The 57,379-nt window shown below is 53.7% G+C and carries 56 protein-coding genes, 1 other RNA gene and 1 pseudogene (2 of these 58 cut by a window edge); 25 read left to right on the top strand and 33 right to left on the bottom strand.

From position 1 onward, the window contains the following. A protein-coding gene (locus tag Q9J32_RS05470; protein ID WP_301882950.1) for an LPS-assembly protein LptD crosses the window boundary here: on the bottom strand, positions 1–2,291 show its 5' portion. The gene continues 118 nt to the left of window position 1, outside the view; the window shows 2,291 of its 2,409 coding nt (coding positions 1–2,291); its start codon is at positions 2,289–2,291; its stop codon lies off the left edge, out of view. Between the two features lie 69 nt (positions 2,292–2,360). Here Q9J32_RS05470 and amgK point away from each other — a divergent pair, with 69 nt between their 5' ends. After that, entirely contained in the window at positions 2,361–3,365 is a 1,005-nt protein-coding gene (amgK, locus tag Q9J32_RS05465) for an N-acetylmuramate/N-acetylglucosamine kinase AmgK (RefSeq protein WP_301882948.1), read from the top strand. Between the two features lie 56 nt (positions 3,366–3,421). Here the strand turns inward: amgK and Q9J32_RS05460 are convergent, their stop codons facing one another. Beyond that, positions 3,422–4,120, bottom strand: coding sequence for a thiol:disulfide interchange protein DsbA/DsbL (locus tag Q9J32_RS05460; protein ID WP_118809551.1), 699 nt, complete (start codon positions 4,118–4,120; stop codon positions 3,422–3,424). 203 nt (positions 4,121–4,323) lie between these two features. On the opposite strand from Q9J32_RS05460, the gene murJ reads away from it, so the two are divergent. The 4 genes from murJ (at position 4,324) to recQ (ending at position 10,148) form a co-directional block, all read left to right on the top strand. Next, entirely contained in the window at positions 4,324–5,862 is a 1,539-nt protein-coding gene (gene murJ / locus Q9J32_RS05455; protein WP_301882940.1) for a murein biosynthesis integral membrane protein MurJ, read from the top strand. Between the two features lie 131 nt (positions 5,863–5,993). Beyond that, positions 5,994–6,950, top strand: a complete 957-nt coding sequence (locus Q9J32_RS05450) for a YheT family hydrolase (RefSeq protein WP_301882938.1) — start codon at positions 5,994–5,996, stop codon at positions 6,948–6,950. Between the two features lie 50 nt (positions 6,951–7,000). Beyond that, the gene (trpC, locus tag Q9J32_RS05445; protein WP_301882936.1) at positions 7,001–7,783 is read left to right on the top strand and encodes an indole-3-glycerol phosphate synthase TrpC; all 783 of its coding nucleotides are present in this window, start codon (positions 7,001–7,003) and stop codon (positions 7,781–7,783) included. A 64-nt stretch (positions 7,784–7,847) separates the two neighbouring features. Beyond that, positions 7,848–10,148, top strand: a complete 2,301-nt coding sequence (gene recQ / locus Q9J32_RS05440) for a DNA helicase RecQ (RefSeq protein ID WP_301882934.1) — start codon at positions 7,848–7,850, stop codon at positions 10,146–10,148. A 36-nt stretch (positions 10,149–10,184) separates the two neighbouring features. On the opposite strand, the gene Q9J32_RS05435 is transcribed toward recQ, so the two are convergent. From Q9J32_RS05435 to bioH, 4 genes are all read right to left on the bottom strand, one after another. Beyond that, positions 10,185–11,681, bottom strand: a complete 1,497-nt coding sequence (locus tag Q9J32_RS05435) for a gliding motility protein (protein ID WP_301882932.1) — start codon at positions 11,679–11,681, stop codon at positions 10,185–10,187. Between the two features lie 120 nt (positions 11,682–11,801). Continuing rightward, the gene (locus Q9J32_RS05430) at positions 11,802–12,227 is read right to left on the bottom strand and encodes a hypothetical protein (RefSeq protein ID WP_002231633.1); all 426 of its coding nucleotides are present in this window, start codon (positions 12,225–12,227) and stop codon (positions 11,802–11,804) included. Continuing rightward, positions 12,224–13,057 carry a class I SAM-dependent methyltransferase gene (locus tag Q9J32_RS05425; RefSeq protein ID WP_301882929.1) on the bottom strand — a complete coding sequence of 278 codons (834 nt, stop codon included), beginning with the start codon at positions 13,055–13,057 and terminating at the stop codon, positions 12,224–12,226. Before Q9J32_RS05425 ends, Q9J32_RS05430 begins: the two co-directional genes overlap by 4 nt. Position 13,058: 1 nt before the next feature. Continuing rightward, entirely contained in the window at positions 13,059–13,802 is a 744-nt protein-coding gene (gene bioH / locus Q9J32_RS05420) for a pimeloyl-ACP methyl ester esterase BioH (protein ID WP_301882926.1), read from the bottom strand. On the opposite strand from bioH, the gene Q9J32_RS05415 reads away from it, so the two are divergent. From Q9J32_RS05415 to Q9J32_RS05360, 12 genes are all read left to right on the top strand, one after another. After that, positions 13,801–14,526 carry a ComF family protein gene (locus tag Q9J32_RS05415; RefSeq protein WP_301882924.1) on the top strand — a complete coding sequence of 242 codons (726 nt, stop codon included), beginning with the start codon at positions 13,801–13,803 and terminating at the stop codon, positions 14,524–14,526. The genes bioH and Q9J32_RS05415 overlap by 2 nt on opposite strands. 64 nt (positions 14,527–14,590) lie before the next feature. Next, positions 14,591–15,055 carry a tRNA (uridine(34)/cytosine(34)/5-carboxymethylaminomethyluridine(34)-2'-O)-methyltransferase TrmL gene (gene trmL / locus Q9J32_RS05410; RefSeq protein ID WP_301667218.1) on the top strand — a complete coding sequence of 155 codons (465 nt, stop codon included), beginning with the start codon at positions 14,591–14,593 and terminating at the stop codon, positions 15,053–15,055. A gap of 73 nt (positions 15,056–15,128) precedes the next feature. Next, positions 15,129–15,848, top strand: a complete 720-nt coding sequence (locus Q9J32_RS05405; RefSeq protein ID WP_301882922.1) for a septal ring lytic transglycosylase RlpA family protein — start codon at positions 15,129–15,131, stop codon at positions 15,846–15,848. Positions 15,849–15,901: 53 nt separating this feature from the next. Next, positions 15,902–16,228, top strand: coding sequence for a PepSY domain-containing protein (locus Q9J32_RS05400; protein WP_301882921.1), 327 nt, complete (start codon positions 15,902–15,904; stop codon positions 16,226–16,228). An 80-nt stretch (positions 16,229–16,308) separates the two neighbouring features. Beyond that, positions 16,309–16,893 carry a Holliday junction branch migration protein RuvA gene (gene ruvA / locus Q9J32_RS05395; RefSeq protein ID WP_301882995.1) on the top strand — a complete coding sequence of 195 codons (585 nt, stop codon included), beginning with the start codon at positions 16,309–16,311 and terminating at the stop codon, positions 16,891–16,893. Next, complete coding sequence (locus Q9J32_RS05390; protein WP_301882920.1) at positions 16,893–17,030, top strand: hypothetical protein; 138 nt, start codon at positions 16,893–16,895, stop codon at positions 17,028–17,030. Before ruvA ends, Q9J32_RS05390 begins: the two co-directional genes overlap by 1 nt. Before the next feature lie 25 nt (positions 17,031–17,055). After that, entirely contained in the window at positions 17,056–18,912 is a 1,857-nt protein-coding gene (locus Q9J32_RS05385) for an ABC transporter ATP-binding protein (protein WP_301882993.1), read from the top strand. 126 nt (positions 18,913–19,038) lie between these two features. Beyond that, positions 19,039–19,686: a hypothetical protein gene (locus Q9J32_RS05380; protein ID WP_107863312.1), complete on the top strand. Its 648-nt coding sequence runs from the start codon at positions 19,039–19,041 to the stop codon at positions 19,684–19,686. A gap of 1 nt (position 19,687) precedes the next feature. Further along, a complete protein-coding gene (locus Q9J32_RS05375; protein ID WP_301669436.1) occupies positions 19,688–20,179 on the top strand; it encodes a surface-adhesin E family protein in 492 nt (163 codons plus the stop codon). A gap of 61 nt (positions 20,180–20,240) precedes the next feature. Beyond that, complete coding sequence (rsgA, locus tag Q9J32_RS05370) at positions 20,241–21,107, top strand: ribosome small subunit-dependent GTPase A (RefSeq protein ID WP_301882918.1); 867 nt, start codon at positions 20,241–20,243, stop codon at positions 21,105–21,107. A gap of 27 nt (positions 21,108–21,134) precedes the next feature. Beyond that, positions 21,135–21,443 (top strand): exodeoxyribonuclease VII small subunit, encoded by a 309-nt coding sequence (locus Q9J32_RS05365; protein ID WP_308020956.1) that lies wholly within the window; start codon positions 21,135–21,137, stop codon positions 21,441–21,443. Further along, on the top strand, positions 21,427–22,323 hold the full coding sequence (locus Q9J32_RS05360; RefSeq protein WP_301882916.1) for a polyprenyl synthetase family protein: 897 nt from the start codon (positions 21,427–21,429) through the stop codon (positions 22,321–22,323). Before Q9J32_RS05365 ends, Q9J32_RS05360 begins: the two co-directional genes overlap by 17 nt. A 52-nt stretch (positions 22,324–22,375) precedes the next feature. On the opposite strand, the gene Q9J32_RS05355 is transcribed toward Q9J32_RS05360, so the two are convergent. The 22 genes from Q9J32_RS05355 to Q9J32_RS05250 form a co-directional block, all read right to left on the bottom strand. Next, complete coding sequence (locus Q9J32_RS05355; protein ID WP_003676976.1) at positions 22,376–22,675, bottom strand: DUF2818 family protein; 300 nt, start codon at positions 22,673–22,675, stop codon at positions 22,376–22,378. A 115-nt stretch (positions 22,676–22,790) separates the two neighbouring features. Next, complete coding sequence (nuoN, locus tag Q9J32_RS05350) at positions 22,791–24,233, bottom strand: NADH-quinone oxidoreductase subunit NuoN (RefSeq protein WP_301669439.1); 1,443 nt, start codon at positions 24,231–24,233, stop codon at positions 22,791–22,793. A gap of 9 nt (positions 24,234–24,242) precedes the next feature. Continuing rightward, positions 24,243–25,739 (bottom strand): NADH-quinone oxidoreductase subunit M, encoded by a 1,497-nt coding sequence (locus Q9J32_RS05345; RefSeq protein ID WP_301882915.1) that lies wholly within the window; start codon positions 25,737–25,739, stop codon positions 24,243–24,245. A gap of 94 nt (positions 25,740–25,833) precedes the next feature. Then, positions 25,834–27,858: an NADH-quinone oxidoreductase subunit L gene (nuoL, locus tag Q9J32_RS05340; RefSeq protein ID WP_301882914.1), complete on the bottom strand. Its 2,025-nt coding sequence runs from the start codon at positions 27,856–27,858 to the stop codon at positions 25,834–25,836. A 45-nt stretch (positions 27,859–27,903) separates the two neighbouring features. Next, positions 27,904–28,188, bottom strand: coding sequence for a hypothetical protein (locus tag Q9J32_RS05335; protein ID WP_025458230.1), 285 nt, complete (start codon positions 28,186–28,188; stop codon positions 27,904–27,906). A 56-nt stretch (positions 28,189–28,244) separates the two neighbouring features. Beyond that, positions 28,245–28,820, bottom strand: coding sequence for a protein adenylyltransferase Fic (gene fic / locus Q9J32_RS05330; protein WP_118997799.1), 576 nt, complete (start codon positions 28,818–28,820; stop codon positions 28,245–28,247). Between the two features lie 31 nt (positions 28,821–28,851). Beyond that, positions 28,852–29,157: an NADH-quinone oxidoreductase subunit NuoK gene (gene nuoK / locus Q9J32_RS05325; protein ID WP_003759427.1), complete on the bottom strand. Its 306-nt coding sequence runs from the start codon at positions 29,155–29,157 to the stop codon at positions 28,852–28,854. Then, positions 29,154–29,825, bottom strand: coding sequence for an NADH-quinone oxidoreductase subunit J (locus Q9J32_RS05320; RefSeq protein ID WP_003750564.1), 672 nt, complete (start codon positions 29,823–29,825; stop codon positions 29,154–29,156). Before Q9J32_RS05320 ends, nuoK begins: the two co-directional genes overlap by 4 nt. An 11-nt stretch (positions 29,826–29,836) precedes the next feature. Continuing rightward, on the bottom strand, positions 29,837–30,316 hold the full coding sequence (gene nuoI / locus Q9J32_RS05315; RefSeq protein WP_002218650.1) for an NADH-quinone oxidoreductase subunit NuoI: 480 nt from the start codon (positions 30,314–30,316) through the stop codon (positions 29,837–29,839). A gap of 80 nt (positions 30,317–30,396) precedes the next feature. After that, entirely contained in the window at positions 30,397–31,473 is a 1,077-nt protein-coding gene (gene nuoH / locus Q9J32_RS05310; RefSeq protein ID WP_002216340.1) for an NADH-quinone oxidoreductase subunit NuoH, read from the bottom strand. Between the two features lie 2 nt (positions 31,474–31,475). Beyond that, positions 31,476–33,737 (bottom strand): NADH-quinone oxidoreductase subunit NuoG, encoded by a 2,262-nt coding sequence (nuoG, locus tag Q9J32_RS05305; protein WP_304666413.1) that lies wholly within the window; start codon positions 33,735–33,737, stop codon positions 31,476–31,478. 289 nt (positions 33,738–34,026) lie between these two features. Further along, positions 34,027–34,464, bottom strand: coding sequence for a hypothetical protein (locus Q9J32_RS05300; RefSeq protein ID WP_002215619.1), 438 nt, complete (start codon positions 34,462–34,464; stop codon positions 34,027–34,029). Next, on the bottom strand, positions 34,464–35,765 hold the full coding sequence (nuoF, locus tag Q9J32_RS05295; RefSeq protein WP_301882909.1) for an NADH-quinone oxidoreductase subunit NuoF: 1,302 nt from the start codon (positions 35,763–35,765) through the stop codon (positions 34,464–34,466). The genes Q9J32_RS05300 and nuoF overlap by 1 nt, the downstream gene beginning before the upstream one ends. After that, complete coding sequence (locus tag Q9J32_RS05290) at positions 35,741–35,863, bottom strand: hypothetical protein (RefSeq protein ID WP_019272035.1); 123 nt, start codon at positions 35,861–35,863, stop codon at positions 35,741–35,743. Before Q9J32_RS05290 ends, nuoF begins: the two co-directional genes overlap by 25 nt. Positions 35,864–35,924: 61 nt before the next feature. Next, positions 35,925–36,500 carry an excalibur calcium-binding domain-containing protein gene (locus tag Q9J32_RS05285; protein WP_301882906.1) on the bottom strand — a complete coding sequence of 192 codons (576 nt, stop codon included), beginning with the start codon at positions 36,498–36,500 and terminating at the stop codon, positions 35,925–35,927. Between the two features lie 100 nt (positions 36,501–36,600). Next, positions 36,601–37,074, bottom strand: a complete 474-nt coding sequence (gene nuoE / locus Q9J32_RS05280) for an NADH-quinone oxidoreductase subunit NuoE (protein WP_301882904.1) — start codon at positions 37,072–37,074, stop codon at positions 36,601–36,603. Beyond that, positions 37,074–38,330, bottom strand: a complete 1,257-nt coding sequence (gene nuoD, locus Q9J32_RS05275; protein WP_003747872.1) for an NADH dehydrogenase (quinone) subunit D — start codon at positions 38,328–38,330, stop codon at positions 37,074–37,076. Before nuoD ends, nuoE begins: the two co-directional genes overlap by 1 nt. Then, entirely contained in the window at positions 38,320–38,913 is a 594-nt protein-coding gene (locus Q9J32_RS05270; protein ID WP_301882901.1) for an NADH-quinone oxidoreductase subunit C, read from the bottom strand. The genes nuoD and Q9J32_RS05270 overlap by 11 nt, the downstream gene beginning before the upstream one ends. 12 nt (positions 38,914–38,925) lie before the next feature. After that, positions 38,926–39,408: a NuoB/complex I 20 kDa subunit family protein gene (locus Q9J32_RS05265; protein ID WP_002215610.1), complete on the bottom strand. Its 483-nt coding sequence runs from the start codon at positions 39,406–39,408 to the stop codon at positions 38,926–38,928. Further along, positions 39,399–39,755 carry an NADH-quinone oxidoreductase subunit A gene (locus tag Q9J32_RS05260; protein ID WP_096111425.1) on the bottom strand — a complete coding sequence of 119 codons (357 nt, stop codon included), beginning with the start codon at positions 39,753–39,755 and terminating at the stop codon, positions 39,399–39,401. The genes Q9J32_RS05265 and Q9J32_RS05260 overlap by 10 nt, the downstream gene beginning before the upstream one ends. Before the next feature lie 378 nt (positions 39,756–40,133). After that, positions 40,134–41,120: a S49 family peptidase gene (locus tag Q9J32_RS05255; RefSeq protein WP_301882898.1), complete on the bottom strand. Its 987-nt coding sequence runs from the start codon at positions 41,118–41,120 to the stop codon at positions 40,134–40,136. Between the two features lie 39 nt (positions 41,121–41,159). Beyond that, the gene (locus Q9J32_RS05250) at positions 41,160–41,960 is read right to left on the bottom strand and encodes a competence/damage-inducible protein A (RefSeq protein ID WP_301882897.1); all 801 of its coding nucleotides are present in this window, start codon (positions 41,958–41,960) and stop codon (positions 41,160–41,162) included. Positions 41,961–42,084: 124 nt separating this feature from the next. Between Q9J32_RS05250 and argG the strand changes: the two genes are divergently transcribed. From argG to Q9J32_RS05230, 4 genes are all read left to right on the top strand, one after another. Continuing rightward, positions 42,085–43,428, top strand: coding sequence for an argininosuccinate synthase (argG, locus tag Q9J32_RS05245; protein ID WP_301882893.1), 1,344 nt, complete (start codon positions 42,085–42,087; stop codon positions 43,426–43,428). A 206-nt stretch (positions 43,429–43,634) separates the two neighbouring features. After that, positions 43,635–43,850 carry a DUF4177 domain-containing protein gene (locus tag Q9J32_RS05240; RefSeq protein WP_002218233.1) on the top strand — a complete coding sequence of 72 codons (216 nt, stop codon included), beginning with the start codon at positions 43,635–43,637 and terminating at the stop codon, positions 43,848–43,850. Continuing rightward, positions 43,843–44,058 (top strand): hypothetical protein, encoded by a 216-nt coding sequence (locus Q9J32_RS05235; RefSeq protein ID WP_301882892.1) that lies wholly within the window; start codon positions 43,843–43,845, stop codon positions 44,056–44,058. The genes Q9J32_RS05240 and Q9J32_RS05235 overlap by 8 nt, the downstream gene beginning before the upstream one ends. Before the next feature lie 74 nt (positions 44,059–44,132). Further along, the gene (locus Q9J32_RS05230; protein WP_301882890.1) at positions 44,133–44,258 is read left to right on the top strand and encodes a hypothetical protein; all 126 of its coding nucleotides are present in this window, start codon (positions 44,133–44,135) and stop codon (positions 44,256–44,258) included. Positions 44,259–44,351: 93 nt separating this feature from the next. On the opposite strand, the gene Q9J32_RS05225 is transcribed toward Q9J32_RS05230, so the two are convergent. Genes Q9J32_RS05225 through sstT form a run of 4 tightly spaced genes read right to left on the bottom strand, consistent with a single transcriptional unit; the run spans position 44,352 to position 47,353 of the window. Next, a complete protein-coding gene (locus Q9J32_RS05225; protein WP_301882887.1) occupies positions 44,352–44,546 on the bottom strand; it encodes a hypothetical protein in 195 nt (64 codons plus the stop codon). 5 nt (positions 44,547–44,551) lie between these two features. Further along, on the bottom strand, positions 44,552–45,970 hold the full coding sequence (locus Q9J32_RS05220; RefSeq protein ID WP_301882885.1) for a transferrin-binding protein-like solute binding protein: 1,419 nt from the start codon (positions 45,968–45,970) through the stop codon (positions 44,552–44,554). Next, complete coding sequence (locus tag Q9J32_RS05215; protein WP_301882884.1) at positions 45,963–46,115, bottom strand: hypothetical protein; 153 nt, start codon at positions 46,113–46,115, stop codon at positions 45,963–45,965. Before Q9J32_RS05215 ends, Q9J32_RS05220 begins: the two co-directional genes overlap by 8 nt. An 8-nt stretch (positions 46,116–46,123) precedes the next feature. Further along, complete coding sequence (gene sstT / locus Q9J32_RS05210) at positions 46,124–47,353, bottom strand: serine/threonine transporter SstT (RefSeq protein WP_301882881.1); 1,230 nt, start codon at positions 47,351–47,353, stop codon at positions 46,124–46,126. 408 nt (positions 47,354–47,761) lie between these two features. On the opposite strand from sstT, the gene Q9J32_RS05205 reads away from it, so the two are divergent. The 4 genes and pseudogenes from Q9J32_RS05205 to Q9J32_RS05190 all read left to right on the top strand — a co-directional run bounded on the left by Q9J32_RS05205 (position 47,762) and on the right by Q9J32_RS05190 (position 56,341). After that, entirely contained in the window at positions 47,762–49,609 is a 1,848-nt protein-coding gene (locus Q9J32_RS05205; RefSeq protein ID WP_301882986.1) for an autotransporter assembly complex protein TamA, read from the top strand. Between the two features lie 54 nt (positions 49,610–49,663). Further along, a complete protein-coding gene (locus Q9J32_RS05200) occupies positions 49,664–53,833 on the top strand; it encodes a translocation/assembly module TamB domain-containing protein (RefSeq protein ID WP_301882878.1) in 4,170 nt (1,389 codons plus the stop codon). 690 nt (positions 53,834–54,523) lie between these two features. Beyond that, positions 54,524–54,634 (top strand): annotated as a pseudogene (locus Q9J32_RS05195) (IS5/IS1182 family transposase); the annotation flags it as partial. Between the two features lie 249 nt (positions 54,635–54,883). Beyond that, positions 54,884–56,341: an oligopeptide:H+ symporter gene (locus tag Q9J32_RS05190; RefSeq protein WP_301882877.1), complete on the top strand. Its 1,458-nt coding sequence runs from the start codon at positions 54,884–54,886 to the stop codon at positions 56,339–56,341. Between the two features lie 740 nt (positions 56,342–57,081). Here Q9J32_RS05190 and rnpB read toward each other — a convergent pair. Further along, positions 57,082–57,379: RNase P RNA component class A (gene rnpB / locus Q9J32_RS05185), an RNA gene on the bottom strand; it runs 62 nt beyond the window's last position.

Below are 57,379 nucleotides of genomic sequence, written 5' to 3'. Positions count from 1 at the left end.
GTGAGGAAGACGGCGTTTTTGTAGGTGTTTTCGCCGGTAACGTAACGTTGGGCGTACACGCCCGCGCCCCAGCAGCCACAACTGCTTTTGTATTCTGCACCGGCAAGCATTTCTATCGGTTTTTTGGCTTCAAAACCGTAGTTGTAGCGGACGACGGCAGACAGGTTGCGCGTCAGCGGCCATTGTGCGGACAGGTCGAGCTGGCTGAGTTTGTCGTAAAAATAGGAACCGTCGGACTTCAGGTAGATTTTTTCGTTGCGCCCGTATTTGTAACGGGCGTTCAGCACTTTGCCCTGTGCGGGACGGTAGCTTGCGCCGACGGCGTAGTTCTCGGCGCGTTTGTCGTTTTGGTTGTAGTGGATGCTGCTGTCGAGGATGAAGCGGCTGCCGATGCCGCCGGAGGCAAATGCCACCCAGTCGGAACGGCTGCGCGGGTTTTTGCCGACGCTGCCGTCAAGCATCACCGCATCATCCTTGAAATAGAATTTCTGACCGATGCCGGCGCGGAAACGCTCCTCCCCCGTCGCGCCGTCCAAAATACGGCTCTGCACGGCGGCGGAAAGGCTGTTGGCGGCGTTGATGCGGTCGTTGCCGTAATAGAGGTTTTCGCGGAAGAGCTGCCCGTAGCCGAAACTGCTTTCCGACGAATCGAAATTAGGCAGGTCGTTTTGGGATTTGGCAGGAATGTAGTTGTAGAACAGGCGCGGCTCGAGGGTTTGCAGGACTCCGCCGCCGAACATCCGCGTATTGCGTTCGAAGGTCATGCCGCTGTCGATATTGACGATGGGCAGAGTGCGGCTGACGCGTCGGGCTTCTTGGCTGCCGAAGCGGTTGAGGCTGTAATAGGTGGCGTGCAGTCCGAGTTTGGGACGGACGTAGCCCCAGCTGTTGCTGAAATCCCATTTGATGTCGGGATAGACGACGAGGCGGCTGCCGTCTTGGCGGCTGTCGTGGCTGAAGCGGGTAAATTGTGCGGATACGCCGATTTGCGCCCTACCCGCGTTTTTATGCCAATCGGCGGAAAGGCGCGGCATCAGGGCATACGGTTTGTCTTTGTAGCCGTTTTGGTTTGCCAGCGTCTGATATTTTTGTGCCGACAATCCGACGTTCAAACTGCCGCCCGCCGCCCTGCCGCTGAAAGACAGCCATGCCTGGCGGTTGAGGTTGACGTTGCCGGCGATTTCTTCGCTGCCGTAAAAGTCGCGGTAGTAGCCGCTGTCGGAGACTTGGTTGAAATCGACACCCGCCTGAAGTGTGTCGGAAATATCGTGCCGGTGCTGCCATTTCGCCTGATAACGGTTGTTCCTGCCGTTTTTCTTATCGTGCGGCAGCCAGGTCAGGTCGGTCTGTCCGCTGTAATCGGGACGCAGGTAGCGGACCTGTCCGTCAAAAACCGCGCCGCGTTCGCCGATAATGCCGGGGGCGAAGGTGGCATCGAAGTTGGGGGCAAGGTTGAAATAATAGGGAACGGAAAGGGAAATGCCGTCTGAACCGGTGGACAGGGAGGGAACGAGCAGACCGCTTTTGCGGTTGCCGTCAAGCGGGAAGTCCGCCCAAGGGGTGTAGAAAATAGGAACGCCGCCGAACACGAAGGCGGCGTGTTTGGCAACGCCTATGCCTTTTTCCCGATCGGCTTCGACAGAGGCTGCCTTGACATACCAGCCAGCATCGCCGGCGGAACAGGTGTTGAATTGGGTTTCCGTCAGTTTGTAATGCCCTTCGCCCAACATTTCGGCGGTGCGGCTGACGCTTTGCAGCCGCCGTCCGCCTTGTTCGGTTTCCATGCGGACGTTGTGCGCTTCGCCGGTCTGCTGCTCGAGATTGTAGGTCAGGGTTTCGCCCCGAATCAGCGTACCGTCCTGTTGGAGGGCGAAACGGTCGCCTACGGTAACGGTGTCGCCCGACTGGTCGTAATCCGCCCAATCGGCATTGAGGGTTGTCCGGTTGCGTTCGACGACAACGTTGCCTTCGGCACGCACCTGCACCTGCGACTGTCCTTCCATCCTGTCGGCGACAATGCGCGTATAGTCTTCGGGGATGGATGCTTCGCCGCTGCCTTGGACGGCGGCTTCGGTTCTCTCGGGGCTGCCGCTTTCGTTACTGCAAAACAGGCAGGTCGAACCGAGGCTCAGGCCGACAGGCTGCATGGGTTCGGACACGCTCCGAACGCTTCCTCCGGCGGTCGGATTGTCCGTTTCCTCCGCCGCAACGGCATCGGCGGCGGCGCAATGCGTGCCGAAGCAGAAGCCCAATGCCAGCACCAGTGGTTTGAGTGAAAATAAACGAGCCAAAATTGCCCCTCAGGTCGGTTTGCCAGTTAGAATAGCGTTTATTGTAACCTGAAATGCTTTAGTACTGTTATGCAACGACAAATCGAACTGAAAAATTGGCTTCAGACCGTCTATCCCGACCGCAGTTTCGAACTGGCCTTCGCGGCGGCGGATGCTGATTTCCGCCGCTATTTCCGTGCAACGTTTTCAGACGGCAGCAGTGTCGTCTGCATGGATGCGCCGCCCGACAAGATGAGTGTCGCACCTTATTTGAAAGTGCAGAAACTGTTTGACATGGTCAATGTGCCGCAGATATTGCACGCGGACGCGGATTTGGGGTTTGTAGTATTGAACGACTTGGGCAATACGACGTTTTTGACCGCGATGCTTCAGGAACAGGGCGAAACGGCACACAAAGCCCTGCTTTTGGAGTCCATCGGCGAGCTGGTCGAATTACAGAAGGCAAGCCGTGAAGGGGTTTTGCCCGAATATGACCGTGAAACGATGCTGCGCGAAATCAACCTGTTCCCGGAATGGTTTGTCGCAAAAGAATTGGGGCGCGAATTAACATTCAAACAACGCCAACTTTGGCAGCAAACCGTCGATACGCTGCTGCCGCCCCTGTTGGCGCAGCCCAAAGTCTATGTGCACCGCGACTTTATCGTCCGCAACCTGATGCTGACGCGCGGCAGGCCGGGTGTTTTAGACTTCCAAGACGCGCTTTACGGCCCGATTTCCTACGATTTGGTGTCGCTGTTGCGCGATGCCTTTATCGAATGGGAAGAAGAATTTGTCTTGGACTTGGTTATCCGCTACTGGGAAAAGGCGCGGGCTGCCGGCTTGCCCGTCCCCGAAGCGTTTGACGAGTTTTACCGCTGGTTCGAATGGATGGGCGTGCAGCGGCACTTGAAGGTTGCAGGCATCTTCGCACGCTTGTACTACCGCGACGGCAAAGACAAATACCGTCCGGAAATCCCGCGTTTCTTAAACTATCTGCGCCGCGTATCGCGCCGTTATGCCGAACTCGCCCCGCTCTACGCGCTCTTAGTCGAACTGGTCGGCGATGAAGAACTGGAAACGGGCTTTACGTTTTAAACCCAATCAAAATGCCGTCTGAAAACCAAGTTTCAGACGGCATTTTCCAAACGGGCTTACTGCGCGGCTTTTTGTTCTTCGCGCACTTTGTCCGCCAAAAGGTCGATGGTGTGCATACCGGACTCCCAGTCGGCAAATTCGACTTTATATTTGCCGCCGACGATAACCGTGGGCGTACCGTCGATTTGGAAGGTTTCGGTCAGCTCCTGCATTTTGTCGGCGCGCGCCTGGCTTTCGGGAGATTCGTAAGCGGCAAGGACTTTTTTGCCGTCAAAGGCGGTTTGTTCGCCCAGCCATTTTTTGAGGACTTCCGGCTCTTGCAGCTTAATTCTCTGATTAACCATCGCATCGAAAATATGGCTGTTCGCCACATCTTTGCTGTCGGCGGCAGCCATATCGACGGCGGCGGCAAGGCGGGCGAGCGGCAGCATCTCTTTTTGCCAGACGACATGCTCGGTACGCAGGTACATATCGTCTTTAAAAGACTTGGCGTGTTTGCTCAAAACAGGTTCGAGGTGGGCGCAGTGCGGGCAGAAATAGCCGAAAAACTCAAGGACTTCAACCTTGCCTGCCTGCTGTTGGGGAATCGGGTTGGAAAGGACGGTATAGTTTTGCCCTTCGACCAGCCCTGCCGGGGCGGCGGCTGCGGAAGCAGCAGGCGCGCTGTCGGCGGGGACGCTGGTTTGAACTTTGCTGTCACACGCGGCAAGGGCGAACAGGGCGGCAACGCCGAGGGCAAGGTGTCTGGATTTCATACGGCTCTCCGTGATGTTGGAAATAAATCGGATATTGGTATTTTATTGCATTTCCGCGTGTTGATACAGTTTGCCGCCGGAAAAGGAAGCTTTCGTTTCGGGAAACCGCTTCAGACGGCATCAAACCCGATGCCGTCTGAAGCGGTTTCTGTCGTACAATACGCGCCGTTGCCCCAAACGGGTACGACTGTTGAGGAACAATGATGAATATGCTGGGAGCTTTGGCAAAAGTCGGCAGCCTGACGATGGTGTCGCGCGTTTTGGGATTTGTGCGCGATACGGTCATTGCGCGCGCATTCGGCGCAGGCATGGCGACGGATGCGTTTTTTGTCGCGTTCAAACTGCCCAACCTGCTGCGCCGCGTGTTTGCGGAGGGGGCGTTTGCCCAAGCGTTTGTGCCGATTTTGGCGGAATATAAGGAAACGCGTTCTAAAGAGGCGACGGAGGCTTTTATCCGCCATGTGGCGGGGATGCTGTCGTTTGTACTGGTCATCGTTACCGCGCTAGGCATACTTGCCGCGCCTTGGGTGATTTATGTTTCCGCACCCGGTTTTGCCAAAGATGCCGACAAATTTCAGCTCTCCATCGATTTGCTGCGGATTACGTTTCCTTATATCTTATTGATTTCACTTTCCTCTTTTGTCGGCTCGGTACTCAATTCCTATCATAAGTTCGGCATTCCCGCGTTTACGCCCACGTTCCTGAACGTGTCGTTTATCGTATTCGCACTGTTTTTCGTGCCGTATTTCGATCCTCCCGTTACCGCACTGGCATGGGCGGTTTTTGTCGGCGGCATTTTGCAGCTTGGTTTCCAACTGCCCTGGCTGGCGAAACTGGGTTTTTTGAAACTGCCCAAACTGAATTTCAAAGATGCGGCGGTCAACCGCGTGATGAAACAGATGGCACCTGCGATTTTGGGCGTGAGCGTGGCGCAGATTTCTTTGGTGATTAACACGATTTTCGCGTCTTATCTGCAATCGGGCAGCGTTTCATGGATGTATTACGCCGACCGCATGATGGAGCTGCCCAGCGGCGTGCTGGGGGCGGCACTCGGTACGATTTTGCTGCCGACTTTGTCCAAACACTCGGCAAACCAAGATACGGAACAGTTTTCCGCCCTGCTCGACTGGGGTTTGCGCCTGTGCATGCTGCTGACGCTGCCGGCGGCGGTCGGACTGGCGGTGTTGTCGTTCCCGCTGGTGGCAACCTTGTTCATGTACCGAGAATTCACGCTGTTTGACGCGCAGATGACGCAACACGCGCTGATTGCCTATTCTTTCGGTTTAATCGGTTTGATCATGATTAAAGTGTTGGCACCCGGCTTCTATGCGCGGCAAAACATTAAAACGCCCGTCAAAATCGCCATCTTCACGCTCATCTGCACGCAGTTGATGAACCTTGCCTTTATCGGCCCACTGAAACACGTCGGACTTTCGCTTGCCATCGGTCTGGGTGCGTGTATCAATGCCGGATTGTTGTTCTTCCTGTTGCGTAAACACGGTATTTACCGACCCGGCAAGGGTTGGGCGGCGTTCTTGGCAAAAATGCTGCTCTCGCTCGCCGTGATGGGAGGCGGCCTGTATGCCGCCCAAATCTGGCTGCCGTTCGACTGGGCACACGCCGGCGGAATGCAAAAGGCCGCCCGGCTCTTCATCCTGATTGTCATCGGAGGCTGTCTGTATTTCGCATCTCTGGCGGCTTTGGGCTTCCGTCCGCGCCATTTCAAACGGGTGGAAAGCTGACCGATGCACCGCCTTTTGCCGGAAAACGCTTTTTCCGCGCCTATATTCGGGCGCGCATCCCCCGCGTCCGCACCGGCCGGACGGGCTGCCGCATCATCAATGCCGTCTGAAAACAGAAAAACCGATACCTTATGATTTTGACACCGCCGGACACACCGTTTTTCCTCCGCAACGGCAATGCCGATACGATTGCCGCCAAATTCCTGCAACGCCCCGCGCCCGCATACCGCCGAGAGCTGCTTCCCGACAGCACGGGTAAAACCAAAGTCGCCTACGACTTTTCAGACGGCATGTCGCCCGATGCGCCGCTGGTCGTGCTGTTTCACGGTTTGGAAGGAAGCAGCCGCAGCCATTACGCGGTCGAACTGATGCTTGCGGTACGCGATCGCGGTTGGCACGGCGTAGTCGTCCATTTCCGCAGCTGCGGCGGCATTGCGAACACCGCCCCGGTGTTCTACCACTTGGGCGATACCGCCGAAATCGCCTTTACTTTGGACACGCTCGCCGCGCGTTACCGTGAAATATACGCCGTCGGCGTATCGCTGGGCGGCAACGCGCTGGCAAAATATTTGGGCGAACAGGGCGAAAACGCGCTGCCGCAAGCCGCCGCCGTCATCTCCGCCCCCGTCGATGCAGAGGCGGCAGGCAGCCGCTTCGACAGCGGCATCACGCGGCTGCTCTACACGCGCTACTTCCTCCGCACCCTGATACCCAAAGCACGGTCGCTCCAAGGTTTTCAGACGGCATTTGCCGCAGGGTGCAAAACACTGGGCGAGTTTGACGACCGTTTCACCGCACCGCTGCACGGCTTTGCCGACCGGCACGACTACTACCGCCAAACTTCCTGCAAACCGCTGCTCAAACACGTTGCCAAACCGCTGCTGCTGCTCAATGCCGTCAACGACCCCTTCCTGCCGCCCGAAGCGCTGCCGACACCGGACGAAGTGTCCGAAGCCGTTACCCTGTTCCAACCTGCACACGGTGGTCATGTCGGCTTTGTCAGCAGCACCGGCGGCAGGCTGCACCTGCAATGGCTGCCGCAGACCGTCCTGTCCTATTTCGACAGCTTCCGCACAAACAGGCGTTAACGGTTTGATGCTAATATTCCCCCTTTCCCCAGACGAATACGGAACCCGACATGACCGACATCCTCAATAAAATCCTTGCCACCAAAGCACAGGAAGTTGCCGCCCAAAAAGCCGCCGTCAACGCCGAACACATCCGCACGCTTGCCGAAAACGCGCCGCCCGTCCGCAGCTTCATCGATTCGATACGCGGCAAACACCGCCTAAACCTGCCCGCCGTCATTGCCGAAATCAAAAAGGCAAGCCCGAGCAAAGGGTTAATCCGTCCGGACTTCCGACCGGCCGAGATTGCACGCGCCTATGAAAACGCCGGAGCGGCGTGTTTGTCCGTACTGACCGACGAACCCTATTTCCAAGGTTCGCCCGAATACCTCAAACAGGCGCGCGAAGCCGTATCGTTGCCCGTGCTGCGCAAAGACTTCATCATCGACGAATATCAGGTTTATCAGGCGCGCGCATGGGGGGCGGATGCCGTCCTGCTGATTGCCGCAGCACTGGAACAGGAACAATTGGAACGCTTTGAAGCGGTGGCGCACGAATTGGGCATGACCATCCTGCTCGAGCTGCACGATGAAGCCGAATTGGAAAAATGCCGCAACCTGACCACGCCGTTGTGGGGCGTAAACAACCGCAACCTGAGGACTTTTGAAGTCTCCCTCGACCAAACCCTGTCGCTGCTGCCCGCGCTGGAAGGCAAAACCGTCGTTACCGAAAGCGGCATTACGGGTAAGGCGGATGTGGAATTTATGCGGGCACGCGGCGTGCACACCTTCCTGATCGGCGAAACGTTCATGCGTGCCGACGATATTGAAGCAGAAGTGGGTAAACTCTTCTAAATCCCGATTTCAGACGGCATATTGCCGCCGACCGACCAACACCCTTACCAAGCACGGAACCATCATGCACCGACCCACCGCCAAACAGATTCTGCACGAAGTATTCGGTTATCCCGAATTTCGCGGCAAGCAGGAGGCTATCGTCAATGCTTTGGCAGGCGGCAGGAGTTTGATGGTGCTGATGCCGACGGGCGGGGGCAAGTCTTTGTGTTACCAGATTCCGGCTCTGATGCGCGAAGGCGTGGCGGTTGTCGTATCGCCGCTGATTGCGCTGATGAACGACCAAGTGGCCAGCCTGCATGTGGCCGGGATTGAAGCAGCGGCAGTCAACAGCGGCACATCGGCAGATGAGGCGCGCGAGATTGCCGACAAGCTTGCCCAAGGCCGTCTGAAACTGCTTTATGTCGCGCCGGAACGCTTGGTTACCGACCGCTTTTTGCGTTTTCTCGACCAACAAACCGTCAGCCTGTTTGCCATTGATGAGGCGCATTGCGTCAGTCAATGGGGACACGATTTCCGCCCCGAATACCAACAGCTCGGCATGCTTGCCGAACGCTATCCGAACGTCCCGCGCATCGCCCTGACCGCCACCGCCGATGCCGCCACGCGCGCCGACATCAAGCATTATCTGCACTTGGACAATGCGCCCGAATTTATTTCCAGCTTTGACCGCCCGAATATTTATTATCAGGTTATCGAAAAAAACAACGGCAAAAAACAATTGCTGGATTTCATCCGCAAAGAAATGACGGGGCAAAGCGGCATTGTGTATTGCTTAAGCCGCAAAAAGGTGGAAGATGTGGCGCAGTTTTTGCGTGAAAACGGATTAAACGCGATTCCGTATCATGCCGGTTTGAGCATGGACGTACGCGAGGAAAACCAACGCCGCTTTACGCATGAAGACAATATTATCGTGGTGGCGACCGTGGCGTTCGGCATGGGTATAGACAAACCCGACGTGCGCTTTGTCGCCCATCTCGATATGCCCCAGAGTGTCGAACATTTCTATCAGGAGTCGGGGCGCGCCGGCCGAGACGGGCTGCCTGCCGCGAGCTGGCTGTGTTACGGCCTGAACGATTGGGTGTTGCTGCGCGAACGCATCGCCGAAGGCAACAGCGACGAGGTGCAAAAGCAAATCGAAATGCAAAAACTCGATGCCATGCTTTCCGTCTGCGAAACCGCCGCCTGCCGCCGCGTACTGCTGCTCAAACATTTCGGCGAAGAATCCGAACCCTGCGGCCATTGCGACAACTGCCTGCATCCGCCCGTACGGTTTGACGGCACGGTGTTGGTGCAAAAATTACTCAGCTGCGTGTACCGCGCCGGACAACGTTTTGCCGCCGGTTACATCACCAACCTTTTGCGAGGTAAAAGCGACGATTGGATACGCGGCAACCGGCACGAACAACTGTCCACATTCGGCATCGGTACGGAGTTGTCCGACAAAGAATGGCGCAGCGTCATCCGCCAGTGTATCAGCCTCGGCTACCTCACCGTCAACATTACCCGATATCAGGCATTGCAACTGACCGAAGCCGCCAAAAAAGTCCTCAAAGGCGAAACCGGAGTGATGCTGCGTCCGCTCAAGCGCAATAAATCCGCCGTCCGCACCCTCAAAGACAACTGGCTGCGTACCGAACGCGAAGAACGCCTGTGGCAGGCATTGCGCGTTTGGCGTATGAAACAGGCAGAAGCCGAAGGCATCCCCGCCTATATGATTTTCGGTGACAAAACCCTGCGCGACCTTGTCGAAAAAATGCCGCAAAACCTCAACGGGCTGCACGACATCTACGGCTTGGGCGAGGCCAAAATCGACCGTTTCGGACACGGCATACTCAAAGTCTGCCAAAACGCTGCCGACTTTAACCACGATGCCGTCATCCGTCCGCAAACCGAACGCGAACAACAACTGCGTCAAAAACTCGAAGCCTGGCGGTATGAACAGGCAAGGGCGGAAAACTGCGCCCTGCATTCCGTCCTCTCCGACGAAAGCCTTGCCGATATGCTTGCCGATACGCCCGAAACCGAAACCGACCTCGAAGGCGTACACGGCTTGGGCAGCGTACGCGCCGCCAAATACGGACGGGACATCCTCGCCGTCTGCCGTCCGTTTTCAGACGGCATCGATGAAGCCGCCAAACGCAAACGCCGATTGATGCGCGCCCTGATCCAATGGTGCAACGAAACGGCAAAACACGAACAGTCCGAACCCTACCGCATTCTCAGCAAAGCCGCCCTGCGCGCCATTGCCGCCAAACAGCCGGAAGGTTTGGCGGAGCTTGCCGCCGTATATGGCGTAGGCGAAGAAAAAGCCACACGTTACGGTGCGGCGGTGTTGGCGGTGTTGGGACAAAATGCCGTCTGAAGCCCGTTACCAAGTTTCAGACGGCATTACCTCTGTTTAAAAATTCCTATTTTTATCAAATATTTCAAACAGTTTTTCCTTGTCAGCACAAGACCCCTCCGGTATCAGGTTCAATATCGTTTCCAACGCCTCGGCAATATCTTCCCGCTCTACCGTGTCGATAAAGAGTTTTTTGTCCATTTTGTTGAAACCTCCGGTATAGGCTTTGACCGCCTCTGCCAGCTCCTCTCCTATGTTTTCAGGTGGATTGCCGAGCAGTTTGACCACGCCGGCACGGGTTTTCCGGTACAGCTCCGCCGCTTTTTTGGCATGGCTTTTCGGGATATGCTCCGCGCCGTCCCAATCGCGGAAAGGGTTGTCGAAATTTTGCGCCAGCCATTCGGGTTTTCGGGCTTTTTCTATCCACAGGTCCAGCCCATCTTCCTTCCGTTTCTTATAAAGTTTCTTCACTGCCTTCGCCGCCTCTTCGGGCAGGCTGCTCATCCACAGCCTGTGCAGCTTCGGCAGCCGGTCGGGATGCGGGATGTCGTCCGCGCCGAAACCGAACAAATCTACGGTAGTGAACACTTCCAAATCCTCAAATCCCGATACGGCGGAAAAATTGGCGATATTGCCCGGTTTGCCCCACAGCCGTATGGTTTTGAGCTTGGGATACGTTTCCGACAGGTTTTGCATATCGAAATCGGCAATGCCCATGACGTTAACGGCGGTCAGGTTTTCCAAACCCCGCACTTTGGGAACGCTTTTGCCCACTTCCAAAATCAGACCCGCGCCCTTTTCGGCGGTACAGACCTTGCAGTTTTCCTTGATTTCGCCTTTTAGGTTCAGGCTGTCCAAGCCTTCGTTCAGATAAAGCGACTCCACGCCGGTCATATCGACAGAAAGGTTGGTTATGCGCGTATTGCTGAAATCCAGCACGGTCTGACCGTGGTTTTCCAGACACAATTGGGTGATAAACGGATATTTCTCCAGATATTCATATAGATTTTTATGCCATTTGGTCAGAAACAGCGAAGACAGGCAGGGAAACGCCTTCAGTTCCATCGCGTCTTCAAAATCGTCCCAAACATCGCTCAAATTCTGTTTGGATATGCCGTATTCCCGTCCGGAAAACATCACGGTCTTTTTGCTTTTGGCGGCTTTTTTGAATGCCTTTCTCTGTTTTTCGGGTATCTGCTGCCATCTCAACTGACGGTACACGTCGTAGCCGTCGCCCCAAAAAGAGGCATACTGCTGCGTGTCTTCGCCAACCAGCGGCGCGGTATTCCCAACCCGTACATATCCCGTCGGCACGACGGCACTTGCCTTATACATGTGCAGACCGCGTTCCCAATACATAAAGTCTTTGTAAAGCGGTTTCAAATCCGCCAGTTCCGCCGCCCCAAGCGGTTTGTTGCCCTGCCAGTCCAAAGCCAGCAGGGTCGCATGTGTTTTTTTGCCACCGTGTTCTTCAACTCGGGTAACCTGGCAGGCAGTGTACTGCTTCAGTCTGAAGTTATAGACGCAATATACGTCTCCGGCATCGGCATACATCGGCATTTCCTTTATTTCTGTCGGTTTTCACAGACAGATGCCGTCTGAAACCTGGAAACGGCTTCAGACGGCTTCAGACGGCATCTGCACATCATCTTATCTAGTACAGCCCCTAAATTTTTATTCATGGAGATTTTCATTTATTAAAAATTCGGGTAAGTTTTTAAACAAAAAAAATTCATCTCCCCAATTAATCATATTCAACACTGATTGGGAAAAAATTAGCCGAAACCCGATTTCATCATCATCAAGATATAGTTTTCTCATTTCCAATAGGTCTTCATCTTTAAGGAAACCAAAAAAATCAAAATCGGTTAAATCGAATATTTTAAGCTCTCCATAACTACCTAAAGATACGTTTTCAGCTTCCTTGTTGATTTCATAAGACAGATTCGGTTCGCTGCCATTACATTTAAATAAAACAGGGATCCCTTCCAAATCAAACTGTATTTCATCGGGACGTTGGACATCAATATCAAGATCCGTTTCGTCATATATGAAGAAAAGCCCCTTTACTGATAAAATCCTTCCATTTAACTCATTCATTTATTTACCCTTATCCCTTCTTTTACTGATGGATTAGTTAAGCCATTCTTCGGAAAAAACTGCACCACGTTCTCCCCTTGCGGCAGCATCAGTTTTTTAACGGCGTGTCCGTACACTGTTTCCAGCGTAATACTCAAACCGCCTTCCCGTTCAAATATCGCCCCGACACACGAACGTGCGGCGTTTTCATCATTCCACGACATCGCCCGCCAAACGCCCAGCGTGTCCATATCCGCCCAAAACGTTTCCGCCTTTTTGTAATCCAACACCAGCTTCGCCGTATCGGTAACGGGGTCGTAAAAGCCGTTTTCGGCGAGCATATCGCCCAAGTCGTGCATATCGGGAAACATCACGCTGCGGTTCTCAATACCGTTTTCTTTCAGACGGCATTTCAGTTCCGCCAAGGTATCGCGCCCGAAGCAGGTAAAAAAAAGCAGCCCGTCCGTCTTCAGCGCGCGCGCCCAATTTTGCAGCACGGGAAGGATTTGTTCCGCCGCCAACAGTCCGAGATTCGACCACAACATATCGGCACACGCTTCGGGCAGCGGCGCGGTCGGGGATTGGCAGTGTTGCACCACGCCCTTACCCGTAAACCTTTGCCAAAAACCGCCCTTGCGCGCGGCGGCCGCCGCCGCCAAAAAATCTGCACGGGAATCGTATTCTTCAAACACCGCCTGCGGATAGCGTTTCGCCAGCAGGCTGCGGCTGATGTCCGCATCCGCCCCGGCAAGCAGGATATGCTTGGGCGCATTGCGGACGAGTGTCAGCCGTTGGTCGGTATGTTCGGCAAGATGGCGGTGAACCTGCCAGCGTGCGTCCTGATGGTTCATCTCAAACCCCTTCGGCAAAATCGCGGTACAGCGCGGCAAACGCTTCCGCATGGCTCAAAAACGGCGCATGCGCCGCCTTTTCCATCACAACCAACCTGCTGCCCTTCAAACGTCGGTGCAGATATTCACCCATGCGCGTCGGCGTAATCGCGTCTTTGCCGCCGAACACCAGCAGTACCGGAACATCTATCTTGTCCAACAAATGCCGCGCATCCGCCCTTTCCGCCGCGTCCAAAGCTTCCTGCAGGGCGGAGGGCGTGCCGCACCGTGCCAAATCGGGCAGAATCCTGCCTATGATTCCGTCCGCATCATGCGTATGCAAAAGCTGCAATTGTAGAAACTGTTTGATATGTTTGGCATAATCCGAACGGAACGCACCGACCATTTTGCCCAATGCAGGCGCTGCAAGCCCTTCGGGATAGTCTTCGTCAGCCGTCAGCCGCGCGAAACTCGCCGTCAGGCAGAGCGAACGGACTTTGTCGGGATGGCGGGCCGCCAGATACAGCGCAACCAATCCGCCGAGCGACCAGCCGAGAATGTCGGCCGGCGTATCGATTTGTGCGGCAACAGCGTCGGCGGCTGCCTCAATATCGAAGGGTTGCACAAAGGGCGCGTCCCCGTGTCCGGGCAAATCGGGCGCGCACACCGCCCATTCCGCAGGCAGACGGGGCATCAGGTCGTCGAACACATGGCGGTTCGCCCCCCACCCGTGTATCAGGTAAACTTTTTTGGCAGCATCAGGCATGAATTTTCTCTCTTGTTGGCGGCGCATCGCAGACGCGGCCGCAGTCAGACACTGCGTATTATGCCACGATTCATCAGACGTTTCAGACGGCATCTGCGCCGGCTGCAATACCGATTTGGCAAGTTTCCGCACCGACGCGGCAAACAGTTGCCCCCTGTGTTTCAGACACATCCAAGGCGGCGCGGTATGCGGCGGCTGTCAGAAAAAACTGCCCTCATTCGACCGGATGTGGGCCTCGCTGCATTACGAACCGCCCGTCAGCAACATGATACGCGCGCTGAAGCACTTGGCTGATTTGGGCATGGTGCAGCCGCTGGCAGACCTGATGATGCAGAATCCGCCCGACCGGCTTTCAGACGAATGTTTCGATTTCGTCCTGCCCGTTCCGCTAAGCAGGGAGCGGCTGCTGCAACGCGGCTTCAACCAAAGTGAAAGCATCGTCGGGCTGCTGGCGCAACGCTACGGTTGGCGCACACTGCCCCGACACACCGTATTCCGACACCACCGTCCGCCGCAAAGCACGCTCAAAGGCAGCGACCGACTGAAAAACATCAAAAACGCCTTTGAAATCCGCGAACCGCTGCCGAAAGGCTGTAATATTTTGTTAATCGACGATGTCTTTACCACCGGCGCGACACTGAACGAACTGGCAAAAATGCTGAAAAAATCGGGTGCAAACCGAATCTGCTGCTGGACGCTGGCACGCACGCCAATGAAAAAATAACTAAATTTTTTGACACCTATGCCGCCTTGTGGCAAGGTTACGCGCCTATAAGTGATTGATATTTATGTTTACCATCGTTTTATACCAACCGGAAATCCCCCCGAACACGGGCAACATCATCCGCCTGTGCGCCAATACCGGCGCGGATTTGCACCTGATCAAGCCGCTCGGTTTCCCATTGGATTCCGCCAAAATGAAACGCGCCGGACTCGACTACCACGAGTTCGCCAGCCTGACGGTGCACGAAAACTTCGACGACTGCCTCAAGGCACTCGCAGGCAGGCGCATTTTCGCCCTGACCACCAAAGGCACGGCGCGCCCCGATGAAACCGCGTTTCAAAAAGGCGATGTTTTACTGTTCGGGCCGGAAACGCGCGGGCTGCCTGCCGACATTCTCGACAGCCTGCCCGCCGCGCAAAAAATCCGCCTGCCGATGCAGCCCGGCAGCCGGAGTATGAACCTTTCCAACACCGTCGCCGTGATTCTCTTTGAAGCGTGGCGGCAACACGGTTACGCAGGCGGCGTTTGACGGCGGCCTTGCCGTCTGAAAAACCGTCCGGATACGATGCCCATTCGTCTTCAACTCAAGAACGGAACACGTTTTGACTTTAACCCGAAAAACCCTTTTCCTCCTCACCGCCGCATTCGGCATACATTCCTTTCAGACGGCATCCGCCGACGCAGTGGTCAGGGCAGAAAAACTGCACGCCTCCGCCAACCGCAGCTACAAAGTCGCCGGAAAACGCTACACGCCGATAAACCAAGTTGCCGAGTTCACGCAAACCGGCAACGCCTCATGGTATGGCGGCAGGTTTCACGGGCGCAAAACTTCCGGCGGGGACCGCTACGATATGAACGCCTTTACCGCCGCCCACAAAACCCTGCCCATCCCCAGCTATGTGCGCGTAACCAATACCAAAAACGGCAAAAGCGTTGTCGTCCGCATCAACGACCGCGGTCCCTTCCACAGCAACCGCATCATCGACGTATCCAAAGCGGCGGCCCAACAATTGGGCTTTGTCAGCCAAGGTACGGCACATGTCAAAATCGAACAAATCGTCCCGGGCAAATCCGCACCGGTTGCCGAAAACAAAGACATCTTTATCGACTTGAAATCTTTCGGTACGGAACACGAAGCACAAGCCTATCTGAACCAAGCCGCCCAAAACCTGGCTTCATCGGCATCAAACCCGAACCTATCGGTTGAAAAACGCCGTTACGAATATGTCGTCAAAATGGGGCCGTTTGCCTCGCAGGAACGTGCCGCCGAAGCCGAAGCTCAGGCGCGCGGTATGATTCAGACGGCATTGACTGCCGGTTGATGTCCCGCCTTTACGTCCTTCAAACACCACCAGATACTTCGCAGGAGCAAAACATGAACTTCAAACGCCTTCTCTTGACCGCCGCCGCAACCGCACTGCTGGGCATTTCCGCCCCCGCACTCGCCCACCACGACGGACACGGCGATGACGACCATGGACACGCCGCACACCAACACAACAAACAAGACAAAATCATCAGCCGCGCCCAAGCCGAAAAAGCAGCGTTGGCACGCGTCGGCGGACGTGTTACCGACATCGATCTCGAACATGACGACGGCCGTCCGCACTATGATGTCGAAATCGTCAAAAACGGACAGGAATACAAAGTCGTTGTCGATGCCCGCACCGGCCGCGTGATTTCCTCCCGCCGCGACGACTGAATTTGATACAATCCGTGCCGTCTGAAGCCCGAACCGGTTTCAGACGGCATTTTGCACCCGACATTCAGGATTCGGCACACATGATCAGCAGACTGACCGGCAAACTGGTTGAAAAAAAACCTCCGCAAATCGTCATCGATGTCAACGGCGTAGGCTACGAAGCCGACGTATCCATGCAGACCTTCTACAACCTGCCACCATTGGGCGAAACCGTACAGGTTTTCACCCAACTCGTCGTCCGTGAGGACGCACACCTGCTCTTCGGTTTTGCCACTGCGGAAGAGCGCAAAACATTCCGCCAACTAATCAAGGTCAGCGGCATCGGGGCAAAAACCGCTTTGGGCATTTTGTCGGCGATGACGGCAGACGAGCTGGCGCGGGCGGTTGCAGAAGAAGATGTCAAACGCCTCTCCTCCGCTCCAGGAATCGGCAAAAAAACCGCCGAACGCATGGTCTTGGAACTGCGCGGCAAGCTGGTCGCGCATACGGTAACGGACGGGCTGTTTGCCGCCGCACCTGCCACCGACGAAACGGAAGACATCGTCAGCACGCTGCTTGCGCTGGGTTACAGCGAACGCGAAGCAAAAGCGGCGGTCAAAGGCGTTCCGAAGGGGACGGACGTGGGCGAAGGCGTGCGCCTTGCTTTGAAAAACCTGCTGAAATAATGCCGTCTGAAAGCGGCGCGGCGTTTGCCCTGCCGAAACCCTGCGTTTCCGCCCCGCGCTGTCTTCCCGACGGCTTTTCCCGTAAAATGGCGTTATTGTCCTTCCTTTCAGACGGCATTGTGTTTGATGCCGTCTGAAACTGTTTTACCGAAATCGAAAACAATGTTGAACAAAATATTTTCTTGGTTCGAATCCCGAATCGATCCCTATCCCGAAGCCGCCCCGAAAACGCCTGAAAAAGGACTGTGGCGGTTTATCTGGAGCAACATCAGGGGTTTGCGCAAATGGATTGCTGTTTTGGCGGCATTTACCGCAGGCATCGGCATCATGGAAGCCCTACTGTTTCAATTTATGGGCAAAGTCGTGGACTGGCTCGGCAAATACACGCCCGCGACCCTGTTTGCCGAAAAAGGCTGGGCGTTGACGGCGATGGCGGCGATGATGGTGTTTTTCGCCCTCTGGACCTTCCTCGCGTCCAACGTGCGCCTGCAAACCCTGCAAGGCGTGTTCCCCATGCGCCTGCGCTGGAATTTCCACCGCCTGATGCTGGGACAGAGCCTCGGCTTCTATCAGGACGAATTTGCAGGACGCGTGTCCGCCAAAGTCATGCAGACCGCGCTGGCGTTGCGCGACGTGGTGATGACGGTTGCCGACATGGTCGTGTATGTGCTGGTGTATTTCATTACTTCCGGCGTGATTCTGATTTCGTTCGACGGCTGGCTGCTGCTGCCCTTTATCGGCTGGATGATTGGATTCGCCCTGATTATGCGTTTCCTGATTCCCAAGCTCGGCAAAACCGCAGCGCGTCAGGCGGATGCGCGTTCGCTGATGACCGGCCGCATTACCGACGCCTACTCCAATATCGCCACCGTCAAACTTTTCTCCCACGGCGCACGCGAGGCCGCTTATGCCAAGCAGTCGATGGAAGAGTTTATGGTGACCGTCCATGCCCAAATGCGGTTGGCTACGCTGCTGCACACCTGCAGCTTTATCGTCAACAGCTCGCTGACCGTCGGTACGACCGCCTTGGGCATTTGGCTTTGGTATCACGGCCAAGTCGGCGTAGGCGCGGTAGCTACGGCCACGGCCATGGCATTGCGTGTGAACGGTTTGTCGCAATACATCATGTGGGAGTCTGCCCGATTGTTTGAAAACATCGGTACCGTCAACGACGGCATGGCGACCCTGTCCAAACCCCACACCATCCTCGACAAACCGCACGCCCTGCCGCTGAAAGTTACCCGAGGCGAAATCAAGTTTGATCACGTCGATTTTTCCTACGAAGCAGGCAAACCGCTCCTCAACGGCTTTAATCTGAACATCAAGCCCGGCGAAAAAGTCGGCTTGATCGGCCGCAGCGGCGCGGGCAAATCCACCATTGTCAACCTGCTCCTGCGCTTTTACGAACCGCAAAGCGGCACGATTTCGATCGACGGACAAACCGTGGACAGCGTTACCCAAGAAAGCCTGCGTGCCCAAATCGGTTTGGTAACGCAAGATACTTCCCTGCTGCACCGCTCCGTCCGTGACAACATTATCTACGGCCGTCCTGATGCGACCGAAGCCGAGATGATTTCCGCTGCGGAACGTGCCGAGGCCGCCGGTTTTATTCCTAACTTGAGCGATGCCAAAGGCCGACGCGGCTATGATGCGCACGTCGGCGAACGCGGCGTGAAACTTTCCGGCGGCCAACGCCAACGCATCGCCATCGCCCGCGTTATGCTTAAAGACGCGCCGATTCTGTTGCTTGACGAAGCCACCAGTGCGCTCGACTCCGAAGTCGAAGCCGCCATCCAAGAAAGCCTCGACAAAATGATGGAAGGCAAAACCGTGATTGCCATCGCACACCGCCTCTCCACCATTGCCGCGATGGACCGCCTCATCGTCTTGGACAAAGGCCGCATCATCGAAGAAGGCAGCCACACCGAGTTGCTCGAGAAACAAGGCCTGTACGCCAAACTTTGGGCGCACCAAAGTGGCGGCTTCTTGAGTGAACATGTCGAGTGGGAAAACAATTAAACGCTTGGAAAGAAGATAAAAGGCCGTCTGAAAAAAACAATAATTTAGATCGTGCTTAATTTGATGTCATGAATTAAAATGGTTATGTAATTCAACGATAATTTACGCTAACTTTAGAAAGACAATATGAAACGATCTATCAAATATTTGAGTATGGCTGTATTTGCACTTGCAGCAAATGCATGGGCAGGAAGTGCGGAAGAAGAGTTGCTGAATGCATTTGTAAAATGTGATGCATCTATGTTTGATATCTTGAAAAACAAGCAGGAGCAATTGAGTAAATATGCTCCGATTGAGAAAGTAGGAAAGACTGCACGTTTTCAGTTAGGTAGTGCCGATGAAGATGGGAAAAGACAGGTTATCTTCAATAAACCGATAATAGTAAACGGCATACATTTTAGTAGTTTTTCGGCAGCATATTCGGAACTGCCGGTTAATGAGACGGGTAAAAATCCTGTCTTTTATTTCTGGGGGTTCGAGCTTAAAAAAGCTCAGGCTGCTGATGTGGTAGCAAAGTTCCCTCAATGGGGATTGAAACCGATGGGAGAGGATTTTGTGACTTCTCCGCAAATTATTATTAATAGTCATAAGTCTTTGCGTTGGCAGCCAAATATGCAAGCAACGTCTGGTTCGATACCTGCAAAAAATACAGTAGAAAAATCGCTGATATTGGAAGAGAGTGACGGTAAAACTTCTCTCATCTGTACTATTCAGGGTTATCCGAATGATAAACTGATTCGTCGTGAACGACTTGATCTGATCGGAGGAAAGTAAAATGAAAAAGTTAGCTGTTTTTTTGATGACGATTTGTTTGCCAATCTCAGTATTTGCTGATAAGCCAAGATTTTTGCCAATGCTGGATGGTGCTCAGAGTCGTGTTTATGCAGATATGGAAAGTATCAAGAATCATCCTCACAACCCAAATTTGTTAGTATATGATGTGATAACTAATTTTGATGATACGAATAAAAATTTGGCAGGTACTTCCATGATAGAGAAGCACTATCTGGATTGTCTGAACAGGATTGATATTATGAATCCGGAGCCGGCAAAACTATACAGTCGTCATTTCGGGAAAGGGAAATTATTGCATGAGATCCCAATGGAATCTGAACGGTTTGAAATGAAAGAGATTTCGACGATGAGTATTCTATCTGCTACTGTGTGTAGTGTCGGCGGCCATGATTTTGGCGGTAATCCGAATGCTTTAGAAGATATGGGAAAAGCGTTGGATAAAATGGAGCAAAAGAAAGGTCGGAAAAGATAAATCTCAAGGCCGTCTGAAAACATTTTCAGACGGCCTTCCCGTTCCCCTACCCGTCAAAACCATGACCGATACCGCCCAAATCATCACCAGCTACGGCCGCCGCTACATCGTGCGTACGCCAGACGGCAAAACCTACGAAGCCAGCACGCGCAAAAAGCGGGTCGATTTCGCCTGCGGCGACCGCGTGCATATCCAAAACATTAACGCCGAACAGGCCGTCATCGAAGACTATCTCCCGCGCCAAAGCCTGCTCTACCGCCAAGACGCATGGAAAACCAAACTTATCGCCGCGAATGTTACCCAGCTCCTTATCGTTACCGCCGCCGTTCCCTCGCCCAGCGAAGCCTTGTTGCAACGCGCCCTCCTGGCCGCCGAAGCCGCGGGCATCCAAGCCGTCATCATCCTGAACAAAGCCGACCTGCCCGAAACCGCCCTTTGGCGCGAAAAACTCAAATTCTACGAAACGCTGGGTTATCCCGTCATCGAAACCCGCGCGCTGGAAAACGCCGACAGCCTGCGCCCCGTCCTGCAAGGGCATAGCAACATTCTGCTCGGACAAAGCGGCATGGGTAAATCCACCCTGACCAACGCCCTTTTGGGCAGCCAAACCGCCCGCACCGGCGACATTTCCGCCGCACTCGACTCGGGAAAACACACCACCACCCACGCCCGGCTTTACGATTTGAACGGCGAAACCCAACTCATCGATTCCCCGGGTTTGCAAGAATTCGGACTGCACCACCTCCAAGCCGCCGATTTGCCGCTCTATTTCCCCGATTTCCGCCACCTTGTCGGACAATGCCGCTTCCACAACTGCACCCACCGCGCCGAACCCGGCTGCGCCGTCAAAGCTGCCGCGCAAACCGGTAAAATCCGCACCGAACGGCTGACCTTCCTGCAACGCATTACCGACGATCTGCTCAAATAACCTCTTGCCGTTTGCAGGACAAAAACCATGCCGTCTGAAATCCTGCTGTTTCAGACGGCATCCGGTTTTCAGAAATGCTACAATTCCGTTTTTACAGAAACTCCCGACACCATGAAGAAAATTACCCCGAAATCGTTTGAAGAGGCACTGTCGCGCCTTGAATCACTGACCCAGTCCATGCAGGGGGAAATGCCGTTGGAGGATGCATTGGCGGCATATCAGGAAGGCAATGAACTGGTCAGATACTGCCAAACCAAGTTGGCCCAAGTCGAACAGAAATTACAGGTTTTGGATGCGGACGGGCTGAAGGAGTTAAACCTTGAATCCGACGAATGATTTGAAAGCGTGGCAGCTTAGGGCGCAGGCGCAGACAGAGCTGCTGCTGGAACGCTTTTTGCCGTCTGAAAACGAAATCCCGCACACGCTGCACGAAGCGATGCGTTATGCGGCTTTGGACGGCGGCAAACGTCTGCGCCCGATGCTGGTGCTGGCAGCTTCGGAATTGGGCGGGGCCGTGGCGGATGCGGTCGGACAGGCAATGGCGGCAATCGAAATGATCCATGCCTATTCGTTGGTTCACGACGATATGCCGGCGATGGACAACGACAGCCTGCGGCGCGGCAAACCGACCTGCCACATCAAATATGGCGAAGCCACCGCCCTTCTGACCGGCGATGCTTTGCAAACCCAAGCCTTCGACGTGTTGAGCCGTCCGACAGAACTGCCTGCCGCACGCCAGTTGGCGATGCTGTCGGTGTTGGCGAAAGCGGGCGGCAGCGCGGGTATGGCGGGCGGACAGGCAATCGATTTGGCAAATGTCGGCAAACAAATGGTTCAAGCCGATTTGGAACGGATGCACAGCCTGAAAACGGGGGCGTTGATTCGTGCCGCGGTTTTATTGGGGGCGATGTCTTGCCCGAATCTGTCTGAAGACAGTCTGGCGGTATTGGATGATTATGCGGCAAAACTGGGGCTGGCGTTCCAAGTCATCGACGATGTGTTGGATTGTGAAGCGGATACGGCGACCTTGGGCAAAACAGCGGGCAAAGACGCAGACAACGACAAGCCGACTTATGTAAAACTGATGGGCTTGGAAGCGGCGCGCTCATACGCACACAAACTGGTTGCCGAAGCGGTCGCGCTGCTCGAACCCTTCGGCAATAAGGCATTACGGCTCAGGCAGCTTGCCGAATTTACGATTGCGCGCAAATACTGAGCAGACTCGGATATGCCGTCCGAAAAAGGCTTCAGACGGCATTATTGTTACCCTATTCCCTGTTGCGCGTATGCCAGAAATACCGCCACACAAAACATGGAAACGCAAAAATCAGGTACAGGCAGACGACTGTGGCGTAAAACTCCCAACCCTGATCGTGTACCGATCCTGCACGGGATTCGAGAATATAAGCAAGAATGGCGGTCAGTGCGAAACCTGCCGCCAGCTCGATCAGGTGATGTCCGAAATGTTTGCGCTTGAGCGGAACAATACCGAACAGCCTGACCGTAAGAAACGGAGCATTGGCAAAAATTAAGGCAAGCAGTAAGAGTGTGTACATAGATGCGGTCATAATCTTCTTTCTCCGCTTTCAGACGGCATAGCCGTTTCCCATGCCGTCTGAAATACGGCGGTAACCTTAAATAAAACGGCAACCTCTGATACGGCTGCCGTGATGATACCGAATATTACAGCGTATTTTCCAGCGCCTTGGCGCACCAGTCGATAACGGTTTGCGGCATGATGCCCCAGAGAAGCAGCAGGAAGGCATTGACCGTCAGGACAAATTTGGCGGCATAGTTGCTGCCGACCGGCTGGTCATGGTCAGGCGCATCGAAGTAGATGACTTTGACCACGCGCAGGTAGTAGAACGCGCCAATCAGAGACATGATGACGGCAAATACGGACAACCAAACATGGCCTTGTTTCAAGAGCGCCATAATCACGCCGAATTTGGCGTAGAAACCCATCAGCGGCGGAATGCCTGCCATGGAGAACATAGACAGCAACATCAGGAAGGCAAACCATGCATGGCGTTGGTTAAGACCCGCGAGGTCTTTAATGTTTTCACACTCAATGTCTTTGGTGGACAATACCATCAAAACACCGAAGCTGACTGCCGCCATCACAGCATAGGTAATGGCGTAATACAAACCTGCGGTAAAGCCGACCGCGCCTGCCATAAACGCCAACAGGATAAAGCCCATGTGCGATACGGTGGAATAGGCAAGCATACGTTTGATATTGGTTTGCATGATGGCGGCAAGGTTACCGACCACCAAAGAAGCGACGGCAAGAATGGCCAACATCGGCGCCCAGTCTGAATGTATGGTACCCATACCGGTAACAAGGATACGGAACGCAAAGACGACAGCGGCAATTTTCGGAGCCGTACCCACAAAGGCGGTAACAGAGGTCGGCGCGCCATCGTACACATCGGGCACCCACATATGGAATGGAACCGCACCCAATTTAAATGCAATGGCGACTACAATAAACACCATACCCAATTTCAACAACCACTCGTTGGCCTGCTCATTGAAAGCAGAAGCCAAGACGGAAGCAAAATCAAGAGAACCAGTGGCGCCGTAAACCATAGAAATGCCATAGAGCAACAAACCGGAGGCCAACGCGCCCAATACGAAGTATTTCAGCGCGGCCTCGGCAGAGCGGCCGGAATCGCGGCGCAGAGCAATCATGGCGTACAGCGACAAAGACAACAATTCCAAACCAATATACGCAGTCAAGAAATGTGCCGAGCTGACCATGACGCTCATACCCAACAGGGCAAACAGCGACAGGGTATAAAACTCGCCTTTAAAAATTTGGCGGTCTTGGTTGTAGGGTTTACTGTAAATAAACAGACCGAACGTCAGTGCATACAGCACCAGTTTTGCCAAACGGGACATGCCGTCTGCAATATACATACCATGAAAGGCATCGACACTGCCCTGCTCCCATACCGCCAACTGGGTAACGGCCACAATGATGACCGTTCCCAAACTCATCAGATGGGTCAGATAGCGGTTTTTATCGCAAATCCACAAATCTGCCAGCAATACGACACCCAATAGCGCAAGCAGCACGATTTCGGGCATGGCGGGCATTAAATTCAAATCAGACCAGTTCATTTACACACCTCAAATCTTGCTTTGTGCTACATGGGCAATCAAATCGTTTGCCGCTTGATGCACCACTTCGATAAACGCTTGCGGATACAGACCCATGCCCAAAACAGCAACCGCCAAAATCGCCAAAATCGCAAATTCGCGGCAATTGATGTCTTTCATTTCGGCAACGTGCGGATTGTGGATTGCACCAAAAATAACGCGTTTGTACATCCACAGGGTATAAGATGCACCGTAAATCAAGGTCATGGCGGCCAACGCGCCTACCCAGAAATTCACTTTAACCGCGCCCATAATCACCATAAACTCGCCCACGAAGCCGGAAGTCGCAGGCAGACCGGCATTGGCCATACCAAACAACATCATAAACGCCGCAAACTTAGGCATCACATTGACCACGCCGCCATAGTCGGCAATATTGCGGGTATGCAGGCGGTCGTACATCACACCGATACACATAAACATCGCGGCAGACACAAAACCGTGGGAAATCATTTGAATGATTGCGCCTTTCAATGCCCAATCATTCAATTGACCGTTCACAAACAGGAACATACCCAAAGTGACAAAACCCATATGGCTGATAGAAGAGTACGCCACCAGTTTTTTCATATCGGTTTGCACCAAAGCCACCATACCGATGTAAATCACGGCAATCAGGCTCAATACGATGATCACAGGGGCAAAATAGCGTGCCGCATCCGGCATAATCGGCAGGATAAAGCGCAAGAAACCATACGCACCCAGTTTCAGCGTAATTGCCGCCAACACCATCGAACCGCCGGTCGGCGCTTCAACGTGGGCATCCGGCAACCAAGTGTGCACAGGGAACATCGGCACTTTTACGGCAAATGACAGGAAGAACGCCACAAACAAAAGCTGTTGTACGCCCAACGGAATCTGTTTGATGTTTTGGAAATCGACAATAGAGAAGCTGCCTGTTTGATAGTACAGGTAAACCATGGCAACCAGCATCAAGAGCGAACCCATCAGCGTATAGAGAAACAGCTTGACCGACGCATAGACGCGGCGCGGGCCGCCCCATACACCGATAATCAGGTACAGCGGAATCAGCATACCCTCGAAGAACACATAAAACAGAATCGCATCCTGAGCGGCAAACGCGCCGTTAATCAAACCCGACATCATCAGGAATGCCGCCATATACTGCGCCGGACGTTTCTGAATGACTTCCCAACCGGCCAATACCACCAGCAGTGTAATAAACGCATTCAAGATGATAAAGAGCACTGAAATACCATCCACGCCCAATGCATAGTTGATTTTCAGCAGCGGAATCCACTCGTGGAACTCGGTAAACTGATAGCCGCCGCTCAAACGGTCGAAACCGGTAAACAGGGGCAGCGTTACCAAGAAACCGGCAAGCGCACCCATGAAGGCAAGCACACGCGCCAGCGACGCACGGCTGTCTTTACCGGTCGCCAAAACCAGCACACCTGCGGCGATGGGTATCCATATTGCCAAGCTGAGTAGGTAGTTGGAAAACATAGTGGTTAACCTGTGGTTAAAATAAAATGTGTTTATGTGGATATTTCTTCGTTTCAGACGGCCTGAAGGTTTAAGGCCGTCTGAAGCCTCATCCTTATCGGAACAATCCCCAGAAGGTCATACCGAGCAAGACCAATACGCCGAATACCATAGCGGCGGCATAGGTATAGATGAAGCCGGTTTGGACTTTACGCACTTGCGCGGCAATCGCGCCGACCAGTTTGGCGGAACCGTTGACGATACCGTTGTCGATAATGGCGGTATCGCCGACTTTCCAGAAGAAAGTGCCCAACGCGCGCGTGCCTTTGGCAAAGACGTTGAAATACAGGGCATCGAGGTAGTATTTGTTTTCAAACAAAACGTAAATCGGACGGAACGCCTGCGCGATTTTCGCGGGCAGGTGCGGCAGTTTGACGTACAAAAGCCATGCGCTCAAGACACCTGCGATAGCAAGGTAGAGTACAGGCGAATGCAGGCTGTGCGACACCATTGCCAATGCGCCGTGGAACTCTTCCTTCATGATGTGCATGGTCGGATGCGCGTCAGCATTAACGAAAATCACGTCTTTGAAGAAATCGCCGTAAAGCATAGGCTCGATGGCGATGTAGCCGATGATGACGGACGGAATCGCAAGCAGAATCAGCGGCAGGGTAACGACCAGCGGACTTTCGTGCGGATTGTCGTTTTTACCCAAGCCGTGATGTTCTTCGCCATGGCCGTCTGAATGGTGTTCGGGCAGGCTGCGCCATTTTTCTTCGCCGTGGAATACCATAAAGTATTGTCGGAATGCGTAAAACGCGGTAACAAACACGCTGGCAAGGACGGCAAAATAGGCAAAGCCGCTGCCCGGCAGGGTGCTGTATTTCGCTGCTTCGATAATCGAATCTTTGGAATAGAAGCCGGAGAAGAACGGCGTACCAATCAGCGACAGGTTACCGATCAACATGGTCAGCCAAGTAATCGGCATGTATTTTTTCAGATTGCCCATGTGGCGCATATCTTGGTCATGGTGCATACCGATAATCGCGCTACCCGCCGCCAAGAACAACAAGGCTTTAAAGAAAGCGTGAGTCATCACGTGGAACATTGCCACGGAATAGGCAGACGCACCCAGAGCCACAGTCATATAGCCCAGTTGCGACAGGGTGGAATACGCAACCACACGTTTGATGTCGTTTTGAATCACGCCCAAGAAGCCCATAAACAGGGCGGTAATCGCACCGATTACCATGATGACAGACAACGCAGTGCTGCTCATCTCATAAATCGGCGACATGCGCGATACCATGAACAGACCGGCGGTAACCATGGTTGCGGCGTGAATCAATGCGGAAATCGGTGTCGGGCCTTCCATCGAATCAGGCAGCCAAACGTGCAGCGGGAATTGAGCCGATTTACCCATCGCACCGACAAACAAGAGCAAACAGGTTACGGTAATCAAAGACCATTCCACACCGGGGAACAATTGGATAGTGGCATTTTGTACGTTGGGCAGATAAGCGAATACATCTTGATAGCGCAGGCTGCCGCCGAAATAGGCAAGCACCAAGCCGATACCGAGCAAAAAGCCGAAGTCGCCGACACGGTTGATCAAAAAGGCTTTCAGGTTGGCAAATGTTGCGCTCGGACGTTTGAAATAGAAACCGATCAAAAGGTACGACACCAAACCCACCGCTTCCCAACCGAAGAAAAGCTGGATGAAGTTGTTGCTCATAATCAGCATCAACATGCTGAAAGTAAACAAAGAAATATAGCTGAAGAAGCGTTGGTAGCCGACTTTTTCATCGTGCATATAGCCGATGGTGTAGATATGCACCATCAACGACACGCCCGTTACCACGACCATCATCATCGCCGTCATCGTATCGACCAAGAAGCCGACGGAGAAATCCAAACCGCCCATCGTCAGCCAGGTATAGACGTTCTCATCAAACTTGGCACGGCTGCCATTGAGGAATCCCCACAGCACATAAGCCGACAGCACGGCAGACACCGCCACACCGAATATTGTTACGGTATGCGCACCGGCACGTCCAATTTTGTTGCCGAACAAACCCGCAATCAGCGAGCCTGCCAAAGGCACGAGGGCAATGATGAGATATAAAGTCATGTCGTTCATTTGATTGAACCTAATCGATTTAAAAATTCACGTTCAAGGGAAGGGTTAAGCCACCCGAGAAAAAACCAACAGTAAGGGCAAAATAGCACCGGCAGCATAAATCAAGACCCAAACAGGCAGATTGTCGGTGAACCGTCGCAGCAGAAAAAAATAGGCCCATGCGTACAATCCGGAAATCGCGCCGCTAATGAGTGCGGCAAAAATTCCGCCCGCCAAGGAGAATAACGAAATCACAACAGCAAAAGCTGCCGCCCACATCCATGTGGCGGAACGGTCTGCGTAATACTCCTGCATTTTACCGAATATCAATAATATGATTACCGTAATCATGAACGTTTCCCTTCTGAGGTCGTCCGAAACCGTCCGAACCCGCTTTCAGACGGCATTCAACCTTTCTCATACCCTTCGTAATAATATGACTGCTCAATACCTTTAAAAATGATTTCACGGTTGTCCACATCGTCAGTCAGGTTGTCCTTTAACAGAAAGCGCAGTTCTAAATCGTTGACGGGGCTGCGTTCCATCGCCTGCAAATACAGGGTTTTGCTTACATTTTGCCAGTTCACGACTTTTTTCAGGTTTTTCTTCAGCACCAAGTCCAGCCAGATGCGGGTACTTCTGCCATTACCCTCCAAAAACGGATGGGCAATGTTCATTTCAACATATTTGGCGATGATTTCTTCAAAAGTCCGCTCGGGCATCTGCTCGATTTTAGCCAAAGCCTCTTTCAGATACATGGCGTTGGCAAAACGGAAACCGCCTTTGGAAATGTTGTCTTCCCTGATTTGACCCGCAAAATCATATAAGCCGCCGAACAGGTAACGGTGAATCTGTTGCAGACCCGCGGTGGTACCGACTTCGATACGGTCAATATCGCCGCTTTCAAACAGGCGGCGGGCATTGTGCAGGCTTTGTTCGTCTATGGACTTCATCGTTTTTCCTATCGGGTTTTCAGACGGCATAGGCGCCTTGTTGGGCCTCGACCCAACCTCCTTACCCTTTCAACTCATCCAAATCGGCAACGTTGATTGTTTTTCTGTTACGGTACACCAGCACCATAATCGCCAAACCGATGGCAGATTCGGCAGCGGCAACGGTTAATACGAAGAATACGAAAATTTGTCCGGCAGTATCGCCCAAATGTTGCGAGAAGGCGATAAAGTTGAAGTTCACCGCCAAGAGCATCAGCTCGATGGACATCAGCAATACCAGCACGTTTTTGCGGTTCATAAAGATACCCATTGCGCTGATACCGAACAGGAGCGCACCCAATACCAGATAATGCGTCAAGGTAATCATGCTTTGCCCTCCCCTTCCGGCTTGAGGCCGTCTGAAACTTCGCTTTCTTCGGCAGATTCGACTTGCGGTTTGACCGCTTCCATTTTCACCAGACGCATACGGCCTTGGTCGGCGCGTACTTTAACTTGGTCGGCAGGATCCATACGTTTCGGATTGGTGGTTTTACGATGAACCAGCGCAATCGCCGCCACCATACCCAACAGCAGCAATACCGCCGCCAATTCAAATGGCAACAGGTAGTCGGTATAAATACGGCTGCCCAAATCGCGGATATTGTTGTAATCGGCCGGAATGTCTTTCATCAGACCAAATGCGGCCAGGTCGGTTTTCGGGTTGACCAGAATCAGGATCAGGGCAACCGCCAACAATGTGCCGACCACGCCGGCAACCGGCGCATGACGCCAGAAACCGGCGCGCATTTCTTCAATGTCGATGTTCAACATCATCACAACGAACAGGAACAACACCATTACGGCGCCGACGTAAACCACCACCAGCGTAACGCCCAAAAACTCAGCCTGCATCAGCATCCAAAGCATCGCGCTCACGCAGAAGGTCAGCACCAGATGCAAAGCGGCATGTACAGGGTTTTTAGCGGTGACGGTACGAACCGCACCGTACAAAACGATGGCGGCAAGAATATAGAACAGAATCGCGGAAAAAGTCATTCGTCTGCTCCTTAACGATACGGCGCGTCAGCGGCTTTGCGTTTGGCGATTTCAGCTTCGTATTTATCGCCAATGGCCAAAAGAATCGGCTTGGTCATGTGCAAGTCGCCTTTTTTCTCGCCGTGGTATTCAAAAATATGGGTTTCCACAATCGCATCGGTCGGGCAGGCCTCTTCGCAGAAACCGCAGAAGATGCACTTGGTCAGGTCGATGTCGTAACGCTTGGTGCGGCGCGTACCGTCTTCGCGTTCTTCCGATTCGATGTTAATCGCCATTGCCGGACACACCGCCTCGCACAATTTACACGCGATACAACGCTCTTCGCCGTTCGGATAACGGCGTTGCGCGTGCAGACCGCGGAAACGCACGGATTGCGGCGTTTTCTCTTCGGGGAAATAAATCGTGTCTTTGCGGGCAAAAAAGTTTTTGAGCGTTACGCCCAAGCCTTTTACCAATTCGCCAAGCAGAAAGGTTTTTACTAAGTTAGCCATATTATGTTCCCTCAAAACAGGGATTTCGTTAGGTATTCAAAATCGCTTTGTTCAGACGGCCTCAAGATGCCGTCTGAAACTTATTTCCACAAATTCAGCGGTGAAATCATCCACACGCCCAAAATCACGATGTAGGCGAAGCCGATCGGAATCAGCACTTTCCAGCCCAAACGCATGATTTGGTCGTAACGGTAGCGTGGGAAGGTTGCACGGATCCACAGGTACCAGTACAGCACCGCCGCCATTTTCACAAACATCCAGAATGCGGAAGGCGTACCGATAAAGCCCCAGCTTTGCGGGAACGGAGACAGCCAGCCACCGAGGAACATCAGCGAGGTCAGCGCGGCAATCAGAATCATGAAAATGTATTCGGCAAGGAAGAACAGCGCGAACGCGAAGCCGGAATATTCGACGTGGTGACCGGCAACGATTTCAGACTCACCCTCTGCCACATCAAACGGCGCGCGGTTGGTTTCGGCAACGGCGGAAATCAGATAGACGATGAAGATGGGGAAGAGCGGCAGCCAGTTCCAAGAGAATACCGAACCGCCGGCAATACCTTTGGCTTGTGCGGCAACGATGTCGGAGAAGTTCATGCTGCCCGATACCATCACGACGCACACCAGCGCGGCACTCATGGCAATCTCGTAGGAAATGCTTTGCGCGGAAGCACGCATTGCGCCCAAGAACGAATATTTGGAGTTGGAAGCCCAGCCCGCGATGATCACGCCGTAAACCGACAGCGAGGTAATCATCAGGATGTACAAAAGGCCGATATTGATATTGGTCAGCACCCATTCTTCGTTGAACGGAATCACCGCCCATGCCGCGAAAGACGGGGCGAGCGACATAATCGGGCCGATGTAGAACAAGGCTTTGTTTGACAGCTTCGGACGGGTTACTTCTTTAAACAAGAGTTTGAACACGTCGGCAAACGGCTGAATCAGACCCCACGGGCCGGTTACGTTCGGGCCGACGCGAAGCTGCATAAAGCCGATGACTTTACGTTCGAAATATGTCAGGTAGGCAACGGTCAGAATCAGCGGAATCAGGATAATCACGATTTTGACGATGACGGATACCACCAAGCCCACGGTGATACCCAAATCGCCCAGACCGAGCGTTGCGGCAAAGAGGTTTTGGAACCATTCTTGCATGATCAAGCTCCCGCCAGTTCAATAGTGTCCATCAACGCACCCAGCGCGGCATTTTCGGTATGCAGCGGCAGATGCACCACGTTTTCAGGCAGTCCGGCATCGGCTTTGACGGCAACCGATACGCTTGCGCCGTTTTGTTTGGCGACAGCAGTTTGTCCGTCTTGCAGGCCCAAGCGTGCCAAAGTGTTCGGATTGACACGCGCGGCGGGCACGGCGGCATGGCCGGTTTCTTGCAACGGTGCGGAACGGCGCACGATAGAATCAGTGTGATAAATACCGACGCCGCCGACACGGACGAGGCGGTCTGAGGCCGTCTGAACGCCCTCCCCTGCCCATGTGCTGCGGTTGTCCAGTTTGGACGGCAGGCTTTCTGCATCCAGCGCGTCTTTCAGAATCGAAGCGGTATCGTGGTATTCAAAACCTTTCAGGTCAAACAAATTGCCCAATACGCGCAACACTTTCCACAGCGGACGCGAGTCGCCGAAGCCCTGAACGACGCCGTGGAAGGATTGCAGACGGCCTTCCATATTGATGAAGCTGCCCGAGGTTTCGGTAAACGGCGCAATCGGCAGCAATACGTCGCACACGTCCAGCAGCGTTTCGCTGACAAACGGCGTAAACGCCATCACGCTTTTCGCCTGTTTCAACGCGGCTACGGCTTTTGCACCGTCAACCGTATCGATTTCCGGTTCGACGTTGAGTAACAAGACTGCCTGTTTCGGCGCGTTTGCCATTTCGGCAACGCTCTCGCCCGAGTTCACGCCCAAAACGTCCGCACCGACGCTGTTGGCAGCTTGCGGCAGAATGCCCAGTACCGCGCCGGTCGCGTCCGCCAGCTCTTGCGCGGCGGCGTAAATCGCGGCGTAATCGGGATGGTTTTGCACTTCCGCGCCCAAAATCACCGCTGCTTTTTCAGCGTTTTTCAGGCTGGCGGTAACGGCGTGTTCCGCATTCGCAGACAGGTTTTTCAGACGGCCTGCCCACTCGTTGGGATGTGCAGCTTCTTGAGACAGAAGCGGCATAAACAATTCTTCTTTACTGCTGGCCAATACGCTCAAGGCCATACGGTCTTTGGCGGCGCGGCGCAGGCGGGCGGTCAGGAGCGGCTGTTCTTTGCGCAGGTTCGCACCGACTACCAATACGGCATCGTTGTCAGCCAAAGATTCGATGCTTTGTCCCAACCATTGCGCACCTTTAAGGCCGTCTGAAAGACGTTTGTCTTGTTGGCGCAAACGGGTGGCAAAGTTTTTAACACCCAAGCCGTCGGCAAGTTTTTTGGCCAGATACAGCTCTTCAACCGTATTCATTGGATTGGCCCAAATGCCGACTTGGTTTTGGTTGCCGTCTTTGGCGATACATTCAATCGCGCTGCGGACATACTCCAACGCGGTTTTCCAATCCACGTCCATCCACTCACCGCCCTGTTTGATTTTCGGGTTTTTCAGACGGCTTTCGTGATACAGGCCTTCGTAGGCGAAACGGTCGCGGTCAGACAGCCAGCATTCGTTGATGGCTTCGTTTTCCAATGGCAACACGCGGCGGACGGTATGGTCTTTGGTTTGTACAATCAGGTTGCTGCCCAAAGCGTCATGGGCGGAAACGGATTTGCGGCGGTTCAATTCCCAAGTACGCGCGTTGAAGCGGAACGGTTTGCTGGTCAATGCGCCGACAGGACACAAATCGATGACGTTGCCTGACAATTCGGTTTCCACTGCTTTGCCGATAAAAGGCATGATTTCGGAATGTTCGCCGCGATTGGCCATAGCGATTTCTTGCACGCCGGCGATTTCTTCAGTGAAACGCACGCAACGGGTACAGTGGATACAACGGCTCATTTCCTCGGCGGAAATCAAAGGACCCATGTCTTTGCCGACGACGGAACGTTTTTCTTCGGTGTAGCGGCTGGTATTTTTGCCGTAGCCCATCGCCAAATCCTGCAACTGGCATTCGCCGCCTTGATCGCAGGTCGGACAATCAAGCGGATGGTTGATGAGCAGAAACTCCATCACACCTTCTTGCGCCTCTCGGGCTTTTGCCGAATGTGTGCGCACAATCATGCCGTCCGTTACCGGCGTGGCACAGGCGGGCAGGGGTTTGGGGGCTTTTTCCACGTCCACCAGACACATACGGCAGTTGGCGGCGATGGAAAGTTTTTTGTGGTAACAGAAATGCGGGATATAAGTACCGAGCTTGTGCGCGGCTTCAATCACCGTCGCGCCCTGCTCCACAGATACCTGTTTGCCGTCGATTTCGATTTGTAACATGGTTCGTTCCTAGTTACGGGTATTTAATAAATAATTTTTTATGGAGATCGTCTGAAAAATGGGTTTCAGACGACCTTTTGAGTTTCATTGACAATCAATACTGTTGAAAACGTTTACTGCCACCTTGCCGTCATTCCCGCGTAGGCGGGAATCCATTTTTTGAATTTTGGCAACTGCTTTTCAAATATCGGGTTCTGTAAATTCCACTATGGATTCCCGCCTACGCGGGAATGACGGCAAAGTTAAATTTTTAGCATTTTGCTTTTAACCAATATAAAACCAACTAAAACTATAACTCATTTATTATATTTTTAAATGACTTAAATAACTCTTTAACAGCACGCTCATTGTCTTCATCCGTAGGCTCAAACTTTTCACACCAATTAATTATATTTACATCGCCATGCAATAACTCTGCATAACATCCTACTGCATCGCAACTACCACCCCGTGTCCTTGACGTGCCAAAAATAAAATCACAATTATGCGAATAAAGTTTGTATAAATTTCTCCTAACCTCGTATTCATTATCACCAGATGAATAAAAACCAATCCTCTGACCTTCATGATCAAATACTGCAACAAAATCTAAGCCGTTTCCATGTCTTTCAAAAAAGACTAGAAATTTAGAAAATTTCCGACAAATCTGATTAAAAAGCGTATTGAGTGTCGTACTCTTACCTTTGTTAGCTGCACCGTATAGAATAAAAATTTTAGCTTCCACCATTACCACCCTCCCCACTTATGCTCTTTCATCGGCCCGCCGTGCTCAATGTAATGCACAAACTCATCACGGAAATGCTTGGTAAAGCTGCGGACAGGGAAGACGGCGGCATCGGCAAGGGCGCAGATGGTGCGGCCTGCCATTTGGTTGCCGACAGAATCCAGCAGATCCAAGTCTTCCATGCGGCCTTTGCCTTCTACGATGCGGTGGACGATGCGGTAAAGCCAGCCCGTACCTTCTCGGCAAGGCGTACATTGGCCGCAAGACTCGTCGTAGTAGAAGTAGCTCAGGCGCTCAAGGGCTTTGACCATGCACACGTCTTCGTCCATCACGATAATCGCGCCGGAACCCAGCATCGAGCCTGCTTTGGAAATCGAGTCATAGTCCATATTGGTCTGCATCATGATGTCGGCAGGCAAAACCGGCGCGGACGAACCGCCGGGAATAACGGCTTTAAGTTTTTTATCGCCGCGCATACCTCCCGCCATTTTCAGGACTTCGGCAAACGGCGTACCCAATGGCACTTCATAGTTGCCCGGACGCTCGACATGGCCGGAAATACAGAACAATTTGGTACCGCCTGCATTCGGAATACCTTTATCGGCAAATGCCTGTCCGCCGTCACGGATAATGAAGGGGACGGAGGAGAACGTTTCGGTATTGTTGATGGTGGTCGGTTTGCCGTACAGGCCGAACGAAGCAGGGAATGGCGGCTTAAAGCGCGGCTGGCCTTTTTTGCCTTCCAGCGATTCGAGCAATGCGGTTTCTTCACCGCAAATATATGCGCCGTAGCCGTGGTGGGCGAAGAGTTCAAACTCAAAATCCGAACCCAAAATATTTTTACCCAAAAAGCCTGCGGCACGCGCTTGGGCGAGTGCGGCCTCAAAGCGTTGGTAGCCTTCGAAAATTTCGCCGTGAATGTAGTTGTAGCCTGCTTTCGCGCCCATCGCGTAACCGGCGATAATCATGCCTTCAATCAGGGCATGTGGGTTGAACATGATGATGTCGCGGTCTTTAAATGTACCCGGCTCGCCTTCGTCGGTATTGCAGACGACGTATTTTTCGCCGGGGAAGGAACGGGGCATAAAGCTCCATTTCAAACCGGTCGGGAAGCCCGCACCGCCACGGCCGCGCAAGCCGGAGGCTTTGACCTCGTCAATCACATCGCTTTGCGAGATGTTTTCGGACAAGATTTTACGCAGGGCGGTATAGCCGCCACGTTTGACGTATTCGTCCAATGTCCAGCAGTCGGGATTGGCGGTATCCACTTGGTCAAAAATCACGCCTGATTGGTAAATAGCCATTTTTGGTGTGCCTGTTCGTTTTCGTATCGGTTGCGGCTGCCTGCCGTCTCAATGTTCCTGATGCCGTCTGAAACGGTTTGTCTGTTTTCAGACGGCATTTTCCTGTCTTCGTTTAATCTGAACCAAACCTGCGTTTGTTCTTCCCGTCATCAATCAAAATTACCATCCGCTGCACATATCTTCACACGGAATGCCGTCGCCATCGCCGTCCATCTTGGTATCGGAACAGTTCCTTACGAACCATTTGGCTTCTTCGCACGAAGTCATTTGTGAGCAATATTGCCTGCCGTCGCAACGGTATGGGCTGCTGTCGGGCTGCTGCCGTTTTATTTCGGGTAATACTTGCGTTTTAACCGACGTATTTTCCTGTTTCGGAGTCAGCTTCTCTGACGCATATTGATACGCCTCATAGCCAATTACCGAAACAAGCAGTAAACCGACCAACAAAGACAGCACAACCTGAACAATCGAAGTGGGAGATTCCTCGTCTTTTCGATGTTTCTTGCGGTATCCGGGAGAAACTGCACGCTCCTGATTCAGATAGCGTATCTGTTGTGCAGAAAATCTTCCCTTGTCATCTGAAACCACTTCAAAACCAACCGCCTCGTTAATCTCAGGACGCGGGTTTCTTGGGGAAAAGTCAGAAATATGGCAGAAAATTTCTTTGTTACCGCCATCTATCCGTATAAAACCATAACCTTTTTCGTCATCCCACTTGACAATTACCCCTCTCATGAAGCACTCCCCTTTTTTTATTGTTACTTTTTAAAATCACAATTTAGAATTTTGGAATAACCGGTTAAGTTTGATTACAAACCTAATGTGTTCGGACAATCTATTCTAATTCTGCTAATTTTTTCTCAATCGCCTCTTCAGTCATAAAGCCGCACATGCTGTGGTTGTTGACCAGCATGACCGGAGCATCGCCGCACGCGCCCATGCATTCGCCTTCGACAAGGGTGAATTTGCCGTCGGGCGTAGTTTCGCCGTAGCCGATACCGAGTTTTTTCTTCAGGTATTCGCCGGTATCCATGCCGCCACGCAGGGCACAGGGCAGGTTGGTACAAACGGTCAGTTTGTATTTGCCGACGGGCTCAAGGTCGTACATATTGTAGAAAGTAGCGACTTCGTAGGCTTGTGCAGGCGAGATGCCGATATAGTCTGCAACAAAGGCGATGGTCTCGGGAGCAAGCCAGCCTTTTTCGGTTTGGGCGATACGCAACGCGCCCATGATGGCGGAACGGCGTTGGTCGGCAGGATATTTTGCCAACTCAATATCAATTTGTTTTAAGGATTCTGCGGATAACATTATCGGTCAACCTCCCCGAATACGATGTCCTGCGTACCGATGATGGCAACAACGTCGGCCAGCATGTGGCCTTTTGCCATTTCGTCCATGCCTTGTAGGTGGGCGAAGCCGGGTGCGCGGATTTTCAGGCGGTAGGGTTTGTTTGCGCCGTCTGAAATGATGTAAACGCCGAACTCGCCTTTCGGATGTTCGACAGCGGTGTAGGTCTCGCCCTCGGGAACGTGCATACCCTCGGTGAAGAGTTTGAAATGATGAATCAGGTCTTCCATACCTGTTTTCATTTCGGTACGTTTGGGCGGAGCGAATTTGTGGTTTGTGGTAATGACCGGACCCGGATTAACACGCAACCACTCGGAACATTGTTTGATGATGCGTACGGATTGACGCATTTCTTCCATACGGCAAAGGTAACGGTCGTAGCAGTCGCCGTTCACACCGACGGGAATATCGAAATCCATTTTGTCGTACACTTCGTAAGGCTGTTTCTTACGCACATCCCATTCCACGCCAGAACCGCGCAACATCACTCCGGTAAAGCCTTTTTGCATGGCGCGCTCGGGAGTAACAACGCCGATGCCGACGGTACGCTGTTTCCAAATACGGTTGTCGGTCAGGAGGGTTTCGAGTGTGTCGATGTTTTTCGGGAAACGTTCACAGAAGGCATCGATAAAGTCGAGCATGGTGCCTTCGCGGGATTCGTTGAGCTGCTTCAATACTTTGGCGTTGCGGAATTTGCTGCTCTCGTATTTGGGCATAAAGTCGGGCAGGTCGCGGTAAACGCCGCCGGGACGGAAGTAGGCGGCGTGCATACGTGCGCCGGACACGGCTTCGTACAAGTCCATCAGCTCTTCGCGGTCACGGAAGGCGTAAAGGATGGCGGTCATCGCGCCGATGTCGAAGGCGTGCGAACCGATGCCCATCAAGTGATTGAGGATGCGCGTTACTTCGGCGAACATCACGCGGATGTATTGGGCGCGGATTGGTACATCGATACCGGCAAGTTTTTCTACCGCCAAGCAATATGCCTGCTCGTTGACCATCATGGAAACGTAGTCCAAGCGGTCCATATAGGGCAGGGCTTGCAGATAGGTTTTGGTTTCCGCCAGTTTCTCTGTGCCTCGGTGCAAGAGGCCGATATGCGGATCGGCACGGACGATTTGTTCGCCGTCCAGCTCCAAGATCATGCGCAATACGCCGTGCGCCGCAGGGTGTTGCGGGCCGAAGTTGATGGTGTAGTTTCTTAATTTATTGGCCACCGTAGTTCTCCTCACGGACGATACGCGGCGTGATTTCGCGCGGCTCGATGGTAACAGGTTGGTAAATCACGCGTTTTTGCTCTTCGTCGTAACGCATTTCCACATAGCCGGAAATCGGGAAGTCTTTACGGAAAGGATGTCCGACAAAACCATAATCGGTCAGGATGCGGCGCAGGTCGGGATGGTTGTTGAACATAATGCCGTACAAATCGAAGGCTTCGCGCTCGTACCAATCCGCGCTGTTGTAAATATCGACTACGGATTCAACTACGGGGAAGTCGTCGTCTGAAACCCAAACGCGCACGCGGATGCGCTGATTGTTTTTAACGGAAAGAAGCTGGCTGACGACGGCAAAGCGCTTGCCCTGCCATGCTTCATTTTTGTAAGTGCTGTAATCGACGCCGCACAAATCGACCAAAAGCTCGAAATGCAGTTCTTCATGGTCGCGCAACGTAGTCATCACTGAAACATAGTGTTCGGGCAGACACTCGACGGTAATCTCGCCTAAAGCGGAAATGACTTTGCTTGCCTGATCGCCAAGCACGCCGACGACGGTCTCGTATAAGTTTTGAATGCTTGCCATATCGTCCTCTCCTTACTCGTCACGCGCGATGGTGGAAGTGCGCTTGATTTTTTGCTGGAGCTGAATCAGGCCGTAAATCAGGGCTTCCGCAGTCGGCGGACAACCCGGCACGTAAACGTCTACCGGCACGACGCGGTCGGCACCGCGCACGACGGAATAAGAATAGTGGTAATAGCCGCCGCCGTTGGCACACGAGCCCATGGACAATACCCAGCGCGGCTCGGCGAGCTGGTCGTACACGCGGCGCAGTGCAGGCGCCATTTTATTGGTGAGCGTACCCGCCACAATCATCAGGTCTGCCTGACGGGGGGACGGACGGAAAATAATGCCGAAACGGTCAAGGTCGTAACGCGCCATACCCGCGTGCATCATTTCCACGGCGCAGCAGGCCAAGCCGAAAGTAACCGGCCACAATGAACCGGTACGCATATAGTTCAGCACCGTATCCGCGCTGGTGGTGATGAAACCTTTTTTCAAAACGCCTTCTATTCCCATTCCAGCGCACCTTTTTTCCATTCGTAAACAAAGCCTACCGTCAGAACGACGATAAACACCAGCATAGACCAGAAGCCGTATGTACCCAATTCTTTAAATACCACTGCCCACGGCAGCATAAACGCAACCTCCAAATCAAACAGGATGAAGAGGATGGCGACGAGGTAATAGCGCACGTCGAACTTCATCCTCGCGTTTTCAAAGGCTTCAAAACCGCATTCGTAAGGCGCGTCTTTTTCGGCGTAGTGGCGTTTCGGGCCCAAAATCGTGCCGAGCAGGATAAACAGCACGCCGGCCGCGAGGCCGACGAGGATAAAGACAAAAACGGGAAAGTAAGCGGACAACATGGTTACACCCAAATCCGTTAACAAAATTTCTACAATAATTTCGTATTTTAGCGAATTTCAAAAACCATTAAAAGGTAAATATCGGCAAAACGCCCAAAAAAACCCAATAAATACAATCATGTTATGATAACGATTCTTATTTGATTTCAAGAACGCCGGACCGTCTGTTTCGCGCCAATCCTATAAAAACAAAACGTTTCTATCTTTATTACTGCCTTCGTATAGACCGGCACGGTACAAACCGCGCGACAAGCGTTCTGTTTTCATATTACCGTTTCACAAATACCACCCTACCATGCAAAAAATGCCGTCTGAAAACCTTTCAGACGGCATCGGTATAGTGGTTTGAATTTAAACCACCATATCCGGCGGAAAGCGTTATTGGAGGGATTGCAGGGCTTCCGAAACACTTGCTTTGAGTTCTGCGCCGAAGCGTCTGCCCAAGATTCTGCCGAAATCGTCCTTCGGAGTGTAATCCACCACATCAGGGGCTTTGACCACGTCTCGCGCCACGCTGTAAATATTGCCGAGTCCGTCCACCAGCCCGACTTTCAGCGCGTCTGCGCCTGTGTACACGCGACCGCTGAACACGTCGGGATATTGTCGGAATTTGAGGCGGCCGCCGCGTCCGGTTTTGACGGCTTTGATAAATTCGCCGTGTATGCCGGTCAGCATTTCTTCCCAGATTTTCGCCTGTTCGGGCGTTTCGGGAGAAAACGGATCGCCCATTCCTTTGTTGCTGCCCGCAATTTTAACCCTGCGTTTCACGCCGATTTTTTCCATCAGGCCGGTCGCGTCGAAACTGCTGCCGATAACGCCGATACTGCCGACGATGCTGGACGGGTCGGCATAGATTTTGTCCGCCGCCGCCGCGATGTAGTAGCAGCCGGACGCGCACATATCCTCTGCCACGAGATAAACGGGGATGCCGGGGTGCTGCGCCTTCAGACGGCGTATTTCTTCAAAAGCGGTGTTGGACACGACGGGCGAACCGCCGGGGCTGTTGGCGCGGATGACGATGGCTTTTGCCTGCGGGTTTTTGTAGGCGGCCTCCATACCGTCTTTGAGTTTTTTGACCTGGTCTTCTACGCCGTTGCCGATTTCGCCGTACAGGTTGACGACTGCGGTATGCGGCGTGTTGCCCGCCAACTGCAATGCGGCTTCGTCTTTTCGGAAAATGCCTGCAATCAGGGCAACCAGAATCAGGGTGCTGACGGCGCGCCAGATGTTTTTCCACATCCGCTCCCTGCGCCTGTCCCGATAGGCGGACAGCAGCACTTCGCGCATAATGTCGCGCTCCCATAAGGTTTCCCCCGTATTTTTTGCTTCGGGTGCTTCGTTTTCTCTTCTGATTCGGTATTGCATGGTTTTCCTTAAATATCGTCCGATTTGGGCAAACGGTTTTCAGTTTACCCGATTTTTCAGCTCTGCTCCCAATCCGTCCAAGCTGTGCAACACTTCCGCCCACGCCGCGTCCAAAAGGTTGACGGCTTCTCCTTCGGCTTTGATGCCGAACTCAATGTGCGGTTTGACCTGCGTGCCGTCTGAATGCGTCCAACCGACGCTGGGCAGGCTGTACGAACGCACGCCGGGATAAGTTTGCTCGATATGCTCCATAAGCGGCGTAATGCGCGATTCGGGCTGCTCAAACACATACACGCTGCGGCTGCCGCGTTCGGTTTGGTTGAAGCGGTCGGCGTAATAAGTTTCCAATACCCATTCCGCCATCGGGTGCGCCATCACGGGGAAGCCGGGGAAAAAATAATGCTCGCGGATAGAAAATCCGGCGATGTTGTTAAACGGATTGGGCACCAATTCCGCGCCTTCGGGAAAATCTGCCATTTTCAGGCGTTGGGCGTGTTCCGGCGAATCAAGCGGCTCGCCGCGTTTCTGGGTTATGCCTTCGATAAACTTGGCGGCTTCAGGATGGCGGACGACGGGCAAATCCAAAGCAGCAGCCGCGGCTTGACGCGTGTGGTCGTCGGGCGTGGCACCGATGCCGCCGGTAACAAACGTCGGTATGCCGTCTGAAAAGCTGCGGCGCAGTTGCCTGACCAGCAAATCGGGTTCGTCGGGCAGATATTGCACCTGATTGAGCTTCAGCCCTTTGGATTCGAGCAGGGATTTGAAAAAGGCGAAATGCTTGTCTTGACGGCTGCCGTGCAGGATTTCGTCGCCGATGATGATGAGGTTGAACGCATTCATAATATTTTCGGTTTTAAATACCGCCTGAAACGGCGGAATACTCGTTCAGACGGCATGATGGCTGACAATATTTTCTATTTATAAGATAATGGCTTTGATTTTTCAAGCTATCGAGGATTTTTTCATGAGCCAAAACCATACTATTTTACAAAACCTCCCCGTCGGTCAAAAAGTCGGTATCGCCTTCTCCGGCGGACTTGATACCTCCGCCGCGCTGTTGTGGATGAAACTCAAAGGCGCGCTGCCTTACGCCTACACCGCCAACCTTGGTCAGCCCGACGAAGACGACTACAACGCCATTCCCAAAAAAGCGATGGAATACGGTGCGGAAAACGCCCGCCTAATCGACTGCCGCGCGCAGTTGGCACACGAGGGCATCGCCGCCATCCAATGCGGCGCGTTCCACGTTTCCACCGGCGGCATCGCCTACTTCAACACCACGCCTCTGGGCCGCGCCGTAACCGGCACCATGCTCGTTTCCGCCATGAAAGAAGACGATGTGAATATCTGGGGCGACGGCAGCACCTACAAAGGCAACGACATCGAGCGTTTCTACCGCTACGGTTTGCTCACCAATCCCGCGCTGAAAATCTACAAACCCTGGCTCGACCAACAATTTATCGACGAACTCGGCGGCCGCCACGAAATGAGCGAATTTCTGATTGCCAACGGCTTCAACTACAAAATGTCGGTTGAAAAAGCCTACTCTACCGATTCCAATATGCTCGGCGCGACCCACGAAGCCAAAGACTTGGAATTTTTGAACTCGGGCATCAAAATCGTCAAACCCATTATGGGCGTTGCCTTCTGGGACGAAAACGTCGAAGTCAAACCCGAAGAAGTCAGCGTGCGCTTTGAAGAAGGCGTGCCGGTTGCATTGAACGGCAAAGAATACGCCGACCCCGTCGAACTCTTCCTCGAAGCCAACCGCATCGGCGGCCGCCACGGCCTGGGTATGAGCGACCAAATCGAAAACCGCATCATCGAAGCCAAATCACGCGGCATCTACGAAGCCCCGGTAATGGCATTGTTCCACATCGCCTACGAACGCTTGGTGACCGGCATCCACAACGAAGACACCATCGAACAATACCGCATCAACGGCCTGCGCCTCGGACGTTTGCTCTACCAAGGCCGCTGGTTCGACAGCCAAGCCCTGATGTTGCGCGAAACCGCCCAACGCTGGGTCGCCAAAGCCATCACCGGCGAAGTTACCCTCGAACTGCGGCGCGGCAACGACTACTCGATTCTGAACACCGAATCGCCCAACCTGACCTACCAACCCGAACGCCTGAGTATGGAAAAAGTCGAAGGTGCGGCGTTTACCCCGCTCGACCGCATCGGACAGCTCACGATGCGCAACCTCGACATCACCGACACCCGCGCCAAACTGGGCATCTACTCGCAAAGTGGTTTGTTGTCGCTGGGCGAAGGTTCGGTATTGCCGCAGTTGGGTAATAAGCAATAAGTTTCGCCGCATTGCATCGCTGCAATTTAAGGGATTGTCTGAAAAGGCAATCCCTTAGTTAAAGGAATCCTATGTTTCAACACACAGGACGACACATAAAGCACCGCCCTATGTATCGTCCTGATTTGGAAGGGGTTACGCCCCTCCCAAATAAAGTCTGATCCTGCCGCCCCAAAGGGCGGTGTTTCAACCGAAAAGGAAATACGATGAAAGAATACAAAGTCGTCATTTATCAGGAAAGCCTGTTGTCCAGCCTGTTTTTCGGCGCGGCAAAAGTCAACCCCGTCAATTTCAGCGCGTTCCTCAACAAACAGACCCCCGAAGGCTGGCGGGTCGTAACGATGGAAAAAGATTTGCGCCGTATGCTGCTGTTTTTCAAACGCGAAGCCTACGTCGTCATTTTGGAGCGGGACCGTGTTTAAGCTCGGCGTTTATGCCTGTCTCGGACTGTTTGCCGGCTGGGTGCTGCTGCTGATTGTGCAACTCTGGTTTTCTTTTCTCGAAGCGGAATTGTTCTTCAAAATCACACTGACTATGGCGGGGCTGTTTGTCATCATCCTCACCGCCCTGCTGGTATGCGGCCAGTATTTTTCCGAAAAGAAAATGAAAGACGACGGGTTTATCAACTGATGCGGATTTGAACCGGATCCGCGACCCAAACATCACAATGCCGTCTGAACGCCCCCGCTTCAGACGGCATACCGTTGCCGCAAACCCTTTCGGCACATAAGGCGCACCCCGTCGTACCGCACCGATTCAGAAAGGCGATGCCTTTCCCCAACCGGCCCGAACCCTGCCGCCGTCCCGAGGGGCAGGTGTTCAAGCGTTAAGTAAATACCGATGAAATTCTTTTTGTTAAAACACAGCCGTTGAAAAAACAGGCCGTCTGAACATTCAGACGGCCTGTGCTTTATTTCCATATTTCAACAGCCCGGAAAAGGCGGGCGGGGAGGCTGCGGAAGGCTGCTGCCGACAGTTTCCCCGGACGGCGGCGGGATGCCGCCGATACGCGCGGCAATTTCAGTGCCGGATTTTGGGATGCCGCCTTTTTCGGGGGCTTGTTTGATGATTTGAACGCGTCGTCCCGCCGTAATGAATACCTGCGCTTCAGACGGCATCAGCATCAATCCTGCTCTTTTTTGCCGGCAAACACGCCGAATCCGCCCTTTTCCGCATCTGTCGGGCGATAGCTGTATTTTCCCGCCACTTCCTCGCCGGCCGGGCCGTAAAACTTTCCGGAAACATCCCCGCTGCCATTTTCCGTCCAAGTCCCCTTAAAGCCGTTTCCATCGATGGCGGCTTTGAATTTTTGCGTACCCATATGCAAATCATCGCCGCTGTCGATAATGCCGTCCACAGATTTGCTGCCGAAATCGACTTTTGCGGCAAACCTGCCCCTAGTCGGGTACGGACGGCCGTTTTCCGTATGGAAATGCAGTACTTCGCCGTTGTACACGGCCGCGCCCGCAAGCATTTCGCCTTTTGCCGGTTCGCCTTGCACACGGAGGGCATACGATCCGCCGGGTAATTTTTCCGCCCCGTAAGTCAGATACCGGTAATTTCCTTCGGGCGCGAAGATATTGCCGGAATGCCCCGTCAGGATGACCGCTTCCCCATCGACAATCAGCGTATCCGCCTGATTGACGGGGATTAGCGGCATCTCGGTCGGAAGCGACCTCCTCGACCGTGCAGAACGCCTAACTCGCGCAGATGAAGTGGACTTGTCTTTATAAATGATGACATATTTGTTAGTTCCATTAGCTTTAACTTCTGTCGCAACCAAATTAGTAAATTTATCCTGTCCATCTTTTTTATATTTATTAATTCGCCCAGAATCATCTAACGATTCAAATTCTGATTTTAGCAGTACTTCTTCAGCTAATAAATCTCTACTGCATACTTTGTCTTTACAATGGGTTAACGTTATATTTTGCGACGGCCCGTCAATCAAAACGCCATTAGCCACGTTCGTCCTTCCAAAATCGCCGCCGCTATTCGTAGTGGCAGGGTTTGACGCGGGGGTGGGATCTGAAGAACCGGCGGCTTGATTGTTTCCGGCTTGATTTGCACCTTGGGCAGCCGTATTGCCGGCATTTTCCCCTGCCGACGGATCGTCCCCCTGCATTCCGTCCGCCGTATTTGCCATATCCGGTTGGTTTTCCATATTTCCGGCCGGCATATTCGGAGCCGGGGTGTGATTCGGTGTCAAACTATCTGTATCGGCGGCTTTTTGCGGCATATCATCTTGCGCCCCCTCGTCTTCATTTTTGGGATTATCCGCTGTTGCCGCACCGCCATTGCCTGTATTTTCTTCCGAAACCGCCGCCATATCTTGACTACCTTGTGCGGATGGCGCGCCCTGTCCTTGAGAACCTGCCTGTGGCGCATCTTCCTTTGCCTCTGTCTCTTTTTCAGAAACAACAGGGGCGGCAGGTTTTGACGGCGTGTCCGCCGACTTGACATCGGGCGATCCGCCACCGCCGCCCCCACAGGCTGAAAGGGCAAAAATACAAGCCATTGCAATCACACTGCGTTTAAACATCATCATCTCCTTCATAGGGCGGTGCTTTATGTATCGCCCTGTGTGTTGAAACATATTCAATAAGGCAGCCGGTATTGTTTCCGCCATATGCCCATAAAATTGTAAAAATATGCCGTCTGAACGCCAAACGGGCTTCAGACGGCATAGCTTGGTTTATTCCGCCCGGTTTCTCTGTCGGCCCAAATCGGCGGCAGCGGTAAACAAAACGTCGGTTGAAGAATTCAACGCCGTTTCTGCCGAATCCTGAATCACGCCGATGATGAAGCCGACTGCGACCACCTGCATGGCGACATCGTTGCTGATGCCGAACAGGCTGCACGCCAGCGGAATCAGCAGTAGCGAACCGCCTGCCACGCCGGACGCGCCGCACGCGCTGACCGTCGCCACCAGGCTCAACAGCAGCGCGGTGGCAAAATCAACCTGTATGCCTTGGGTGTGCGCCGCCGCCATAGCCAAAACGGTAATCGTAATCGCCGCGCCGCCCATATTGACGGTCGCCCCCAACGGGATGGAAATCGAATAAGTGTCTTCGTGCAGCCCCAGTTTTTTCGCCAAAGCCATATTCACGGGGATATTGGCGGCGGAAGAACGGGTAAAGAAGGCATACACGCCGCTTTCGCGCAGGCAGGTAAACACCAGCGGATAAGGGTTGCGGCGGATTTTCCACCACACGATGGCGGGATTGACCGCCAGCGCAATAAACGCCATACAGCCCAACAGCACCGCAAGCAGCTTCGCGTAACCCGCCAGCGCGCCGAAACCCGTCTCCGCGATTGTGGACGACACCAGCCCGAAAATGCCCAAAGGTGCAAAGCGGATAATCCACTTCACAACGGTAGAAACCGCTTCCGCCAAATCGGCGACGACCTGCCGCGTAACGTCCGAACCGTGATTCCGCAACGCCGCGCCCAAAACCAAAGCCCAAGCCAGAATGCCGATATAGTTGGCATTGGCAATCGCGTTAATCGGATTGGCGACCAGGTTCATCAGCAGCGATTTCAACACTTCCACAATGCCGGAAGGCGGCGCGGCGGACACATCGCCAGCGCCCGCCAAAACAATGTGCGTCGGGAAAACCATACCGGCGATGACGGCGGTCAGGGCTGCGGAAAACGTACCGATGAGGTAGAGGACGATAATCGGCCTGATATGCGCCTTGTTGCCTTTTTGGTGCTGCGCGATTGTGGCCGCCACCAAAATAAATACCAAAACCGGCGCGACCGCTTTGAGCGCGCCGACAAACAGGCTGCCGAACAAGCCTGCCGCCAAGCCCAGTTGCGGTGAAACCGAACCGATTACGATACCCAACGCCAAACCGGCGGCAATCTGCCTGACCAGGCTGACGCGGCCGATCGCATGAAATAAGGATTTGCCGAACACCATAATTCTTCCTTATGTTGTGATATGTTAAAAAATGTTGTATTTTAAAAGAAAACTCATTCTCTGTGTTTTTTTATTTTTCGGCTGTGTTTTGAGGTGTGTTGATTTGCCCTATGCGGTGCCGGACAGGCGTTGTTTTATCATTCGGCGTAACGGTTTAATTTATTGAACGAAAATAAATTTATTTAATCCTGCCTATTTTTCGACACCATTCCGAAACGCAGCCTGTTTTCCATATGCGGATTGGAAACAAAATACCTTAAAACAAGCAGATACATTCCCGGCGGGCCGCAGCCTCCGAAATACCGGCGGCGGTATGCCGTCTGAAGCGTCCCGCCACGTCCGAACAACACGAAAACGGCCGTTCGAAACCCCGCCCGAACAGTGTTAGAATCGAAAACCGCCACACCGATGCACGACACCCGTACCATGATGATCAAACCGACCGCCCTGCTCCTGCCGGCTTTATTTTTCTTTCCGCACGCATACGCGCCTGCCGCCGACCTTTCCGAAAACAAGGCGGCGGGTTTCGCATTGTTCAAAAACAAAAGCCCCGACACCGAATCAGTCAAATTAAAACCCAAATTCCCCGTCCGCATCGACACGCAGGACAGTGAAATCAAAGATATGGTCGAAGAACACCTGCCGCTCATCACGCAGCAGCAGGAAGAAGTGTTGGACAAAGAGCAGACTGGCTTCCTCGCCGAAGAAGCACCGGACAACGTTAAAACGATGCTCCGCAGCAAAGGCTATTTCAGCAGCAAAGTCAGCCTGACGGAAAAAGACGGGGCTTATACGGTGCACATCACACCGGGTCCGCGCACCAAAATCGCCAACGTCGGCGTCGCCATCCTCGGCGACATCCTTTCAGACGGCAACCTCGCCGAATACTACCGCAACGCGATGGAAAACTGGCAGCAGCCGGTAGGCAGCGATTTCGATCAGGACAGTTGGGAAAACAGCAAAACTTCCGTCCTCGGCGCGGTAACGCGCAAAGGCTACCCGCTTGCCAAGCTCGGCAACACCCGGGCGGCCGTCAACCCCGATACCGCCACCGCCGATTTGAACGTCGTCGTGGACAGCGGCCGCCCCATCGCCTTCGGCGACTTTGAAATTACCGGCACACAGCGTTACCCTGAACAAATCGTTTCCGGTCTTGCGCGTTTCCAGCCCGGTATGCCGTACGACCTCGACCTGCTGCTCGACTTCCAACAGGCGCTCGAACAAAACGGGCATTATTCCGGCGCGTCCGTACAGGCCGACTTCGACCGCCTCCAAGGCGACCGCGTCCCCGTCAAAGTCAGCGTAACCGAGGTCAAACGCCACAAGCTCGAAACCGGCATCCGCCTCGATTCGGAATACGGTTTGGGCGGCAAAATCGCCTACGACTATTACAACCTCTTCAACAAAGGCTATATCGGTTCGGTCGTCTGGGATATGGACAAATACGAAACCACGCTTGCCGCCGGCATCAGCCAGCCGCGCAACTACCGGGGCAACTACTGGACAAGCAACGTTTCCTACAACCGTTCGACCACCCAAAACCTCGAAAAACGCGCCTTCTCCGGCGGCATTTGGTATGTGCGCGACCGCGCGGGCATCGATGCCAGGCTGGGGGCGGAGTTTCTCGCAGAAGGCCGGAAAATCCCTGGCTCGGATGTCGATTTGGGCAACAGCCACGCCACGATGCTGACCGCCTCTTGGAAACGCCAGCTGCTCAACAACGTGCTGCACCCCGAAAACGGCCATTACCTCGACGGCAAAATCGGGACGACTTTGGGCACATTCCTGTCCTCCACCGCGCTGATCCGCACCTCTGCCCGCGCAGGTTATTTCTTCACGCCCGAAAACAAAAAACTCGGCACGTTCATCATACGCGGACAAGCGGGTTACACCGTTGCCCGCGACAATGCCGATGTCCCCTCGGGGCTGATGTTCCGCAGCGGTGGCGCGTCTTCCGTGCGCGGTTACGAACTCGACAGCATCGGACTTGCCGGCCCGAACGGATCGGTCCTGCCCGAACGCGCCCTCTTGGTGGGCAGCCTGGAATACCAACTGCCGTTTACGCGCACCCTGTCCGGCGCGGTATTCCACGATATGGGCGATGCCGCCGCCAATTTCAAACGTATGAAGCTGAAACACGGTTCGGGACTGGGCGTGCGCTGGTTCAGCCCGCTCGCGCCGTTTTCCTTCGACATCGCCTACGGGCACAGCGACAAGAAAATCCGCTGGCACATCAGCTTGGGAACGCGCTTCTAAACCGATATGGCCGCTTCAGACGGCATTGCAGCAAACCATTTTGAAACAGACATTATGACCGATACCGCACCGACAGATACCGATCCGACCGAAAACGGCACGCGCAAAATGCCGTCTGAACACCGCCCCGCCCCGCCGGCAAAAAAACGCCGCCCGCTGCTGAAGCTGTCGGCGGCACTGCTGTCTGTCCTGATTTTGGCAGTATGTTTCCTCGGCTGGCTCGCCGGTACGGAATCCGGTTTGCGCTTCGGGCTGTACCAAATCCCGTCTTGGTTCGGCGTAAACATTTCCTCCCAAAACCTCAAAGGCACGCTGCTCGACGGCTTCGACGGCGACAACTGGTCGATAGAAACCGAGGGGGCAGACCTTAAAATCAGCCGCTTCCGCTTCGCGTGGAAACCGTCCGAACTGATGCGCCGCAGCCTGCACATTACCGAAATTTCCGCCGGCGACATCGCCATCGTTACCAAACCGACTCCGCCTAAAGAAGAACGCCCTCCGCTCAGCCTTCCCGACAGCATAGACCTGCCTGCCGCCGTCTATCTCGACCGCTTCGAGACGGGCAAAATCAGCGCAGGCAAAACTTTTGACAAACAAACCGTCTATCTCGAACGCCTCAACGCGGCATACCGTTACGACCGCAAAGGACACCGCCTTGACCTGAAAACCGCCGACACCCCGTGGAGCAGTTCGTCGGGGGCGGTCTCGGTCGGCTTGAAAAAACCGTTTGCCCTCGATACCGCCATTTACACCAAAGGCGGACTCAAAGGCGAAACCATACACGGTACGGCGAGGCTGAGCGGCAGCCTGAAAGATGTGCGCGCCGAACTGGCGATCGACGGCGGCAATATCCGCCTCTCGGGAAAATCCGTCATCCACCCGTTTGCCGAATCATTGGATAAAACATTGGAAGAAGTACTGGTCAAAGGGTTCAACATCAATCCGGCCGCCTTCGTGCCTTCCCTGCCCGATGCCGGACTGAATTTCGACCTGACCGCCATCCCGTCGTTTTCAGACGGCATCGCGCTGGAAGGTTCGCTCGATTTGGAAAACACCAAAGCCGGCTTTGCCGACCGCAACGGCATCCCCGTCCGTCAGGTTTTAGGCGGCTTTGTCATCCGGCAGGACGGCACGGTGCATATCGGCAATACGTCCGCCGCCCTGCTCGGACGGGGCGGCATCAGGCTGTCGGGCAAAATCGACACCGAAAAAGACATCCTCGATTTAAATATAGGCATCAACTCCGTCGGCGCGGAAGACGTTCTGCAAACCGCGTTCAAAGGCAGGTTGGACGGCAGCATCGGCATCGGCGGCACGACCGCCTCGCCCAAAATCTCTTGGCAACTCAGCACCGGCACGGCGCGCACGGACGGCAGCCTCGCTATCACAAGCGACCCCGCAAACGGACAGCGGAAATTGGTGTTCGACACCGTCAACATCGCCGCAGGGCAAGGCAGCCTGACCGCGCAAGGCTATCTCGAACTGTTTAAAGACCGCCTGCTCAAGCTGGACATCCGTTCCCGCGCATTCGACCCTTCGCGCATCGATCCGCAACTTCCGTCAGGCAATATCAACGGCTCAATAAACCTTGCAGGCGAACTGGCAAAAGAGCATTTTGCAGGCAAAATGCGTTTTTCCCCCAGCATACTCAACGGTGTACCGCTTAACGGTCATGCCGACATTATTTACGAGTCCCGCCACCTTCCGCGCGCCGCCGTCGATTTGCGGCTGGGACAGAACATTATTAAAACAGACGGCGGCTTCGGCAAAAAAGGCGACCGGCTCAACCTCAATATCACCGCACCCGACCTCTCCCGTTTCGGTTTCGGACTCGCGGGGGCTTTAAATGTACGCGGACACCTTTCCGGCGATTTGGACGGCGGCATCCGAACCTTTGAAACTGACCTTTCCGGCACGGCGCGCAACCTGCACATCGGTAAGGCGGCAGACATCCGTTCGCTCGATTTCACCCTCAGAGGCTCGCCCGACACAAGCCGCCCGATACGCGCCGACATCAAAGGCAGCCGCCTTTCCCTGTCGGGTGGGGCGGCGGTTATCGATACCGCCGGCCTGACGCTGGAAGGCACGGGCGCGCAGCACCGCATCCGCACACACGCCGCCATGACGCTGGACGGCAAACCGTTCAAATTCGATTTGGACGCTTCAGGCGGTATCAACAGAGAACTTACCCGATGGAAAGGCAGCATTAGTGTTTTCGACATCGGCGGCGCGTTCAACCTCAAGCTGCAAAACCGTATGACGCTCGAAGCCGGTACGGAACGCGTGGCGGCAAGTACGGCAAATTGGCAGGCAATGGGCGGCAGCCTCAACCTGCAACACTTTTCTTGGGATAAAAAAACCGGCATATCGGCAAAAGGCGGCGCACACGGACTGCACATCGCCGAGTTGCACAATTTCTTTAAACCGCCCGTCGAACACAATCTGGTTTTAAACGGCGACTGGGATGTCGCCTACGGGCGTAACGCGCGCGGCTACCTCAATATCAGCCGACAAAGCGGCGATGCCGTATTGCCCGGCGGTCAGGCTTTGGGTTTGAACGCATTTTCCCTGAAAACGCGCTTTCAAAACGACCGCATCGGAATCCTGATTGACGGCGGCGCACGTTTCGGACGGATTAACGCCGATTTGGGCATCGCTAACGCCTTCGGCGGCAATATGGCAAATGCACCGCTCGGCGGCAGGATTACCGCCTCCCTTCCCGACTTGGGCGCATTGAAGCCCTTTCTGCCCGCCGCCGCGCAAAACATTACCGGCGGCCTGAATGCCTCCGCGCAAATCGGCGGACGGGTAGGCTCTCCGTCCGTCAACGCCGCCGTCAACGGCAGCAGCAACTACGGGAAAATCAACGGCAACATTACCGTCGGGCAAAGCCGCTCCTTCGATACCGCGCCTTTAGGCGGCAGGCTCAACCTGACCGTTGCCGATGCCGAAGCATTCCGCAACTTCCTGCCCGTCGGACAAACCGTCAAAGGCAGCCTGAATGCCGCCGTAACCCTCGGCGGCAGCATCGCCGACCCGCACTTGGGCGGCAGCATCAACGGCGACAAGCTCTATTACCGCAACCAAACCCAAGGCATCATCTTGGACAACGGTTCGCTGCGTTCGCATATCGCGGGCAGGAAATGGGTAATCGACAGCCTGAAATTCCGGCACGAAGGGACGGCGGAACTCTCCGGCACGGTCGGTATGGAAAACAGCGGACCCGATGTCGATATCGGCGCGGTGTTCGACAAATACCGCATCCTGTCCCGCCCCAACCGCCGCCTGACGGTTTCCGGCAACACCCGCCTGCGCTATTCGCCGCAAAAAGGCATATCCGTTACCGGGATGATTAAAACGGATCAGGGGCTGTTCGGTTCGCAAAAATCCTCGATGCCGTCCGTCGGCGACGATGTCGTCGTATTGGGCGAAGTCAAAAAAGAAGCGGCGGCACCACTCCCCGTCAATATGAACCTGATTTTAGACCTCAATGACAGCATCCGCTTCGCCGGCTACGGCGCGGACGTTACCATAGGCGGCAAACTGACCCTGACCGCCCAACCGGGCGGAAGCGTGCGGGGCGTGGGCACGGTCCGCGTCATCAAAGGGCGTTATAAAGCATACGGGCAGGATTTGGACATTACCAAAGGCACGGTCTCCTTTGTCGGCCCGCTCAACGACCCCAACCTCAACATCCGCGCCGAACGCCGACTTTCCCCCGTCGGTGCGGGCGTGGAAATATTGGGCAGCCTCAACAGCCCGCGCATTACACTGACGGCAAACGAACCGATGAGTGAAAAAGACAAGCTCTCCTGGCTCATCCTCAACCGCGCCGGCAGCGGCAGCAGCGGCGACAATGCCGCCCTGTCTGCAGCCGCCGGCGCATTGCTTGCCGGACAAATCAACGACCGCATCGGGCTGGTGGATGATTTGGGCTTTACCAGCAAGCGCAGCCGCAACGCGCAAACCGGCGAACTCAACCCCGCCGAACAGGTACTGACCGTCGGCAAACAACTGACCGGCAAACTCTACATCGGCTACGAATACGGCATCTCCAGCGCGGAACAGTCCGTCAAACTGATTTACCGGCTGACCCGCGCCATACAGGCGGTTGCCCGTATCAGCAGCCTTTCGTCGGGCGGCGAGCTGACATACACCATACGTTTCGACCGCCTCTTCGGTTCGGACAAAAAAGACACCGCCGGAAACGGCAAAGGGAAATAAACGGTTTTCAGACGGCATGGCACTGTCCGCCGCCATGCCGTCTGAAAGGCGCGCCGCCAAACCGGACATTTGAAAACCTGCTTTTCCGCCGACCGCCTGCAAGGGAACAGAATCGATATAGTGAATTAACAAAAATCAGGACAAGGCGACAAAGCCGCAGACAGTACAAATAGTACGGAACCGATTCACTTGGTGCTTCAGCACCTTAGAGAATCGTTCTCTTTGAGCTAAGGCGAGGCAACGCCGTACCGGTTTTTGTTAATCCGCTATATTCCGCCATCTCTAAGATTTACAGCGATACACGGGTAATTTAAGGAATGCCCGAACCGTCATTCCCGCAACCTTTCGTCATTCCCGCAACCTTTCGTCATTCCCGCGAAAGCGGGAATCTAGAATCTCGGACTTTCAGATAATCTTTGAATATTGCTGTTGTTCTAAGGTCTAGATTCCCGCCTGCGCGGGAATGACGGCTGCAGATGCCCGACGGTCTTTATAGCGGATTAACAAAAATCAGGACAAGGCGACGAAGCCGCAGACAGTACAAATAGTACGGAACCGATTCACTTAGTGCTTCAGCACCTTAGAGAATCGTTCTCTTTGAGCTAAGGCGAGGCAACGCCGTACTGGTTTTTGTTAATCCACTATAATGCGCCCTTCGGCGTGGCGGATATATAAGGCGGTGATTTTCCATCTAAGTATAGTGGATTAAATTTAAATCAGGACAAGGCGACGAAGCCGCAGACAGTACAAATAGTACGGCAAGGCGAGGCAACGCCGTACTGGTTTAAATTTAATCCACTATAAAAAACCGCCCTATCGGATAAGCCGCTTGACTGAAAAGGCTTTACCCGCGCCGTATCGGAACACGTACTCTAAAATACAATCCGTTGAATTGAAAAAAATATAAAAACATTCGACCGCAAAAACGGCAGCGCATCGTTTGACAAAGAATGAAATATCGGTTAAAAACCGATTTTCATACAAAAAACACCGCCGCCGTCCGCATCCGTTTCAGACGGCATTGAGAGAAAATCTTTTAGGAGAACCTTTATGTCCCGACATCCCGCCCCCACCGGAGAAAAAACATTCTTCGGCCACCCTTTCCAGCTTTCCACCCTCTTCCATATCGAATTGTGGGAACGTTTTTCATTTTACGGAATGCAGGGCATCCTGCTGATTTACCTCTATTACACCGCCGACAAAGGCGGCTTGGGCATAGACAAAACCCTCGCCGGCGGCATTGTCGGCGCATACAGCGGCAGCGTGTACCTGTCCACCATTTTGGGCGCGTGGTTTGCCGACCGCGTATGGGGAGCGGAAAAAACCCTCTTCCTCTCGGGCATCGTCGTGATGCTCGGACACATCGTCCTTGCCGCCGCCCCGGGCCTGTACGGCCTTTTAATCGGGCTGATATTCATCGCATTGGGCAGCGGCGGCGTGAAATCTACGGCCAGTTCTATGGTGGGCGCATTATACGAACAGGACGAAATGCGCCCGCTGCGCGATGCGGGATTTTCCATTTTCTACATCGCCATCAACATCGGCGGCTTCCTGGGCCCGCTGCTGACCGGCCTGCTGCAGGAAAACATCGGTTTCCATTATGGTTTCGGCGCGGCGGCGGTCGGTATGGCATTCGGCTTGTGGCGTTATTCCTTGGGACGTAAAAACCTGCCCCACCCCACCGTCCCCCATCCGCTTTCAAAAGGACAGGGCAAAACTGCGGCCGCCGTCGGCATCGCTCTCATCGCCGCACTTGCAACCGCCATCAAAACCGGGCTTGTCAACCTTGACAATTTCTCCGGCATCCTCTTATCTACCGTCATCCTTGCCGTCATCGTCTATTTCGCCCGCCTGCTGACCAACCCCCACGTCAGTTCCGACAACAAACGGCACATCATCGCCTACATCCCGCTTTTCCTGACCATCTGTATGTTTTGGGCCGTCTGGTTTCAGATTTACACCGTGGCAACCGTCTATTTCGACGAAACCGTCAACCGCACCATCGGTTCGTTTACCGTGCCCGTCGCTTGGAAAGATTCTATGCAAAGCCTGTGGGTCATCCTGTTTTCCGGACTGATGGCGGCAATGTGGACAAAAATGGGGCGCAAACAGCCCAAAACCCCGCTGAAATTCGCTATGGCGGTATTTGTTACCGGCGCGTCGTTTTTGGGATTCGTCCCCTTTATTTCCTCCGGCACGCCGATGCCTATTGCGGTTTTCGCACTGATCGTCCTCGCCATCACGATAGGCGAACTGATGATTTCCCCGATTGCGCTGTCCATCTCCACCAAAATCGCCCCGCCTTTATTCAAAACCCAAATGGTCGCCCTTAATTTCCTTGCCTTTTCATTAGGCTTCACTTTGGGCGGCGTATTGTTTGAAAAAGGCTATCAGGCGGGCGACGAAATCGGCTTCTACCGGCTGCTGTTCTACATCGGCGCAGCCACAGGCTTCCTGCTGCTCCTGCTCGTCCCCAAATTGAACAAAATGCTCGAAGGCACAGACTAAATCCTGCCCCGATGCACCGATGCCGTCTGAACCCTTCAGACGGCATTTTTCCGCATAATGAAACCAAACCGTACCCGCGCACCTCAAACGGATAACTCAAATAGATCATCACGGCAAGGTGGGGCAACGCCATATCGGTTTCAATTTTATATGGCGTGCTTCATTAAAAAGGCGCACTACTTTTCTGCCCCTTTTTTAACAACCGGGTGCAAGGGTAAAATATATAAAGGCTTTTTTATGCGAACGCAAGCAAATATTTTATTGTTTTTATTAAATAATTTTTAAAATATCCAGTCTCTGCGTTTTGCCTTGCCATAAACTCAGGACAGGCTTCCGCCCACCCTGAAATAACCGCCCCGACAGCCGGTCGGAGCCTGCCGATTGTCATTTGAATACCCGCCTGATTCCGTCTGTTTGCAAGGGAAATAGCCGTTTATTTCCGCTTGGGCGGAAACCGGTTCTATTGAATAAAAGGCATTTTATCCGACTAAATTAGTGCTGCATCAACGGAATATATAGTGGATTAACAAAAATCAGGACAAGGCGACGAAGCCGCAGACAGTACAAATAGTACGGAACCGATTCACTTGGTGCTTCAGCACCTTAGAGAATCGTTCTCTTTGAGCTAAGGCGAGGCAACGCCGTACCGGTTTTTGTTAATCCACTATAAAAACACAGCCTAAATAAAAATGCCGTCTGAACCGTATTTCAGGTTTCAGACGGCATTTGCGTGTCGGATGCACACCGGACAGGCGGTAAGCCGGGTTCTGTCTTGGACAGTCATTCCTCTAGGCATACCGTTGCCGGTATGCTCAAGCAACCTACCCGAACGCTCGGCGGGCAGCGTCATTGCGTTCTGTTTGGTCTTGCTCCGAATGGGGTTTGGCCTGCCGCATATTGTTACCAAATGCGCGGTGCGCCCTTACCGCACCTTTTCACCCTTGCCTGTGCTGCCAAAGCAGCCATCGGCGGTTTTGCTTTCTGTTCCACTTTCCGTCGCGTTACCGCGCCCGGCCGTTAACCGGCATTCTACCCTGC

Source organism: Neisseria uirgultaei, assembly GCF_962719845.1.
GTDB classification, from domain to species: Bacteria; Pseudomonadota; Gammaproteobacteria; order Burkholderiales; family Neisseriaceae; genus Neisseria; species Neisseria bergeri.
Note: the sequence above shows the minus strand (reverse complement) of the source record. Positions and strands in the feature narration are given on the sequence as shown.

Coding starts and splice junctions, on each gene's coding strand:
- amgK (WP_301882948.1), top strand. CDS start 2,361: ATGCAACGACAAATCGAACTGAAAAATTGGCTTCAGACCGTCTATCCC.
- Q9J32_RS05460 (WP_118809551.1), bottom strand. CDS start 4,120: ATGAAATCCAGACACCTTGCCCTCGGCGTTGCCGCCCTGTTCGCCCTT.
- murJ (WP_301882940.1), top strand. CDS start 4,324: ATGAATATGCTGGGAGCTTTGGCAAAAGTCGGCAGCCTGACGATGGTG.
- Q9J32_RS05450 (WP_301882938.1), top strand. CDS start 5,994: ATGATTTTGACACCGCCGGACACACCGTTTTTCCTCCGCAACGGCAAT.
- trpC (WP_301882936.1), top strand. CDS start 7,001: ATGACCGACATCCTCAATAAAATCCTTGCCACCAAAGCACAGGAAGTT.
- recQ (WP_301882934.1), top strand. CDS start 7,848: ATGCACCGACCCACCGCCAAACAGATTCTGCACGAAGTATTCGGTTAT.
- Q9J32_RS05435 (WP_301882932.1), bottom strand. CDS start 11,681: ATGTATGCCGATGCCGGAGACGTATATTGCGTCTATAACTTCAGACTG.
- Q9J32_RS05430 (WP_002231633.1), bottom strand. CDS start 12,227: ATGAATGAGTTAAATGGAAGGATTTTATCAGTAAAGGGGCTTTTCTTC.
- Q9J32_RS05425 (WP_301882929.1), bottom strand. CDS start 13,057: ATGAACCATCAGGACGCACGCTGGCAGGTTCACCGCCATCTTGCCGAA.
- Q9J32_RS05415 (WP_301882924.1), top strand. CDS start 13,801: ATGAATTTTCTCTCTTGTTGGCGGCGCATCGCAGACGCGGCCGCAGTC.
- bioH (WP_301882926.1), bottom strand. CDS start 13,802: ATGCCTGATGCTGCCAAAAAAGTTTACCTGATACACGGGTGGGGGGCG.
- trmL (WP_301667218.1), top strand. CDS start 14,591: ATGTTTACCATCGTTTTATACCAACCGGAAATCCCCCCGAACACGGGC.
- Q9J32_RS05400 (WP_301882921.1), top strand. CDS start 15,902: ATGAACTTCAAACGCCTTCTCTTGACCGCCGCCGCAACCGCACTGCTG.
- ruvA (WP_301882995.1), top strand. CDS start 16,309: ATGATCAGCAGACTGACCGGCAAACTGGTTGAAAAAAAACCTCCGCAA.
- Q9J32_RS05390 (WP_301882920.1), top strand. CDS start 16,893: ATGCCGTCTGAAAGCGGCGCGGCGTTTGCCCTGCCGAAACCCTGCGTT.
- Q9J32_RS05385 (WP_301882993.1), top strand. CDS start 17,056: ATGTTGAACAAAATATTTTCTTGGTTCGAATCCCGAATCGATCCCTAT.
- Q9J32_RS05380 (WP_107863312.1), top strand. CDS start 19,039: ATGAAACGATCTATCAAATATTTGAGTATGGCTGTATTTGCACTTGCA.
- Q9J32_RS05375 (WP_301669436.1), top strand. CDS start 19,688: ATGAAAAAGTTAGCTGTTTTTTTGATGACGATTTGTTTGCCAATCTCA.
- rsgA (WP_301882918.1), top strand. CDS start 20,241: ATGACCGATACCGCCCAAATCATCACCAGCTACGGCCGCCGCTACATC.
- Q9J32_RS05365 (WP_308020956.1), top strand. CDS start 21,135: ATGCCGTCTGAAATCCTGCTGTTTCAGACGGCATCCGGTTTTCAGAAA.
- Q9J32_RS05355 (WP_003676976.1), bottom strand. CDS start 22,675: ATGACCGCATCTATGTACACACTCTTACTGCTTGCCTTAATTTTTGCC.
- nuoN (WP_301669439.1), bottom strand. CDS start 24,233: ATGAACTGGTCTGATTTGAATTTAATGCCCGCCATGCCCGAAATCGTG.
- Q9J32_RS05345 (WP_301882915.1), bottom strand. CDS start 25,739: ATGTTTTCCAACTACCTACTCAGCTTGGCAATATGGATACCCATCGCC.
- nuoL (WP_301882914.1), bottom strand. CDS start 27,858: ATGAACGACATGACTTTATATCTCATCATTGCCCTCGTGCCTTTGGCA.
- Q9J32_RS05335 (WP_025458230.1), bottom strand. CDS start 28,188: ATGATTACGGTAATCATATTATTGATATTCGGTAAAATGCAGGAGTAT.
- fic (WP_118997799.1), bottom strand. CDS start 28,820: ATGCCGTCTGAAAACCCGATAGGAAAAACGATGAAGTCCATAGACGAA.
- nuoK (WP_003759427.1), bottom strand. CDS start 29,157: ATGATTACCTTGACGCATTATCTGGTATTGGGTGCGCTCCTGTTCGGT.
- Q9J32_RS05320 (WP_003750564.1), bottom strand. CDS start 29,825: ATGACTTTTTCCGCGATTCTGTTCTATATTCTTGCCGCCATCGTTTTG.
- nuoI (WP_002218650.1), bottom strand. CDS start 30,316: ATGGCTAACTTAGTAAAAACCTTTCTGCTTGGCGAATTGGTAAAAGGC.
- nuoH (WP_002216340.1), bottom strand. CDS start 31,473: ATGCAAGAATGGTTCCAAAACCTCTTTGCCGCAACGCTCGGTCTGGGC.
- nuoG (WP_304666413.1), bottom strand. CDS start 33,737: ATGTTACAAATCGAAATCGACGGCAAACAGGTATCTGTGGAGCAGGGC.
- Q9J32_RS05300 (WP_002215619.1), bottom strand. CDS start 34,464: ATGGTGGAAGCTAAAATTTTTATTCTATACGGTGCAGCTAACAAAGGT.
- nuoF (WP_301882909.1), bottom strand. CDS start 35,765: ATGGCTATTTACCAATCAGGCGTGATTTTTGACCAAGTGGATACCGCC.
- Q9J32_RS05290 (WP_019272035.1), bottom strand. CDS start 35,863: ATGCCGTCTGAAAACAGACAAACCGTTTCAGACGGCATCAGGAACATT.
- Q9J32_RS05285 (WP_301882906.1), bottom strand. CDS start 36,500: ATGAGAGGGGTAATTGTCAAGTGGGATGACGAAAAAGGTTATGGTTTT.
- nuoE (WP_301882904.1), bottom strand. CDS start 37,074: ATGTTATCCGCAGAATCCTTAAAACAAATTGATATTGAGTTGGCAAAA.
- Q9J32_RS05270 (WP_301882901.1), bottom strand. CDS start 38,913: ATGGCAAGCATTCAAAACTTATACGAGACCGTCGTCGGCGTGCTTGGC.
- Q9J32_RS05265 (WP_002215610.1), bottom strand. CDS start 39,408: ATGGGAATAGAAGGCGTTTTGAAAAAAGGTTTCATCACCACCAGCGCG.
- Q9J32_RS05260 (WP_096111425.1), bottom strand. CDS start 39,755: ATGTTGTCCGCTTACTTTCCCGTTTTTGTCTTTATCCTCGTCGGCCTC.
- Q9J32_RS05255 (WP_301882898.1), bottom strand. CDS start 41,120: ATGCAATACCGAATCAGAAGAGAAAACGAAGCACCCGAAGCAAAAAAT.
- Q9J32_RS05250 (WP_301882897.1), bottom strand. CDS start 41,960: ATGAATGCGTTCAACCTCATCATCATCGGCGACGAAATCCTGCACGGC.
- argG (WP_301882893.1), top strand. CDS start 42,085: ATGAGCCAAAACCATACTATTTTACAAAACCTCCCCGTCGGTCAAAAA.
- Q9J32_RS05240 (WP_002218233.1), top strand. CDS start 43,635: ATGAAAGAATACAAAGTCGTCATTTATCAGGAAAGCCTGTTGTCCAGC.
- Q9J32_RS05225 (WP_301882887.1), bottom strand. CDS start 44,546: ATGCCGTCTGAAGCGCAGGTATTCATTACGGCGGGACGACGCGTTCAA.
- Q9J32_RS05220 (WP_301882885.1), bottom strand. CDS start 45,970: ATGTTTAAACGCAGTGTGATTGCAATGGCTTGTATTTTTGCCCTTTCA.
- Q9J32_RS05215 (WP_301882884.1), bottom strand. CDS start 46,115: ATGCCGTCTGAAGCCCGTTTGGCGTTCAGACGGCATATTTTTACAATT.
- sstT (WP_301882881.1), bottom strand. CDS start 47,353: ATGGTGTTCGGCAAATCCTTATTTCATGCGATCGGCCGCGTCAGCCTG.
- Q9J32_RS05205 (WP_301882986.1), top strand. CDS start 47,762: ATGCACGACACCCGTACCATGATGATCAAACCGACCGCCCTGCTCCTG.
- Q9J32_RS05200 (WP_301882878.1), top strand. CDS start 49,664: ATGACCGATACCGCACCGACAGATACCGATCCGACCGAAAACGGCACG.
- Q9J32_RS05190 (WP_301882877.1), top strand. CDS start 54,884: ATGTCCCGACATCCCGCCCCCACCGGAGAAAAAACATTCTTCGGCCAC.